This is a genomic window from Streptomyces sp. NPDC005761 (assembly GCF_040630635.1).
GTDB lineage: Bacteria > Actinomycetota > Actinomycetes > Streptomycetales > Streptomycetaceae > Streptomyces.
This window is the reverse complement of sequence record NZ_JBEXXX010000030.1, coordinates 57,672-102,834: the sequence shown is the minus strand read 5'-3', so window position 1 is coordinate 102,834 and position 45,163 is coordinate 57,672. Positions and strand designations below refer to the sequence as shown.

Here is a 45,163-nt window from a genome sequence, read left to right as displayed (position 1 = left end):
GCCGACACCCCCGCCGACAACGCACTCGACGCCATGGTCAACGACCACAACGTCCACCGCATCGAAGCCCACACCGACCTCCACTTCACCCGACGCCACCTCTTCAACCGCTCGAACATCGAACTCGACTTCGGCGGCCACCACATCCACACCACCGGCATCGAGAAGAACACCCACGACAACCCCTTCGGCGCCGTCCTCTCCTTCCGCGGAACCGTCACCGACACCACCGTCAAGCACAGCCTGAGCGCGGCGATGCCGGACCTCTCGGACCTCTTCGAGGTCGGCGACGCGTCTAAGTTCGCCGTGGGCCAGTGGTGGGCCGTGGAGATCAACGCCCTGGCGGGGACGTACGAGAAGGAGATCCAGCGCCTGGTCCAGGTCACCGAGGTCGTCGACCCGGCGCACATCCGGGTCAACTACCAGATCGGCTGGGACCTGGCGGCCGGCCGCACCCTGGCCTGGACCCGGATCGAGCCCGTCGAACGCGCCCACGTCCGCAACATGGTCTTCGAGGGCTGGGGCGAGGACGAGATGACCGGCTCGCACCCGGTCGCCTACGAGTACGCGGTGCGCTGCGACGTCTCCGGCATCGAGGCCGTCGGCACGTTCTGGCCGGTCGTGATGCGCCGCTGGTGCACGTACTACCGGACCGAGCAGTGCTCGCTCACCAATCCGAAGTCCGTCACCTACGGCGGCGCGGGTTATCTCACCCAGCAGATCTACTGCCTGTACGGGCATGTGGAGGACTGTCACACCTCCAACGCCCGCCATCTCAACGACTTCACGGCATCGGCCTACTGCTATGTGACCAACTGCCACGGTGACGGTGACGACGAGGGACCGTTCGTCACCCACGGCCAGTTCGAGCACGACCTCGTCTACACCGGCAACTCCGGCCTGATGACCTTCGCCAACTCCGGTGCGGCCTGGGGCGGCAGGGCCAAGCGCATCACCGTACGGCGGCACGCCTGCTCCTGGTTCGTCGCCCGCGTCAAGATCACCGACCTGACGCTGGAGGACGTCCTGGTCATCGGCAAGAAGTCCCTCGCCGGCTCCGGGATGCTCTGGGTCAACGCGGACGGGGTGCAGATGCGGGGCTGTACGGCCACCGGTCCGCTGATCGTGTCCCGGGCCTCGGACCTCTCCGCCCGCCCCAACGTGATCGCCGACTCCTCGTTCGCCTTCGCGCCGGGCGCGGAGATCACCCAGGCCAACGTCGCTGTCCCGCTCACCCTCCAGCGCACCACGCTGAAGGGCGTCGACGGCGCGGTGTTCAACGGCACCGGGCCGCTCGTCCTCGACCAGTGCACCCTGACCGGTTCCAAGGACACCGCCCCGGTCTCGCTCGCGCACGGCGACATCACCGTGCTCGGCGGCGAACTCCGCGACACCGGACTGAAGCTGACCTCGGCGAAGGACCAGCGCCTGCGCATCGACGGCTCGCGGCTGCGCGGCACCAACAAGGACGCTGCCTTCCTGGCCCGTACCGGTTCCGGACGCACTGTCGACTGGCAGCTCAGCGGCCTCGACTCGGCCCCCGCCGAGGGCACCGCCCATGTGCTGCTCACCGACGGCGCCAACCGCTACCGGGCCACCGGCTGCACCTTCACGGGTGGCCGGCTCGAACTGCGGCCCGCGGCCTTCGGCGGCACCGGCCATCTGCTGCACACCGGCTGCGTCGAGGACGGCACCGAGCGCACCGCCCTGCCGGACGAGAGCGACCGCGTCGCCCACACCGCGGCCACGCTCCGCTTCTGACCACCACCCCTCACCGAGCACCAGGGATTCCCCGTGTCCACGCATACCCCGATCACCGGCCGGCCCGTACGGGTCGCCCTCGTCGGCGCCGGCAACCGCGGTCTGACGTACGCCGAGTGGATCAAGGCGCACCCCGAGCGCGCCGAACTCGTCGCCGTCGCCGACCCGCGCCCCGCCGCGCGGGCCGCCGCCGGTGCACCCGTCGAGTTCGACGACTGGCGGCCGCTCGTCGAGAACCGCATCGCGGACGCCGTGATCGTCGCCACCCAGGACCGCTTCCACGTGGAGCCGGTGCTGGCCCTGGCCGGGGCCGGCTACGCGATCCTCGCCGAGAAGCCCCTCGCCCCGACCGAGGAGGAGACCCGCCGGATCGTCGAGGGTGTTGAGCGGGCCGGGGTCCTGTTCGCGGTGTGCCACGTCATGCGCTACACCCCGTACACCGACCTGGTGAAGGAGGTCGTGGACTCCGGTGTGCTCGGGCAACTGGTCTCGATCGACCATCTCGAGCCGGTCGGCTGGTGGCACTACGCCCACAGCTACGTGCGCGGTCCGTGGCGCAGCGAGAAGGACTCCTCGCCGATGCTCCTCGCCAAGTCCTGTCACGACCTGGACTGGATCACGTATGTCATGGGCGGCCGGATCGAGCAGGTCACCGGCTTCGGAGGGCTGAAGCACTTCCGGCCCGAGAACGCCCCTGCCGGGTCGGCCGACCGCTGTCTCGACTGTGCGGTCGAGCCGGACTGCCCGTACAGCGCGCCGAAGCTGTACATGCCGACGCTGCGCGAGAAGGGCGCGGTCTGGCCGGTCACCCATGTGACGGACGCGGCCGACGAGGCCGGGCTCGTGCAGGCGCTGCGCGAGGGCCCGTACGGGGTCTGCGTGTACCGCTCGGACAACGACGTGGTCGACCACCAGGTGCTCGCGATGCAGCTGACGGGCGGGGTGACCGCGACCTTCCAGATGGTGGCGTTCACCGAGCAGACCCACCGGCAGACCCGGATCTTCGGTTCGCACGGCTGGCTCATCGGCGACGGCGAGCGGGTCACGGTGCAGGACTTCCGGACCGGTGAGTCGGCCGTGCACGAACTCGGCACGTCCGGCTCGAACGCCGCGGACGGGCACGGCGGCGGGGATGCCGCGCTCGTCGAGGCGTTCGTCACCGCCGTCGCCACCGGTGACGCCGGGGCTGTCCGTTCCGGCCCCGCCACCTCGCTGGGCAGCCATCTCGCGGCCTTCGCCGCCGAACGCGCCCGGCACACCGGAACCGTCCAGACGGTCCCGGCGCAGTGACTTCTTCCCGAACCACCCTCACGTCCTCGGAGGACCCCCTCATGTCCCGTCTTCTCACCCGTCGTTCCAGAGTCCGTGCCCTGGCCGCCCCCGTCGTGGCCACCGCGCTCGCCGCCGGTGTGCTGGCCGGCTGTTCCGGCAGCGGCGGCGACGACGGCACCGTCACCATGTGGACCTACCCGGTCATCTTCGACGAGGCCAAGAACAAGGCGTACTGGGACGGTCTGGTCAAGGCCTTCGAGAAGGAGCACGCGGGCGTCACGGTGAAGGTGGAGACCTTCCCGTGGGCCAACCGCGACACCGCACTCGCCACGGCCATCGCCTCGGGCAAGGGCCCGGACGCGGTCTACCTGATCCCGGACCAGCTGCCCAAGTACGCCAAGAGCATCGTCCCGGCCGACGACTACATGCCGGCCGGCGCCAAGTCCGACTACACGGACTTCGCCCTGAAGTCCGTCACCGTCGAGGGCAAGGCGCTCGCCACCCCGATCCTCACCAGTGCCAACCCGCTGATCTGCGACAAGCGCGTGTTCGCCGCCATCGGTGAGAAGACCTACCCGACGAGCTGGGCGGACCTGGAGGCACTGGCCCCGAAGCTGAAGAAGAAGGGCTACTACGCCACCAGCTACAGCGGCGACACCCAGCAGACGCTGAACATGACGTTCTACCCGCTGCTGTGGCAGGCCGGTGGCGACGTCTTCTCCGAGGACGGCAAGAACGTCACCTTCAACGACGCGGCCGGCGTCAGGGCACTGACGTACCTGAAGAAGCTGGTCGACGGCGGCTACACCGACAAGGACCTGGTCACGACCACGCCCAAGCTGGAACAGACCCCGACCGCCAAGGGCAGGGTCGCCTGCACCTGGCAGAACACCCCGGCGGACGTCGAGCCGTTCTGGGGCAAGGAGAACATCGTCGTCCAGCCGCCGCTCAAGGAGACCGCGTCGGTCGGCTACGGCACCGTTGGCGCGCTCTCGATGCTCAAGGGCGCGGACAAGAAGAACACCGGTGACTGGCTGAACTTCGTGGCCGAGTCGAAGAACGCGGCCGGCCTGCAGAAGGCCGCGGGCTTCTTCCCGGCCCGTAGGTCCGGCGGTGACCTGTACCCCGACGACGCACTCCAGACCGCCGTCGGCGCCACGCTGCCGAGCATGGACGTGGGCCCGCTCCAGGACAAGGCGCGTGAGGTCCAGGGCATGCTCGCGCCGGAGATCCAGGCGGCGCTGCTCGGCAAGAAGAGCCCGCAGGACGCGCTGGACGCGGCGCAGAAGGCCGCGCAGGCGATGCTCGGCCGCTGACCCGATGCGGGGCCGAGTCCGGCCCCGCATCCTCCTCGGGGCACTCCCCCGACCTTCCGCAATTCCCCCGTACCGCAAGGAGATCCCCGTGGCAGTCGTCGCGGAACCCACCCGCCGGGGCCGTCGCAGCGGGCCGCAGGCGCGCCGCGAGGCCCGGATCGGCCTGCTCTTCGTCCTTCCGTGTTTCCTGCTCTTCCTCGCCTTCCGGTTCGGCCCGGGCGTCGCCGGTGTGCTGATGAGCTTCACCGACTACTCCCTCACCGGTGGCGGCAGCTTCATCGGGTTCGACAACTTCACCCGCCTGTGGGACGACCCGTTGTTCTGGCAGGCGCTGAAGGTCACCGTCCTCTACACCGTGCTCGCCGTGCCGGGCACGCTCATCGCGTCGGTGTCCCTGGCGCTGATCACCCGCCGGGCGTTCCGCGGGGCCAAGTTCTTCCGCTCGGTGTTCTTCCTGCCGGTCGTCACCTCGCTGGTGCTGGCCGCGACGGTCTTCGTGTGGATCTTCTCGACCGGCGGCCCGTGGTCCACCCTGATGGGCTGGTTCGGGATGTCCGAGGGCTCCTGGCTCTCCGACGACGTGCTGGTGCTGCCCGCGCTCGCGATCGTCGGCGTCTGGTCCCGCTTCGGGTACGGCATGCTCATCCTCCTCGCCCGGATGCAGGACATCCCGCGGGAACTGGAGGAGGCGGCCCTCACCGACGGGGCGGGGCCCTGGCAGCGGTTCCGGTACATCGTGCTGCCGCAGCTCAAGCCCGCGCTGTTCTTCCTCGCGGTCATCGAGACGACTGCCTCCTTCCAGGTCTTCGACGCCGTCTACACGATGACCGGCGGCGGACCCGCCAACGCCAGTTACACGCTCGTCTTCCAGCTCTACGACGCGGGCTTCAAGTACTTCGACCTGGGCTACGCCTCCGCCATCGGTGTCGCGCTCTTCGTGCTGACCGTGGTGGTCGCGGTGATCCAGCGGCTCGTGATCGGGAAGGACCAGTGACCATGACCGCAGCACCCACGGAGACGAAGGCCCCGCCCGCCGGCCGGACGCCCGCACCTCAGGACCGGGCCGTGCGCCGGGCCGAACGCAAGCTGCGCAAACTCTCCGAGCAGGACACCGTCCCGTACGGAATGCGCCCGACCCGAGCCGGCCGGATCGCCCGCGGCGTCTTGCTGACCGTCGCCGCGCTCGTCACGGTCTTCCCGTTCTACGCGATGGTCGTGCTCTCCCTGAAGCCGTCCGCGGCGGTCGACTTCCCCGGCAGTCTGCTGCCGTGGCCGCTGACCGGCGAGGCGTACGACACCGTCATGGGCGCCCAGGACGTGCCGCGCTGGCTGCTGAACACGCTGGTCTACTCGGTCGTCTCGGTCGTCGGTGTGCTGTTGCTCGCCTCCCTCGCCGGGTACGCCTTCGCCAAGAAGCGCTTCCCGGGCCGGGAGACGATGTTCTGGTCGTTCCTGTCGATGGTGATGGTCCCGTACCACGTCACCATGATCCCGACGTTCGCGATGATCGCGAAGCTGGGCGGCGTGGACACGTACTGGGGCCTGATCGTGCCGACGCTGGCCAACGCCCAGGCGGTGTTCCTGATGCGTCAGTTCATCCAGGGGCTGCCGGACGAGCTCTTCGAGGCGGCCCGGCTCGACGGCTGCAGCGAGTGGGCCATCTTCTACCGGATCGTGCTGCCCCTCCTGAAGCCGATCCTCGCCACGCTCGGCGTGTTCGTCTTCCTGTGGCACTGGAACGACTTCCTGTGGCCGTTGGTCATCGGCCAGTCGACGGACATGCGCACCCTGACCGTCGGCATCGCCTCGCTCCAGCAGCAGAACGTGCCGCTCAACGTGGTGCTGTCCGGCTCCGTCATCGCGTTCGTGCCCATCTTCGCCGCGTACATGGTGGGCCAGCGCTACTTCACCGAGGGCGTCACCGCGTCCGGAATCAAGGGATAGCCACACATGTTCACCGATGAGGCCGCACTCGAAGAGCGGCTCGCCACCCCCTCGCCCGCGCTCGTCGACGATCTCACCCGTCTCGAAGGCGATCTGCTGGTGCTCGGCGCGGGCGGCAAGATGGGACCCAGCCTGTGCAGGCTGGCGCGCCGGGCGCTGGACGCCGCGGATCGCACGGACGTGACGGTGTACGCGGTCTCCCGCTGGTCCGACAAGTCCGCCGCCGAGGAGCTGGAGGCGGACGGGGTCCGTACGGTCGCCTTCGACCTGATGGACCCGGCAGCCGATCTGGCCGGGCTGCCCGAGGCCGGGAACGTCGTCTTCATGGTCGGCGCCAAGTTCGGTTCCGCCGGGGCGCCTTCACACGCCTGGGCGGTGAACGCCGCGATGCCGGACCGGGTGGCCGGCCGCTGGCCGGAGGCGCGGATCGCCGCGTTCTCCACCGGCAACGTCTACCCCCTGGTGCCCGTGGCCTCCGGCGGCTGCACCGAGAGCGACCCGGTCGGACCGGTCGGCGAGTACGCGATGTCGTGCCTCGGCCGGGAGCGGATCTTCGCTCACGCGGCGCTGACCCGTGGCACCAGGGTCGCCAACATCCGGCTCAACTACGCGGTCGACCTCCGCTACGGCGTCCTCGCGGACATCGGCCACCGCGTCCGGGCGGGCGAACCCGTCGACGTGACGACCGGCCATGCCAACGTGGTGTGGCAGGGGTACGCCAACGAGGTCGCCCTGCGCTCGCTGCTGCATGCCACCGACGGCGAGGCGTTCACCCTCAACCTCACCGGCCCGGAGACCGCGTCGGTGCGCCGCATCGCGCAGTGGTTCGGCGAGGAGTTCGACAAGGAGCCGGTCCTCGCCGGCCAGGAGGCGCCCACCGCACTGCTCTCCGACGCGAGCCGCTGCCACGCCCTGTTCGGCTACCCGGACGTCGCGCTGCGCACCCTCGTCGAGTGGCAGGCCGACTGGCTGCGCCGCGGGCTGCCGCTGTCCGGCAAACCCACCAAGTTCCAGGTACGTGACGGAAGGTTCTGATCCACGCCATGTCCACTCCCTCCCACCTGTCCACGCCCGCGCTGGAGCTGCTGGCCCACGGCGCGGCGATCCCCGCCCATCCCCTCGCGCTGCACGCGGACGGCACGTTCGACGAGCGCAGGCAGCGCGCCCTGACCCGGTACTACCTCGCCTCGGGCGCGGGCGGCGTGGCCGTCGCCGTGCACACCACCCAGTTCGAGATCCGCGAGCGGGAGGTGGGCCTCTTCCGGCCCGTACTGGAGCTCGCCGCCGAGACCATCGACGCCGAGGCCGGCCGGCCGTTCGTGAAGGTGGCCGGCGCCTGCGGGTACACCGCCCAGGCCGTCGCCGAGGCCGAGACCGCCGCCGCGCTCGGCTACGACGCGGTGCTGCTCAGCCCGGCCGTGCCCGGAGCGGACGAGAAGGGGCTGCTGGAGCGGGCGCGGGCGGTCGGCGAGGTGCTGCCGGTGATCGGCTTCTACCTCCAGGAGGCCGTCGGCGGACGGTACTTGTCGCCCGGCTTCTGGTCGGCGTTCACCGACCTGCCGCACACCGTCGCCGTGAAGGTCGCCCCGTTCGACCGGTACCGCACCGCCGACGTCGTGCGGGCGGTGGCCGCCGCGGACCGCGCCGACGAGGTGGCGCTGTACACCGGCAACGACGACGACATCATCGGCGACCTGCTCACCCCGTACGAGACCTCCGCCGGCACCCCGCGCTGGTTCGCGGGCGGGCTGCTCGGGCAGTGGGCGGTGTGGACGGGTCCGGCCGTGACCCTGCTCGACGACGTCCGCCGGGCCCGCGCGGGCGACCACGCGGCGATGGTCCGCTGTCTGGCCCGCCGCTCCGAGCTCACCGATGCCAACAGCGCGGTCTTCGACGTGCGGGGGGCCTTCCGCGGCTGCATCGCAGGCGTCCACGAAGTGCTGCGCCGCCAGGGGCTGCTGGCGAACATCCGCTGCCTGGACCCGGCCGAGACGCTCTCCCCCGGACAGGCCGACGAGATCACCCGGGTGGCCGAGTCCTACCCTTGGCTGACCGATGACGCCTTCGTTGCGGAGCACCTCGATGCCTGGCTCTCCTGACCCCGCCGACCGCCCCTGCCGGGTCGTCGTCGCCGTACCGCCGGGCCTGCGTGCCCAGTTCTTCACCGCCGAGGTGTGGCAGGAGCTGGAGCGTGCGGCCGAACTCACCGTGATCGACGAGCACTCCGACCGGGAGGCGGTGGCGGCCGCCCTGCCCGGCGCCCGTGCACTGATCACCTCCTGGCGGGCGCCGAAGGTGGACGCCGGACTGCTGGCCCACGCGGACCGGCTGGAGCTGGTGGCGCACACCGGGTCGGCGGTCGCTCCCTATGTCACCGAGGACGTGTTCCGGCGCGGCATCCTGGTCACCCAGGCCGGTGACGAGATGGCCCGCCCCGTCGCCGAGGTGGCGCTCGCCTTCACGCTGTCGCTGCTCCACCGCATCCAGCGCTTCGACCATGCGCTGCGCGCCGGGGTGGAGTGGGCGGCGGCGAGCGAGGCGCCGCCGCGCCACGAGATCCACGGCAGCGACATCGGCGTGATCGGCGCCTCCCGCACCGGACGCGCGTACATCCGGCTGGTGCAGGCGATGGGGGCGAGGGTCGGCGTCACCGACCCGTTCCTGTCCGAGGACGAGGCCAGGGCCCTCGGCGTGACCCCCCTGCCGCTGGAGGCGCTGCTCTCGCGCAGCCGGATCGTGGCGGTGCACGCCCCGGTCACCGAGGAGACCCACCGGATGATCGGCGCCGCGGAGCTCGCGCTGATGCCGGACGGCGCCGGCCTGGTGAACACCGCCCGGTCGTGGCTGGTCGACGAGGAAGCGCTCCTGGCCGAGCTGGCCACGGGCCGGCTGGACGCGGCGATCGACGTCTTCGACGCCGAGCCGCTGCCCAGGGACCACCCCTTGCGCGCCCTGCCGAACGTCCTCCTCACCCCGCACCAGGCTGCCGGCAGCGTCGAGTGCCGGCAGCGGCTGGGTCTCAGCGCCGTCAACGAGGTGCTGAGGCTGCTGGCCGGACGCCCCCCGGTCCACGCGGTCACCGCCGACGCCCTCACCCGCCTGCACTGAACCCCGAAGACCCCGTACCCGTACCCGTCAGGAGATCTCACCACCATGCGACTGATGCGCATCGGCGAGCCGGGCCACGAGCGCCCGGTCGCCGTCTGCCCCGAGGGCCGCCACTACGACCTCTCCGGCATCACCGACGACATCGACGGTGCCTTCCTGGCCGCGCTGGCCGACAAGCCGCACCTGATCCCCGCCGAGCCGAAGCTCCCCGAGACCGACATCACCGGACAGCGCATCGGTGCTCCGGTGGCCCGGCCGTCCGCGCTCCTGTGCATCGGGCAGAACTACGCGGCCCACGCGGCGGAGTCCGGTTCCGAGCCGCCCGCGCAGCCGATCCTCTTCTACAAGTCGCCGAACACGGTGGTCGGTCCGTACGACGACGTCCTCATCCCGCGCGGCTCCAGGAAGACCGACTGGGAGGTGGAGCTGGCCGTCGTGATCGGCCGCCGCACCTCCTACCTGGACTCCCCCGCCGACGCCGCGGCCCACATCGCGGGCTACGCGGTCAGCAACGACGTCTCCGAGCGCGCCTTCCAGCTGGAGGAGTCGGGAGGCCAGTGGTCGAAGGGCAAGAGCTGCGCCACCTTCAACCCGCTGGGCCCGGTGCTGCTGACAGCCGACGAGGCGGGCGATCCGCAGCAGTTGCGGCTGCGCAGCTTCGTCAACGGCGAGCCCCGCCAGGACTCCTCCACCGCGGACATGATCTTCAGCGTGGCGCATCTGGTGCACCATCTGTCGCAGTACCTCGTGCTGGAGCCGGGCGACGTCATCAATACCGGTACGCCACAGGGCGTGGCCCTGTCCGGACGCTTCCCGTACCTGGGTCCGGGCGATGTGATGGAGGTCGAGATCTCGGGCCTGGGCCGGCAGCGCAGCGTCTGCCGCCCCGCGTAACGCGTCTCAGTCCTCCGGGAGTTCGACCGGGGCGATCTCGTCGAAGAGGTCGCCGGGCCCGGGGTTGGTGCCGTCGGTCGCACCACCGAACTGGGTCATCACGCCCCAGACGGCGTTGAGTGCGGTCTGCACGGCGCCCTCGGCCCACCCGGCCGTCCAGGAGATGTCGTCACCGGCCAGGAACAGTCCTCGCTTGTCGGCCGGCAGCCTGTCCTGCATGAAATGGGTGAACAGCCGCCGCTGGTAGCGGTAGTGGCCCGGCAGATTCGCCTTGAACGCGCCCATGAAGTACGGCTCGTTCTCCCAGGAGACGGTCACCGGATTGCCCGTGATGTGCCCTCGGATGTCCACGTTCGGATAGATCTCGCCGAGCGACTTCAGCATGACGTCCATGCGCTCCGTCGCGGACAGCGGAAGCCACTTCAGGCTGTCGTCGCACCAGGTGTACGAGAGGCAGATGCTGGCCGGCCGGTCCGGGCCGTCGTCGAGGAGGTACGTCCCCCGGGTCATCCGGTCGGTGAGCGTCATCGACATGGTGTCGCGCCCGGTGGTCTCGTCCTTGTCCAGCCAGAACGGGCGGTCGACGGGGACGAAGAGCTTGGACGACTCCATGTAGTGGGTGCGCTCCATCGCCGTCCAGTGGTCGATCGGGAAGAGCGCGTCGTCGCAGGCGATCTTGGAGAGCAGCAGCCAGGACTGGCCGGTGAAGACGGCGGCCCGGAAGGTGCGGATGTCGCCTGTGGCGTCGGTGACGGTGATCCGGTTGCCGGCGGTGCGGTGCAGGCGGGTCACGGCGCCGCGCGGCTCGCCCTCGTGGAGCGAGGCCAGCGAGGTGCCGAGCGGCCAGTGGACGATCTTCTGCGGTTCGCGTTCCCACAGGCGCAGCGGAAGCTGCTGGCTGCCCCCGACGATGGAGCGGTGGTGGTCGTCCGCCTCGGTGTAGACGACGCGGAGGATCTCCAGGATGGAGTTGGGGAAGTCCGTGTCCCAGCCGCCGGTGCCGAACCCGACCTGCCCGAAGATCTCGCGGTGGCGGAAGGACTTGAAGGCGTCGGAGTCGCAGAGGAAGCCGTAGAAGGTCTGGTTGTCGAGCTTCTCGACGAGCCTGGCCCAGATCTCCCGGATCCGCGGCACGTCGCGCTCGCGCATCGCCCGGTTCATGTCGGTGAAGTCGGCGCCCTCCTCCAGACAGGCGTTCCACGCGTCCATCACGTCGCGGTAGACCTGCGGCAGGTCGTCGATGGTCCGGGCGTAGTGCGACTCGCCCTTCAGGTCGACGACGGTCGAGGGGGTGACCGGGGAGAGCGGGTTCGGGAACGGCTTGGTCTCCAGTCCGACCAGGTCGATGTAGTGCTGGAGTGCCGTGGACGACGGCGGGAAGCGCATCGCGCCCATCTCGGCGGTCAGCGGTTCGCCGTCCGTGGTGCAGCCGTCGAACTCGACGGTGCGCAGCCGCCCGCCGATGCGGTCCGCCTCGTAGACGACGGGCCTGAGGCCCATCTTCATCAGCTCGTAGGCGGCGACGATGCCGGAGAGCCCGCCGCCGATGACGGCCACCTCGCTGCCGTGCTCGGTCGCGGGTATCTGCCCGATGCCGGCGGGGTGCGCGAGGAAGTCGTCGTAGGCGTAGGGGAAGTCCGGCCCGAACATGGTGATCGGCGGGGCTGCGTCGGTGTGCGGGACGGCCGGGGGCACCGTGGACGTCATGGGGTACGGACTCCTTGCGGGAAAACGGGCGGGTGAACGGGGCGGTGTGCTCAGACGAGGGAGCCGTACAGTCCGGGGCGGCGGTCGCGGAGATAGGGGTTGCCCGCCCGGGAGGCGGCCAGGAGGCCGGGGTCGACATCGCCGATGAGGAGTTCCTCGCCGCGCCCCGCGCGGGCGCGAGTCGTGCCGTCGGGGCCGGCGAGTCCGCTCAGTCCGACGAACTCGAAGGGGCCCTCGACGCCGGTCCGGTTGGCGTAGGCGACGTACAACTGGTTCTCGAAGGCCCGGACCGGGACGACGGACTCCGCGACGAACGGGAAGGGGTGCATCAGCGCGGTGGGAACCAGCAGCAGATCGGTGCCGGCCAGGGCGTGGGCCCGTACGTTCTCCGGGAACTCGACGTCGTAGCAGATCAGGAGCCCGAGGCGGACGCCGTCGAGCTCGGCCTGGACGACGGGCCGGTCACCCGGGGTGAACCACCGCTCCTCGAAGTCGCCGAAGAGGTGGGTCTTGCGGTAGTTGGCGAGCGCGGTCCCGTGGGGCCCGATCAGCTGTGCGGCGTTGTACAGGGCGTCGCCGTCACGCTCGGGGTAGCCGTAGTGGACGGCGATCCCGTGCCGACGGGCTATCTCGGCGACGGCCCGGGCGGCGGGTCCGTCCGCGGCCTCGGCAAGCCGGGGGACGTCGTCCCCGATCGCGTACCCGGTCAGGAACATCTCGGGACAGACGAGCAGCCGCGCACCGGCCGCCGCGGCGCGCGCGGCGGCGCTCTCCAGCACCTCGAGGTTCCGCGCCACCGAGCCCGGACATCCGGAACTCTGGAGCAGGGCGGTGCGCAACGGCGGCATGGCTGACCTCGGACGATGTGGCGGGGCGGGGACGTATCGACGGTACGTTCCGCCGTTCGCCCCGGACAAGGCGCGAGCGTTGCGCACCGACCGTCGATCCGTTGCGTCGGATCACCCGGTCGCGGCGATTCATTGCACCAGGTGGGCAGATCCGGCCCGGCCGGCGTGTGAGGACGCAACCGTCGCCGGAGAACCGTGCTGCCGTCGCGTCACCGGCCGGCGGTCCTGCCCCGCTGTACGGACAGCCGCGCCGCTACCCCGGGGACCCCGACGAGTACCGCCGCAGCAGCGGCGAGAGCACCAGCACGGACTTCGTCCGCTCGACGTACGGCTCGCCCGCGATCCGTTCCAGCACCTGCTCGAAGTGGCGCATGTCCGCGGCGAACACCTGGACGAGCGCGTCCGCGTCCCCCGTCACCGTGGACGCCGAGGCGACCTCGGGATACCGGGCGAGCCCCTGCTTGATGGACTCCGGTGAGGTGTTGCGGCTGCAGTAGATCTCGATGTACCCCTCGGTCTCCCAGCCGAGCGCCGCCGGGTCCACCCGCACGGTGAATCCCGTGATCGCCCCCTCGGCCCGCAGCCGGTCCACCCGGCGTTTCACCGCGGGTGCGGACAGCCCGATGATCGAGCCGATGTCGGCGTAGGAGCGGCGGGCATCTTCGGCGAGGGCGTGGACGATGCGTTCGTCGAGGTCGTTCAGTCGCACGTCGTACGGGTCACTTCTCTGCGATGGCGAGGCCTTGGCGGGGCCGGGCACGGCTGTTCCGGGAGCGGCGGTGCCGCCCCCGGAAGTAGACCATGTGCCCGCCCCCAGGGGCGCGCTCAGCGCAGGTGGCGCCGGGTCGGACGAAGGTCGGGACGGGATCAGAAGGGGAACTGCGAGCGACCGTGCTGCACCGAGATCCACTTCTGGGTGGTGAAGGCCTCCAGCATGGAGTCGCCGTTCAGCCGCCCGAGCCCGGAGTTCTTCTCGCCGCCGAAGGGGACGATGGGCTCGTCGTGGACCGTACCGTCGTTGATGTGGATCATGCCGGTACGGATGCGCTGCCCGACCCGCACGCCGCGCTCGATGTTGCCGGTGTGCACGGCGCCGCTCAGCCCGTACGGGGTGTCGTTGGCGATCCGGACCGCCTCGTCCTCGCCGTCGAACGGTATGAGAAGGGCGACCGGGCCGAAGATCTCCTGGGAGAGCACGGGGGAATCGGCCGCCAGGCCGGTGAGCACGGAAGGGCTGACGACGTTCCCGTCGGCCCGTCCGTGCAGCAGCGCCGTCGCGCCGTCCTCCACGGTCTGGTCGACGAGTGCGGAGATGGCCTCGGCCTGGGTCGAGTTGATCAGCGGGCCGATCTGGGTCGCCGGGTCGGCCGGGTCGCCGACCCGCAGCGAGGCGACCTTCGCGACGAACTTCTCGGTGAACTCCTGCTCCACCGCGCGGTCGACGAGGATCCGGTTGGCGGCCATGCAGACCTGCCCCTGGTGCACGTACCGGCTGAAGACCGCCGCGTCGACCGCGTAGTCCACGTCGGCGTCGTCGAGCACGATCAGCGCGCTGTTGCCGCCGAGTTCGAGCACGGAGCGCTTGAGATTCGCCGCGCACACCGTCGCCACGTGCCGGCCGACCTTGTCGGAGCCGGTGAAGGAGATGACCTGCGGTACGGGGTGTTCCAGCAGTGCGTCACCGATCTCCGCGATGTCGGTGACGACCACGTTCAGCAGACCGGCCGGCAGCCCGGCCTCCTCGAACACCTTGGCCACCAGCGTGCCGCCGCAGACAGGAGTGTTCTGGTGCGGCTTCAGCACCACGGCGTTGCCCAGTGCCAGGGCCGGGGCCACGGACTTGAGGGACAGCAGGAAGGGGAAGTTGAAGGGGCTGATGACCCCGACCACGCCGACCGGCACCCGGTAGACGCGGTTCTCCTTGCCCGGGGTCGGTGAGGGCAGGATCTGCCCGGTGGACCCCAGCGCGAGCCTGCTCGCCTCGCGCAGGAACTCCTTGGCCAGGTGCAGCTCGAACGCCGCCTTCAGCCGGGTGCCGCCGAGCTCGGCGACGATCGCGTCACCGATCTCCTCCTCGCGCTCCTCGACGATGCGCAGGGCCTTCTCCAGCACCGCCCGCCTGGCGTACGGATTGGTGTCCGCCCACGCCTGCTGGGCGGTCTCGGCCGCGCGATAGGCCTGGTCCACCTCGTCGGCCGTGGCGACCGTGATGGAGGCGAGCTTCTCCCCGTCGAACGGGTTGAAGTCGATGATGTCCCAGGAACCCTTGCCCGGCCTCCACTCTCCGTCGATGTACTGATGGGCCAGGTCGGTGAAGAAGGACATGAGATCCCTTACCGCAGAGTGGCGGGCAGCTGAGTGGGATTCATATTACTTATTTTTCAACAGAGTTGGTACGGATCTCGGCCCGCTCCGGGCACCCCCTCCGGCCATGCCGCGGGCCCTGGGCGCCCGGAAGACACCCGTGCCCCCGCCGGCGTGAAGAGCCGGCGGGGGCACGGTCGGTGCGCGCGGGAGGGATCAGCTCCAGCTGGCGTGCAGCGGCTTGCCTTCCGCGTATCCGGCGGCGCTCTGCACTCCCACGACGGCCTTCTCCGCGAACTCCGCGAGGGAGCCCGCACCGGCGTACGTGCAGGAGGAACGGACGCCCGCGATGATCGAGTCCACCAGGTCCTCGACGCCGGGGCGGGACGGGTCCAGGAACATCCGCGAGGTGGAGATCCCCTCCTCGAAGAGCGCCTTGCGGGCCCGGTCGTACGCCGACTCGTCGGACGTACGGTTCTTCACGGCGCGCGCGGATGCCATACCGAAGGACTCCTTGTAGAAGCGCCCGTCGGCGGACTGCTGGAGGTCGCCGGGCGACTCGTAGGTCCCGGCGAACCAGGAGCCGATCATCACGTTGGAGGCACCGGCGGCGAGCGCCATGGCCACGTCGCGCGGGTGACGGACGCCGCCGTCGGCCCAGACGTGCTTGCCGTACTTCTTCGCCTCGGCGGCGCACTCGAGGACGGCGGAGAACTGGGGCCGGCCGACACCGGTCATCATCCGGGTCGTGCACATGGCGCCGGGTCCGACACCGACCTTGATGATGTCCGCGCCCGCCTCGATGAGGTCGCGCACGCCCTCGGCGGCGACGATGTTGCCGGCGACGATCGGCACCTGCGGATCCAGCGCCCGGACGGCGCGCACCGCACTGATCATGGACTCCTGGTGGCCGTGCGCGGTGTCGACGACGAGGGTGTCGGCGCCGGCGTCGAGCAGCTGCTTGGCCTTGCCCGCCACGTCACCGTTGATCCCGACGGCGGCCGCGATCCGCAGCCGGCCCGTCGCGTCGGTGGCGGGCGTGTAGAGCGTGGCGCGCAGTGCGGCCTTACGGGTGAGGATGCCGACGAGCCGGCCGTCCGCGTCCACCGCGGGGGCGAGCTTGCGGTTTGCGCCGTCGAGCTTGTTGAAGGCGTCGCGCGGGTCGATGTCCGCGTCCAGCAGCACCAGGTCCTTCGACATGACCTCGGAGAGCTGGGTGAAGCGGTCGACACCGGTCAGGTCGTGGTCGGTGACCACGCCGACGGGGCGCCCGTCGCCGTCGACGACGACCCCGGCGCCATGGGCGCGCTTGGGCAGCAGGGACAAGGCGTCGGCGACCGTCTGGCCGGGGGCCAGCACGATGGGGGTGTCCAGCACGAGGTGACGCGTTTTCACCCAGCTGATGACCTCGGTGACGACCTCGATCGGGATGTCCTGCGGGATGACGACGAGCCCACCGCGACGGGCGATGGTTTCGGCCATCCGGCGGCCCGCGATGGCCGTCATGTTCGCGACGACGAGCGGGATGGTGGTGCCGGTGCCGTCGGGCGAGGACAGGTCGACCCCCTGGCGGGATCCGACCGCCGACCTGCCCGGAACCATGAAGACATCGTCGTACGTGAGGTCGTACGGGACGGAGGGGGACTCTGTGTATCGACCGGTGCCGGGCTCAAGAAAACGCATAACACTCATTTTTTCATACGAAATGGCGCAGGTCGTTTCCACGAAGACACAGCAAATGACTCCCGCCTTCGTATGTTCCTCCGAGGAACAAGAGCGGGAGTCCCGGGCAAGTGGAACCTGCCTTACCCACAGACCCTACCCGAGGGGAGCCGGGATCATTCGTGATCACCTTCCCTGGACCTGGTGACTTGGGGTCAGGTAGCTTCAAACGCGCAGGTCCCGCGGGGCACCCGACACCCCGGAGCATCAAGGCGGCGCTGTCACAACTCCCGCCTCAAACAAGACCGGAGAGGATGACGACCCGCCCGTGGAGAGCGAACTGCCGGACATCTACTGCCCGTTCCCCCAGCGGACGAACCCGCATGTCGGGCACGTACGGGAACATCTCGACAGCTGGACCCGCAACACCGGCCTGGTGCACCGGGATTCAGCCAGAGCCCGCTTCGAGCAGGCGGACTTCGGGGCCTTCGTCGGCATGGTCTACCCGACCGCCGACAGCGAGAATCTGGACCTCGTCGCCGACTGGTTCGTCTGGCTGTTTCTCGTCGACGACCAGCTGGACGACGGACACCTGGGCCGCAGTCCGGACCGCGTACGGGACGTCGTCGCCCTGATGCAGTCCGTGGTCGAGGGCACCGGCACGGGCCCCCTGGCGAACGAGCGGCTGCCGGCCGCGGTCGTCGCCCTCGTGGACCTGTGGGAACGCACGACACCGGCAGCGGCGGCTCACTGGCGGCGGCGTTTCGCCTGGCATCTGATCACCTACCTCACGACGGCCACCACCTGGGAGGCCGGGAACCGCGCGGACGGCGTGGTCCCGGCCGAGGCCACGTACATCGAGAAGCGTCGCCACACCGGCGCGATACACGTCTGCATGGACCTGATAGAGATCGTGGCCGGTATCGAGGCGCCGGAGTCGATCCACAACGACGCACGCTTCATCACCGCGCTGGAAGCCTCGTGCAATGTCGTGTGCTGGGCGAACGACGTGTACTCGTACGAGAAGGAGCAGGTGCTCGGAGAGATCCACAATCTCGTCCACCTCGTCCGGCACCACCGTGGCCTGGGCAAACAGCAGGCCCTGGAACTCGTCTGCGCGGAGATCGCCACGGAGACCGAGCGCTTCCTGACCGCGGAGGCGGAGCTGCTGGCCGCCTACCCGCAGCTCGCCCGGATGCTGGAGCCGTACCTGGACGGGATGCGGAGCTGGATGCGCGGGAACCTCGACTGGTCCCGGCAGACACCGCGCTACAACCCGGCCGACGTCAGTCAGTACAAGGAGCCGGAGCAGTATCTGGAGTCGACCGTCCTGGGCGTCGGGCAGGACTGAGCCGGATACGGCGGACCATCACGGGAGAGGGCGGGCGGTGCCATCACCGCCCGCCCCCTCCCGTCACGTTCCGGAACTACACCCCGTCCGGGTCTGCCCGCTCCAGCGCGGGGCGGCGCGGCGCGGCCGAGTCCGTCAGCAGGTAGTCGGCGGCCGCCGTGTCGGTCACCAGGCTGGTGACGAGACCGGACCGCAGCACCGCGCCGATCGCAGCGGCCTTGCGCTGGCCACCGGCGATCGCGACCACCTCGGGGATCCGGCGCAGCCGGTCCGCCTCGACCGTGATGCAGCGCTCGCCGAGGTCGCGGCCGACGCGCCGCCCCTCCGAGTCGAAGAGGTGGGCCGACATCTCGGCGGCCACACCCAGTGAGGCGTAGTGCTCGCGCTCCGCGTCGGAGAGCATGTCGTGGACCGTGGAGATCCCGGGCTCCCACGAGCCGATGGAGACGGCCGCGACCGTCACCTTGTCGAAGTACTCGAAGGCGCGCGCGATGCCCGTCTGGTGGCGCAGCGCGGCGGCCGTCGCCGGGTCGGGGAGCAGCATCGGCGCGTAGATCGGGTGGGCCTCGCCGCCGGAGACCTGCGCGGCCCGCCGCACGGCCTCGACCGATCCGCGCTCGGCCGTTCCCGCGTCGTACACCCCGGTGAGCTGCACGACCGTGCACGGTGGCAGCCGGTCGAGGGCCGCCGCCATGTGGATGGTGGACCGCCCCCAGGCGAGGCCGAGCACATCACCCTCGTTCACCAGTTCGCCGAGCAGGTCGGCCGCGACCTCGCCCAGGTTCTCCGGGTCGGCGGCGTCGTCCTGCTCCTCCGCCGGGGATTCGACCACGACCGCGTGGCGCAGCCCGTAGCGGGCGCGGAGCGCGTCGGAGCGCTCGGCGTCCAGCTCCGCGGGGACCCGGATCTCGATCCGTACGAGGTCACGTTCCAGCGCCGTCTCCAGGACCCGGGCCACCTTGAACCGGCTGACGCCGAATTCCTCGGCGATCTGGATCTTGGATTTGCCCTCGAGGTAGAAGCGGCGGGCCATGGCCGCCGCCTGCACCAGCTCCGCGGGCCCCATCCGCAGGGCGGACCGGCCCGCCGACATTGCAGACACCGCGCTCTCCTCACTGCTGTTCACACTCTCGATACGCCGTTCATCCTGTCAGATACGGCGATCCTTGATCGGTCCCGTCGGACCGCGTTCATCTGCCCTTGGCCCGGCCGACCTGCAATCGGGGGCCGGAGCGGGTGCCTGCGCCGTCAGCGGCGTCAGTGACCGCACGCCCACCCCGCCGAGGCGATGGCCCCGTCGGCCTTGGCACGCAGGGCCCGGACGGCATCGGCCGGGTCCTTGGCGCCGTACACGGCGGAACCGGCGACGAAGACGTCCGCCCCCGCCTCCGCGCACCGCTCGATCGTGGACTCGGAGACCCCGCCGTCGACCTGGAGCCACAGTTCGAGTCCGTGCTTGGAGATCAGTTCACGGGTGCGGCGGATCTTCGGCAGCATGATGTCGAGGAACGCCTGGCCCCCGAAGCCGGGCTCCACCGTCATGATCAGCAGCATGTCGAGCTCGGGAAGCAGGTCCTCGTACGGCTCGATGGGCGTCGCCGGCTTGAGCGCCATGGACGCGCGGGCGCCCTTGGCCCGGATCTCCCGCGCGAGCCGGACGGGGGCCGCGGCCGCCTCCGCGTGGAAGGTGACGGAGCCCGCCCCCGCCTCGACGTACTGCGGGGCCCAGCGGTCCGCGTCCTCGATCATCAGATGGCAGTCCAGCGGCGTATTGGTGGCCCTGCTGAGCGATTCCACGATCGGAACGCCGAGCGTCAGATTGGGCACGAAGTGGTTGTCCATGACATCGACATGGAGCCAGTCGGCACCTTCGACCGCCTTCGCCTCCTCGGCGAGACGTGCGAAGTCGGCGGAAAGAATGCTGGGGTTGATCTGGGCCATGGGGCCAAGCCTGCCATGCTCCGGGGCAGTTCCCCGCTTCGGTGCGCTCCAAAGCCTCACGGGATCATTACAGTTCGCGCATTCCCGGTCTTTTCGCCCGCGGCCGGGGAGAGCGGGGGCGATCAGCCGGTGCGGCGCAGCAGAGCCAGGTACATCGCGTCGGTCCCGTGCAGATGCGGCCACAGCTGGACGTCCGGTCCGTCGCCCAGGGCGGGCACACCGGGCATCAGGGGGCGGGCGTCCACCCACTCGGCCTCCACGGGTGCGCCGCCGCGGCCCTTGAGCACGTCCTCGACGACGACCCGGGTCTCCGCCAGGTGCGGCGAGCACGTCGCGTACCCGACGACGCCGCCGATCCGTACGGCCTTCAGCGCCTCGCGCAGCAGGCCCCGCTGGAGGGGCGCGAAGCTCTCCAGGTCCTCCTTGCGGCGCCGCCAGCGGGCCTCCGGGCGGCGGCGCAGCGCACCGAGGCCCGAGCACGGGACGTCCATCAGGATGCGGTCGAAGGTGTCGGGCAGCCACGGCGGACGGGTGCCGTCGGCCGTGATCACCTGGTACGGGCCGGGGTTGCCGGCCAGCGAACGCTCGACGAGCCGGGCCCGGTGGGGCTGCTTCTCGGCGGCCAGCAGGGCGGCACCGCGGCCGGCCGCGAGCGCGGCCAGCAGCGCGGCTTTGCCGCCGGGGCCGGCGCAGCCGTCGAGCCAGCGGGTGTCGCTGCCTTCCAGCGGGGCGTTGGCGAGGGCGGCGGCGACGAGCTGGCTGCCCTCGTCCTGGACACCGGCGCGGCCGTCCTGCACGGCGGTCAGGGCGCCCGGCTCGCCGCCCTCGGCCATCCGGACGGCGTAGGGGGACCAGCGGCCCGGCAGGCCGTTCTCCTCGCCGAGGGCGTCGAGGAGTTCCTCGGTGGTGGAGCGCCCGGGTCGGGCGACCAGGGTGACCTCGGGCCGCTCGTTGTCGGCTTCGAGCAGGTCCTCGATCCCGGCGCGGCCGCCGCCCAGCGCGTCCCAGAGGGCAGAGACGACCCACCTGGGATGGGAGTGCACGATGGCGAGGTGGTCCTCGGCGTCGTCCTCGTAGGAGGGGGCGACCCGCGCCACCCAGCCGTCGAGGTCGTCTGCCGACACCTTGCGCAGGACGGCGTTGACGAACTTGGCGCGCCCCTCTCCGAGCACCACCCGGGCCAGCTCCACGCTCGCGGAGACGGCGGCGTGCGTCGGGATGCGGGTGCCGAGCAGTTGGTGCACGCCCATGTTGAGGACGTCCAGGACCGGCGGGTCCACCTCGCGGAGCGGCCGGTCGATGCAGGCGGCGACGATCGCGTCGTACGTGCCCTGTCGGCGCAGCGTCCCGTAGACCAGCTCCGTGGCCAGTGCCGCGTCCCGGTTGTCGAAGTCACCCTTGGCACGGGCCTTCTTGAGCAGCGGGGGGAGGACGAGGTTGGCGTACGCGTCGCGTTCGTCGACGGCCCTGAGGGCCTCGAAGGCGAGGAACCGGACCGGGTCCTTCTGCGGGCGGCGGTGCGGCTTGGCGGGACGGCGACGCGGCTGGTCGTTCACGTGAAAGGTGCTCCGCTGATGGTGAGGGGGCGAACCGTCCCAGCCTACGTCCCCGGCCCGGCCCGCCCGTCCGCGCAGGCCCTCAGATGCCCACGAGCTCGCCGGGGACGATGCGCACCCCGCGCGCCCAGTCCGCGGCACGCATCGGCTTCTTCCCCTGCGGCTGCACCCAGAGCAGCTCGATCGCGTGCGACCCGGTGCCCACGTAGACGTTGTTCTTGGCCGCCGACAGCTCGCCGGGCGCCAGATCGGCCCGGTCCACGACGGGCACGGCCTGGATCAGCTTGAGGCGCTCCCCGCGGAAGAGGGTCCACGCGCCGGGGGCCGGGGTGCAGCCGCGGACCACCCGGTCGACGCGCAGGGCGGGGGCCGACCACTCGATCCGGGCGTCCTCGACGGTGATCTTCGGCGCGAGAGTGATCCCGTCGGCGGGCTGCGGCACGGCGTGCAGGGTGCCGTCCTCGATGCCGTCCATCGTCGCGGCGAGGAGCCCCGCACCCGCGAAGGCCAGCCGGGTCAGCAGATCACCGCTGGTGTCGGTGGGCCGCACCTCTTCGGTGAGGACGCCGTAGACCGGCCCGGAGTCGAGTCCCTCCTCGATGAGGAAGGTGGAGGCCCCCGTCACCTCGTCGCCCGCCAGGACGGCGTGCTGGACGGGCGCGGCGCCGCGCCAGGCGGGCAGCAGCGAGAAGTGCAGGTTGACCCAGCCGCGGGCCGGGATGTCCAGTGCGGTCTTGGGCAGCAGCGCCCCGTAGGCGACGACCGGACAGCAGTCCGGCGCGATCTCCCGGAGCCGCGCCAGGAAATCCTCGTCCCGCGGCCTGGCGGGCTTGAGCACCTCGATGCCGGCCTCCTCCGCCCGCTCGGCCACCGGACTGGCCACCAGCCGCCGGCCACGGCCCGCCGGCGCGTCGGGCCTGGTCACCACGGCGGCCACCTCATGGCGATCGGAGGCGATCAGGGCGTCCAGTGCGGGTACGGCTACCTCGGGGGTGCCTGCGAAGACGAGCTTCATGGGTGGCTGACTGCCTCTCAGGCCGAAACGTTACGGTGACGAGCAACGCACAAGTCTATGGGCCCCGAGGCCGGGAGAGCGCCGGGGGGCGTACGCACGGTTGCGCGCCCCTCGCAGATGCATATGCGCCCCCGGAGCGTGACCAGATCCCCCGGTGAGGCGTTGGTCAAAAGAGATTGACCGAAGCGAGCCGCCCTGGTGCGGCCCGATCCCTTTCAACGCCGGTTCGAGAGGCTTCTTCATGGCCGACCACGCAACCCACGACGCCCAAGCGCGGGCCAGCCTGCATCTACTGGTGCGGGACATCGAGCGGGTTCGGCGGCAGGTGGACGCACTGCGCACACTCACCGCCCAGCTGGGCAATGTCTACCGTCCGCGCCGCTCCGGCCCCTCCGCGGGCTTCGTCGTCTACGGCAGGGCCCCGGCCCCCACCGTCCGGCTGGCCCAGGAACTGCGGGACAGCGTCGAGACCCTGGTCACGGCCGCAGTGGACTTCGACCGTTCGCTGGGGTTCTCCTGGGACGCGGTGGGCTCCGCGCTGGGGGTCACCAAGCAGGCGGTGCACCGCCGCTACGGCGCACGGCGCGCCGCTCCCCAGCCGGTGACGGCCGAGGACGCGGCCGAGGTCGTGGCGCAGCGTCCGGTGCCTGTGGTGCCCGGGTCCCCCGCTCCGGCGCTGCCCTCCGTCCCGGCCGCGCGCTCGATGCCGCCGCAGCCGTCTTCGGACCGCCCGCCGCTGCGGGAGGACCTGCGCCCCGGCGCCTTCCCGGGCCCACGCAACGGCTGACCCGCCCGGGCCCGCCCCCTCGGGTGCGGGGTTCCTTGGTGCGGGGTTCCGTCCTCAATCGCCGGACGGGCTTTGGTGCGGGGTCCCCGCGGGGCGCTGTGTCCGGTGGGTGGGGGTGGTGCCCCTCCGGGCAGACTCCTCAAAAATGGCGTGTGCACCCGACGACGCACTCGTACCCGGGTCGTACGCCATTTTCTGCGGGGACTGCCCTGCACGTCCCCACCCGGTATCACTCGCGTCTGCACCCCGGCGATTCAACCGCCGCAGACGCAGGGCGGCCGGGGCCGGGGGCGTGCAGGGGAGTCCCCGCAGGACGACGAACACCGACCCGGGTCCCTCGCGTACCCGCGGAACGTTCGTCGTCTGAGGAGACGCCCCGGAGGGACCCCGGACCCCCACCCACCGCACACAGGCGCAGCTCGCGGGGCACCCGCACCACCAATCCCGTCCGGCGATTGAGGACAAAACCCGCACCCCGGAACCCCGCACCCCGCGACGCACCCGCACAAACAAGCCCGTCCGGCGATTGAGGACAGGCCCCCGCCCCGGAACGGAGCAACCCGAAAGGGGACCCGCACCCCGCAGGGACCCGCCCCGCACCCCGGAACCCCGCACCCCGCGACGCACCCGCACGCCGGGCAAGGGCAAGGGCAACCAACCGTCACCCGATGTCAGGCGGGTCCACCCTGATCCGCACCGCACCTCCGGCGCCGCCCCCACGGGACATCCGCGCGGCCTGTGCCCCCTTCAGCGCGGCCGCCAGCGCCGCCCCGCTGCCGGGCGGCACCCTGATGAGGGCCCGCTCCCAGGCCTCGCCCAGCGGCGGGTCGGAGGGCCGGCGGGGACGTCCGGGCTCGCTGCCCCGGACCGGCACGGGGCCGAGCACCTGGGCGTCGGGCGGCAGCTCGGCGGCGGTGAGGAACGCGGCGAGCGCCTCCGGCGCCCCCGTCACAGAGGCCATCCGGGAGACCGGCGGAAAGCCCAGCTCGGCCCGTTCCGCGAGCTCGCGCCGGGCGTGTCCGACCGGGTCCCAGCGCACCAGTGCCTGCACGGGCCGCAGCGTCGGCTCGGCGACGATCACCACCGTGCCGCCCTCCGGCTGCCCGCGCACCAGCGCGGCCGCGGCCGTCCAGCGGCGCAGCGCCTCCTCGCCGGCCCGCAGGTCGGGGCGGCCGACCATCGCCCAGCCGTCCAGCAGCAGCGCCGCCGCGTACCCGCCCTCGGCCACCGGCTCGGCGCCCGGGGTGCTGACGACCAGAGCGGGCTGGCCCGGCACCGACTCCAGGATGTGGTCGCGGCCGGAGGTCCGTACCGGCACGGCGGGAAAGGCCCGGCCGAGCTCCTCCGCCGTCCGGCGGGCGCCGACGATCTGCGCCCGCAGCCTGCGGGCTCCGCAGGCGACGCAGTGCCAGGACGTCTCGGCCCGCCCGCACCAGGAGCAGTTCAGATCCTGCTGGTCGGGCGCTTCCAGCGGCCCGGCACAGTGCCGGCACCGCGCGGGCTCCCGGCAGCGCTCGCAGGCCAGCCGGGGGGCGTAGCCCCGGCGCGGCACCTGTACCAGGACCGGTCCTGTGCGCAGTCCGTCGCGCACGGTCTGCCAGGCCAGGCTCGGCAGCCGCGCGGCCCTGGCCGCGCCGTCGCGGGCGAGTTCGCCGTCTCCCACGGTGCGGACCAGGGGCGCCGCGATCCGCAGCTGTTCCCGGTCCGCGCGCAGCGGCAGAGCCCAGCCGCTCTCGACCAGTTGCGCGGCCTCCACGGTGCAGCTCGTGCCGCCGAGGAGGAAGGCGCACCGGCCGTGCGCGGCCCTCAGCTCCAGGACCTCGCGCACGTGCGGGAAGGGGGCGTTGTCATCGCTGTGGCTGGAGTCCCCGTCGTCCCAGATCACGACCAGGCCGAGACCGGCGACGGGCGCGAACATCGCGGCCCGGGTCCCGACGACCGCCCGGACGGATCCGCGACTCACGGCGAGCCACTCCCGGTAGCGCTTCTCGGGCCCCGAGCCTGCCGTCAGCAGTGCGTGGCGTCCCTCGCCGAGCATCGCGGTCAGGGCGGCGTCGACCCGCCCCGCTGCCCGTCCGTCGGGGACGACGACGAGCGCGCCACGTCCCGAGGCGAGGGTCGCGGCAACCGCAGCGGCGATCTCCTGCGGCCAGTGCGGTCCGGGCAGCGCGGTCCACACGGCCCGGGGGGCGCCTCCGTCGGCCAGCGCGGTCAGGAAGGCGGGGCCCTGTGGGTACCTCTGCCAGGTGCCGGGCGCCGGCGGCGGGGGCGGCGGCAGTGGCTCGGGCGACGGCTTCGCCTCGGCCCGGGCGTTCCTCGGCGGTACGGCGAGCTGGAGGACGTCCGCGAGGCTGCCCGCGTACCGGTCGGCGACGGCCCGCGCGAGTGAGAGCAGCTCCGGGCCCAGGACGCGTTCGGGTGAGACGACGGACGCCAGCGCGGCCAGCGCCCCGCTGTAGTCGGACTCGGCCAGCCGCTCGACCAGGAATCCGTCGATGAGCCCGCCGCCCTCCCGGCGCCCGCCGCGCACGTTGCGCCCCCCGGCTCCGAAGCGCACCCGCACGCGCACACCGGGCTGTGCCTCGGCGTCGAGTTCCTCGGGCACCGCGTAATCGAAGTACTGGTCGAGGTGGAGCGCCCCCTTGTTGACCAGGACGCGGGCGACGGGAAGCTCCTTGGCGAGCGCGGCCCCACGCCAGGTCCGCGGTTTGGCGCGCGGCACGTCGGCCCGGCGCACGGTCTCCCGGATCAGCGCAAGCTGCTCCGGTGCCCCGGCATCGGGCTCGTCGGACCGCTCGTCGTCGCTGCTCACAGCCAAATTCCTACCAGACACCACTGACACCGCGGCAGCGCCGCGGTTCGTCGCCGACCACGCGGGCCGGCCCGCCCGGCACTCGGACGCACCGGAGCCCGGACACCGTGAAGGCATCCGGGCTCCGGCGTACGTACGACGCCCCTTCAGGGACGGCCGGCAGGCCTACAGGCCCGCGGCCTTGCGCAGCGCGTCCACGCGGTCGGTGCGCTCCCACGTGAAGTCGGGGAGCTCACGGCCGAAGTGCCCGTACGCGGCGGTCTGGGCGTAGATCGGGCGCAGCAGGTCGAGGTCGCGGATGATCGCGGCCGGGCGGAGGTCGAAGACCTCGCCGATGGCGTGCTCGATCTTCTCGGTCTCGATCACGGCGGTGCCGAAGGTCTCGACGAAGAGTCCGACCGGTTCGGCCTTGCCGATGGCGTACGCGACCTGGACCTCGCACCGGGCGGCGAGGCCCGCCGCGACGACGTTCTTGGCGACCCAGCGCATGGCGTACGCGGCGGAGCGGTCGACCTTCGACGGGTCCTTGCCCGAGAAGGCACCGCCGCCGTGGCGGGCCATGCCTCCGTAGGTGTCGATGATGATCTTGCGGCCGGTCAGGCCGGCGTCGCCCATCGGGCCGCCGATCTCGAAACGGCCGGTCGGGTTGACCAGGAGGCGGTAGCCCTCGGTGTCGAGCTTGATGCCGTCGTCGATGAGCTGGTTGAGAACGTGCTCGACGACGAACTCGCGGATGTCGGGAGCGAGCAGCGAGTCGAGGTCGATGTCGCTCGCGTGCTGCGAGGAGACGACGACCGTGTCGAGACGGACGGCCTTGTCGCCGTCGTACTCGATGGTGACCTGGGTCTTGCCGTCGGGGCGCAGGTACGGGATGGTCCCGTTCTTGCGGACCTCGGACAGCCGGCGCGAGAGCCGGTGGGCGAGGTGGATCGGCAGCGGCATCAGCTCGGGCGTCTCGTCGCAGGCGTAGCCGAACATGAGGCCCTGGTCGCCGGCGCCCTGCTTGTCGAGCTCGTCCTCGTCGCCTTCGACGCGCTTCTCGTACGCCGTGTCGACGCCCTGGGCGATGTCGGGCGACTGCGCGCCGATGGACACCGAGACACCGCAGGAGGCGCCGTCGAAGCCCTTCTTGGAGGAGTCGTAGCCGATCTCCAGGATCTTGTCGCGCACCAGCTGTGCGATCGGGGCGTAGGCCTTGGTCGTGACCTCACCCGCAACATGCACCAGACCTGTGGTGATCAAGGTCTCGACGGCAACACGCGACGTCGGGTCCTCGCGAAGGAGTGCATCGAGAATGGTGTCGCTGATCTGGTCAGCGATCTTGTCGGGGTGACCCTCGGTGACGGACTCCGAGGTGAAGAGACGGCGGGACACATCGCTCCCTGGGGTTGCAGCGGCTGCTGGCTGATCATTTGGCGGACGGCCCGGGAGCTGCGCCCGGTACGAACCTGGACCAGTTTATCGGTCGGCTCCGGCCGCCGGACAACGTGTCTCGCCCTTTGGGAGATCTGTGACATGCGGCACGGGCGCCCGGAGGCCCCGTGGACACCGCCTCCGCGCCGTCCCCGCCCGCATTGCGGGGGTCGGGCCGATCGGGGCGGCGACACGCGAAATTCACCCGAGACGCGCCGTCACGAGGTCCCAGACCGTGTCGGCGAGCGCTTCCTTGGGGCCGTAGGGCACCGGGGTCTCGCTCCCGTCGGCCGCGAGCACCACCGCCTCGTTCTCCTCCGAGCCGAAGGTCTTGCGCTCCCCCACCTCGTTGACCACCAGGAGGTCGCAGCCCTTGCGGCGGAGTTTCTCCCGGCCGTTGGCGAGGACGTTGTCGGTCTCGGCGGCGAATCCGACGACGATCTGTCCGGGCGCGGCGCGGTCGGCCGCCACCTCGGCGAGGATGTCGGGATTGCGTACGAGGACGAGGGGGGCGGGCTCCTGACCGTCCTTCTTCTTGATCTTCCCCGTCACGTACTCGGCAGGCCGGAAGTCGGCGACCGCCGCCGCCATCACCACGACGTCGGCTTCCTCGGCCGCCTTCAGCACGGCCTCGCGCAGCTGCACCGCGGTGCCGACGCGCACGATGTCGGCGCCGGACGGATCGGGCAGACCGGTGTTGGCCTCGACGAGCGTGACCCGGGCGCCACGGGCGACGGCGGTGCGGGCGAGTGCGTACCCCTGCTTGCCGGACGAACGGTTGCCGAGGTAGCGGACGGGGTCGAGCGGCTCACGGGTGCCGCCCGCGCTGATCACCACGTGCCGGCCGGTGAGGTCGGGGGTGACGGGGCCGCGGGCCAGGACGCGGCGGCAGACCTCGAAGATCTCCGCAGGGTCGGGCAGCCTGCCCTTGCCGGTGTCGACTCCGGTGAGCCGTCCGACGGCGGGCTCGATGACGACGGCGCCCCGGCGCCGCAGGGTGGCGACGTTCTCCTGAGTGGCCGGGTGCTCCCACATCTCGGTGTGCATGGCGGGCGCGAAGACGACCGGACAGCGGGCGGTGAGGAGGGTGTTGGTGAGCAGGTCGTCGGCCAGGCCGTGGGCCGCCTTGGCGAGCATGTCGGCGGTGGCGGGGGCGACGACGACGAGGTCGGCGTGCTGTCCGATCCGCACGTGCGGGACCTCGTGGACGTCGTTCCAGACCTCGGTGGAGACCGGGTGGCCGGAGAGCGCCGACCAGGTGGCGGCGCCGACGAAGTGGAGCGACGACGCGGTCGGGACCACCCGTACGTCATGTCCGGACTCGGTCAGCCGGCGCAGCAGCTCGCACGCCTTGTACGCGGCGATGCCGCCGCTGACCCCCAGGACGACCTTCGGCTTGTCCACTGCGTCTCCCCGCACTCGGATACGTACGCGCTCCGTACGCCCCCCATGCTGCCTCACCGCCGCTCGCGCCGGTCCGTCACCCCGGGACACACCACAGGCCCGGCGGTCACGACCGCCGGGCCTGTGGTGAAGGTGCGTTTTCCTGCTTACTGCGCGGGGCCCTCGATGGCCTCGGAGGTGAGCAGGCCCGCGTTGATCTCGCGGAGCGCGATCGAGAGCGGCTTCTCGTGGACGTGGGTGTCGACGAGCGGACCGACGTACTCGAGGAGTCCCTCACCGAGCTGCGAGTAGTACGCGTTGATCTGGCGCGCGCGCTTGGCGGCGTAGATCACGAGGCTGTACTTCGAGTCGGTTGCTTCGAGGAGCTCATCAATCGGCGGGTTGATGATGCCCTCGGGCGTGGTGATGGAAGAGGACACTCTCTGCCTTCCGAAGGGGGTGAAGATCAAAGAAATCTTTGACAGTCAGGGGCTTTGTGGCCGGTGCCCCCGTGTCGATGCGGTCATTGCGCTCATGCACCGTCGGCACGGTGGCCGGAAGCCTCCAGCATCAAGGCTAGCAGCTCACGCGCCACGTCCTCGACGGAGGTGTTGACGAGCGTCGTATCGAACTCGGATTCGGCAGCCAGTTCGACCTTCGCCGCGCCGAGACGACGCTCGATCACCTCGGGTGCCTCGGTGCCCCGGCCGGTGAGCCGGCGCACCAGCTCGTCCCAGCTGGGCGGCGCGAGAAAGACCAGCTGGGCGTCCGCCATGGACTGCCGGACCAGCCGGGCACCCTGGAGGTCGATCTCCAGCAGCACCGGCTCACCGGCCTCCAGCCGCTCCTGCACGGCGCGGCGCGGCGTGCCGTAGCGGTTACCGGCGAACTCGGCCCACTCCAGCAGCTCGCCGTTGGCGATGAGCTTGTCGAACTCCTCGTTGTCCACGAAGAAGTAGTGGACACCGTTGCGTTCGCCGGGACGGGGCTTGCGGGTCGTCGCCGACACCGAGAGCCACACCTCGGGGTGGACCTTGCGCATATGCGCGACGACCGTGCTCTTGCCGACCCCCGAGGGGCCGGAGAGCACGGTCAGCCGCGGACGTACGTCCGGGGGTACGGGGGACGTCCCCCGGGATGTTGCAACCATGGAGCGATTATCCCGGTTCTCAGGAGTGCCTGAGACCGTCAGGCGGCGCTGCCGCCGAACTCACGCTCCAGGGATGCGATCTGGTTGGAGCCGAGACCCCGGACCCGGCGGCTCTCGGAGATGCCGAGCCGCTCCATGATCTGCTTGGCGCGGACCTTGCCCACGCCGGGCAGGGACTCCAGCAGGGCGGAGACCTTCATCTTGCCGATGACGTCGTTCTCCTGTCCCGACTTGATGACCTCGTGGAGGGAGGCGCCGGAGTGCTTGAGTCGATTCTTGACCTCGGCCCGCTCCCGGCGAGCCGCGGCGGCCTTTTCGAGCGCGGCTGCGCGCTGTTCAGGGGTAAGGGGCGGAAGAGCCACGCCTACGTCACCTCGGATGTCGATCTGTCGGATACGGACCGGTGAGGCGACTGGATCGCCCCTCACCTGGTGAGCCGCGAACAACCTGTGCTCGTTGACTCTCGACGGAGACTAGCGGCCAGGGCCGCCGGAGTCAGCGAGAACAGACGAAAAGTCCTGGTCAGCCTTAGCCGACCAGGACATTCCTGGCATAACACCTGAGATTTTTGGTCAGGATTCCGTCAACAGGCTGTTACGTGACAGTGTCAGCCGTCCGAGACGGCCGCGCGGACCTCGTCCGCGAACCGTTCGGCGGCTTCGCGCAGCCCTGACGCGTCCGGACCGTGGCGCAGCACGCCCCGGCTCACGCTGGGCACCACGTTGCCGACCGCGGCGCCGAAGACGCCCCGGAGATCCGCCGGCGTGGCGCCCTGGGCGCCGATGCCGGGGGCGAGCAGCGGACCGTTGATCGCGAGGTCCGCGCCCACGTCGCCGAGCGTCGCGCCGACCACCGCACCGACCGAACCGAGCGGGGTGACGCCCTCGTTCTCGGCGGCCATGTGGTCGAGCATCACCTGGGCCAGCGAACGGCCGTCGGCCGCGGTCGCCCGCTGCACCTCGGCGCCCTCCGGGTTGGAGGTGAGGGCCAGTACGAAGACGCCGGAGCCGGAGACCGCCGCCGCGTCGAGGGCCGGCCGCAGCGCACCGAAGCCGAGGTACGGCGAGACGGTCACCGCGTCGGAGTACAGCGGCGAGTCCTTGTCCAGGTAGGTCGCGGCGTAGGCGGCCATGGTCGAGCCGATGTCGCCGCGCTTGGCGTCCATCAGGACCAGCGCTCCGGCAGCCCTGGCCTCCTCGACGGCCTTCTCCAGTACGGCGACGCCGCGCGAGCCGAACCTCTCGAAGAACGCGGACTGCGGCTTGAGGACGGCGACGCGGTCGGCCAGTGCCTCGACGACCGTACGGGTGAAGCGCTCCAGGCCCGCGACGTCGTCGCCGAGCCCCCAGGAGCTCAGCAGCGAGGCGTGCGGGTCGATGCCGACGCAGAGCGGTCCACGGGTGTCCATGGCGTGGCGCAGGCGTGCGCCGAAGGGCTCCTGGGTCATTTCGCGGCCTTCCTGGTCTCCGCGCCGACCGCGTCGGCGAGGGTGGCGTACGGGGAGGCGGCCAGGCGCGCGGCCAGGCCCTTGTGGATCGCGCGGGCGTAGAACGGGCCCTCGTAGATGAAGGCGCTGTAGCCCTGGACGAGCGTGGCGCCGGCGAGGATGCGCTGCCAGGCGTCCTCGGCGTTCTCGATGCCGCCGACGCCGACCAGGGTGATCCGGGTCCCCACGCGCGCGTACAGGCGTCCCAGGACCTCCAGGGAGCGTTCCTTGAGGGGGGCGCCGGACAGTCCCCCGGTCTCCTTGACCAGGGACGCCGGGGACTTCAGCCCGAGGCCCTCGCGGGCGATGGTGGTGTTGGTGGCGATGATGCCGTCCAGGCCCAGTTCGACGGCCAGGTCGGCGACGGCGTCGACGTCCTCGTCGGCGAGGTCGGGGGCGATCTTGACGAGCAGCGGGACCCGGCGCGTGGTGACGGTCCGGTCGGCCGCCTCGCGCACGGCGCTCAGCAGCGGGCGCAGCGACTCGGTGGCCTGGAGGTTGCGCAGTCCGGGGGTGTTGGGCGAGGAGACGTTCACGACGAGGTAGTCGGCGTGAGCGGCAAGGCGCTCGGTGGACTTCACGTAGTCGGCGGCCGCGTCGGCTTCGGGAACGACCTTGGTCTTGCCGATGTTGACGCCGACCGTGGTCCGGAAGACCGGCTCACGGGTCGCCAGGCGCTCGGCGACGGCGGCGGATCCCTCGTTGTTGAATCCCATGCGGTTGATCAGCGCGCGGTCCGCGACGAGGCGGAAGAGCCGCTTCTTGGGGTTGCCCGGCTGGGGTTCCCCGGTCACCGTCCCGATCTCGACGTGGTCGAAGCCGAGCATCGCCATGCCGTCGATGGCGATCGCGTTCTTGTCGAAGCCGGCGGCGAGACCGAAGGGGCCGTGCATCCGCAGGCCGAAGGCCTCGGTGCGCAGCTCCTGGTGGCGGGGGGCGAGGGCGGCGGCGACGAAGGTGCGCAGCACGGGGATGCGGGCGGCCAGGCGGATCCAGCGGAAGGCGGCGTAGTGGGCGCGCTCCGGATCCATGCGCTTGAAGACCAGCTGGAAGAAGAGTTTGTACATCACGGTGTCCTCATGAAGAGGGGGACACCGTTTCCGGTGTCCCCCTGCTGGGCTTCTAGTCGCGCGCTGCGGTCAGATGCTCCGCGTGTTCCTGGAGGGAACGTACGCCGACGTCTCCGTGGTTGAGGGCGTCGATGCCCTGGACGGCCGCGGCGAGCGCCTGGACCGTGGTCAGGCACGGCACGGACCGGGCGACGGCCGCGGTGCGGATCTCGTAGCCGTCGAGCCGGCCGCCGGTTCCGTACGGCGTGTTGACGATGAGGTCGACCTCGCCGTCGTGGATGAGCTGGACGATCGTCTTCTCGCCGTTCGGGCCCTCGCCCTCGGACAGCTTGCGCACGACGGTCGCGTTGATGCCGTTGCGCTTGAGTACCTCGGCGGTGCCGGAGGTGGCCATCAGCTCGAAGCCGTGGGCGACCAGCTCGCGGGCGGGGAAGATCATCGTGCGCTTGTCGCGGTTGGCGACCGAGATGAAGGCACGGCCCTTGGTGGGCAGCGGGCCGTAGGCGCCTGCCTGCGACTTGGCGTACGCCGTGCCGAAGACGGAGTCGATGCCCATGACCTCACCGGTGGAGCGCATCTCCGGGCCGAGGACCGTGTCGACGCCGCGGCCCTGGATGTCGCGGAAGCGCGACCACGGCATGACGGCCTCCTTGACGGAGATCGGCGCGTCCAGCGGGAGGGTGCCGCCGTCGCCGTGCTTCGGCAGCAGGCCCTCCTCGCGCAGCTCCGCGACGGTCGCGCCCAGCGAGATGCGGGCGGCGGCCTTCGCGAGCGGGACCGCGGTCGCCTTCGAGGTGAAGGGGACGGTGCGGGAGGCACGCGGGTTGGCCTCGAGGACGTAGAGGATGTCGCCGGAGAGCGCGAACTGGATGTTGATCAGTCCGCGGACTCCGACGCCCTTGGCGATGGACTCGGTGGAGGCGCGCAGCCGCTTGATGTCGTAGCCGCCGAGGGTGATCGGGGGCAGCGCACAGGCGGAGTCGCCGGAGTGGATGCCGGCCTCCTCGATGTGCTCCATGACGCCGCCGAGGTACAGCTCGGTGCCGTCGTAGAGGGCGTCGACGTCGATCTCGATGGCGTCGTCGAGGAAGCGGTCGACCAGGACCGGCCGGGTGGGGCTGATCTCGGTGGACTCGGCGATGTACGAGGAGAGCCGCGTCTCGTCGTACACGATCTCCATGCCGCGTCCGCCCAGCACGTAGGACGGGCGGACGAGGACGGGGTAGCCGATCTCGTCCGCGATGGCCTTGGCCTCGGTGAACGTGGTGGCGGTGCCGTGCTTCGGTGCGGGCAGGCCGGCCTCTGCGAGCACGCGGCCGAAGGCGCCGCGGTCCTCGGCGGCGTGGATCGCCTCCGGGGAGGTGCCGACGACGGGCACGCCGTTGTCCTTGAGCGCCTGCGCGAGGCCCAGCGGGGTCTGGCCGCCGAGCTGGACGATGACACCGGCGATCGGGCCCGCGAGGGACTCGGCGTGCACGATCTCCAGCACGTCCTCGAGCGTCAGCGGCTCGAAGTACAGGCGGTCGGAGGTGTCGTAGTCGGTGGAGACCGTCTCCGGGTTGCAGTTGACCATCACGGTCTCGTAGCCCGCGTCGCTCAGGGCGAAGGAGGCGTGGACGCAGGAGTAGTCGAACTCGATGCCCTGGCCGATGCGGTTGGGGCCCGAGCCGAGGATGATCACCGCGGGCTTGGTGCGGGGCGCGACCTCGCTCTCCTCGTCGTAGGAGGAGTAGAAGTACGGCGTCTTCGCGGCGAACTCGGCGGCGCAGGTGTCGACCGTCTTGTAGACCGGGCGGATGCCGAGCGCGTGCCGCACCTCGCGGACGACGTCCTCGCGCAGGCCGCGGATCTCGGCGATCTGGACGTCCGAGAAGCCGTGCCGCTTGGCGTCGGCCAGCAGTTCGGGGACGAGCTTGTCGGCGGCGGCCAGCTCGTCGGCGATCTCCTTGATCAGGAAGAGCTGGTCGACGAACCAGGGGTCGATCTTCGTGGCGTCGAAGACCTCTTCCTGGGTGGCACCGGCCCGGATCGCCTGCATGACGGTGTTGATCCGGCCGTCGGTCGGGCGGACCGCCTCGGCCAGCAGCTCGGCCTTGTCGCCGGGCTCGCCGGTGAAGGCGAACTGCGAGCCCTTCTTCTCCAGCGAGCGCAGCGCCTTCTGCAGCGCCTCCGTGAAGTTCCGGCCGATCGCCATGGCCTCGCCCACCGACTTCATGGTGGTGGTGAGGGTGGAGTCGGCGGAGGGGAACTTCTCGAAGGCGAAGCGCGGGGCCTTGACCACGACGTAGTCGAGGGTCGGCTCGAAGGAGGCCGGGGTCTTCTCGGTGATGTCGTTGGGGATCTCGTCGAGCGTGTAGCCGACGGCCAGCTTGGCGGCGATCTTGGCGATCGGGAAGCCGGTGGCCTTGGAGGCGAGCGCCGAGGAGCGGGAGACGCGGGGGTTCATCTCGATCACGATGACCCGGCCGTCGGCCGGGTCGATGGCGAACTGGATGTTGCAGCCGCCGGTGTCGACGCCGACCTCGCGGATGATCGCGATGCCGATGTCGCGCAGTCGCTGGTACTCGCGGTCGGTGAGCGTCATCGCCGGGGCGACGGTGATCGAGTCACCCGTGTGGACGCCCATCGGGTCGAAGTTCTCGATGGAGCAGACGACCACGACGTTGTCGTTCTTGTCGCGCATCAGCTCCAGCTCGTACTCCTTCCAGCCGAGGATGGACTCCTCCAGGAGCACCTCGGTGGTCGGGGAGAGCGTGAGGCCCTGTCCGGCGATGCGGCGCAGCTCCTCCTCGTCGTGGGCGAAGCCGGAGCCGGCGCCGCCCATCGTGAAGGAGGGGCGGACGACGACGGGGTAGCCGCCGAGGGTGTCGACGCCCTTCATGATGTCGTCCATGGAGTGGCAGATGACGGACCGGGCCGACTCGCCGTAGCCGATCTTCGCCTTGACGGCCTCGACGACGCCCTTGAAGAGCTCGCGGTCCTCGCCCTTGTTGATGGCCTCGACGTTGGCGCCGATGAGCTCGACGCCGTACTTCTCCAGGACACCGTTCTCGTGCATGGAGATCGCGGTGTTGAGAGCGGTCTGGCCGCCCAGGGTCGGGAGCAGCGCGTCGGGGCGCTCCTTGGCGATGATCTTCTCGACGAACTCGGGGGTGATCGGCTCGACGTACGTGGCGTCGGCGATCTCCGGGTCGGTCATGATCGTCGCCGGGTTGGAGTTCACCAGGATGACGCGCAGGCCCTCGGCCTTGAGGACGCGGCATGCCTGGGTGCCGGAGTAGTCGAACTCGGCGGCCTGGCCGATGACGATCGGACCGGAGCCGATGACCAGGACGGACTGGATATCGGAGCGCTTAGGCACGCTGGCCCTCCATCAGGGAAACGAAGCGGTCGAAGAGGTACGCGGCGTCGTGCGGGCCGGCGGCTGCTTCGGGGTGGTACTGGACGCTGAAGGCCGGCCGGTCGAGGAGCTGGAGGCCCTCGACGACCTGGTCGTTCAGGCAGACGTGGGAGACCTCGGCGCGCCCGTAGGCGGTGTCGGAGACCTTGTCGAGCGGGGCGTCCACGGCGAAGCCGTGGTTGTGCGCGGTGACCTCGACCTTGCCGGTCGAGCGGTCCTGCACGGGCTGGTTGATGCCGCGGTGGCCGTACTTCAGCTTGTACGTGCCGAAGCCGAGCGCGCGGCCCAGGATCTGGTTGCCGAAGCAGATTCCGAAGAGCGGGGTCTGCCGCTCCAGGACGCCCTGCATGAGGGAGACGGGGTGGTCGGCGGTGGACGGGTCGCCCGGGCCGTTGGAGAAGAAGACCCCGTCGGGCCGGACCGCGTACACCTCCTCCAGGGTGGCGGTGGCGGGCAGGACGTGGACCTCGATGCCTCGCTCGGCCATCCGGTGCGGGGTCATGCCCTTGATGCCGAGGTCGACCGCCGCGACGGTGAACTTCTTCGTACCGACGGCGGGGACGACGTACGTCTCCTTGGTGGCGACCTCGGCGGAGAGGTCGGCGCCCTTCATCTCGGGGGCCTGGCGCACCCGGGCGAGCAGCGTGCCCTCGTCGGCGATCGCGTCGCCGGAGAAGATGCCGACGCGCATGGCGCCGCGCTCGCGCAGGTGGCGGGTGAGGGCGCGGGTGTCGATGCCGCTGATGCCGACGACGCCCTGGCTCGCGAGCTCCTCGTCGAGCGAGCGCCGTGAGCGCCAGTTCGAGGGCACCCGGGCGGGGTCGCGGACGACGTAGCCGGCGACCCAGATCTGCTTGGACTCCGGATCTTCGTCGTTCACACCGGTGTTCCCGACGTGCGGGGCGGTCATCACGACGACCTGACGGTGGTACGAGGGGTCGGTCAGCGTTTCCTGGTAGCCGGTCATGCCGGTGGAGAAGACCGCTTCGCCGAAGGTCTCCCCCACAGCCCCGTAGGCGCGGCCGCGGAAGGCGCGGCCGTCCTCCAGGACGAGTACGGCGGGAGCTTTGGCTGCTCCCCGGGTGGAGATCGTCATCGTGCGGTGCCTTCCGTAGTGCTGGTGAGATGAGTGCTGGTGAGACCGTTGACGGCGTCGACCCAGGCGGCGTGTTCGGCCGCGTGGTCCGAGCGGAATCCGGAGTCGATCAGCTGGTCGCCGAGCGCCCAGGTGATGACCAGCAGGCCGCCCTCGGGCAGGACCTTGCCCGCGAGGGCCTTGTCGGTCCGGGCTTCGCGCAGGTCGGCGGCGGGGACGAAGAAGTTTGCCGCGCCGGGCCGTACGACGTCGAGTCCCTGCTCGGTGAGGGTGAGCTCGACGCGGCTGCGGGTGCCGAGGCCGTGGGCGACGATCCGGTCGAGCCACTGCCCGGCCGTCGTCGAGGCGTGGTAGCGGCCGGTCAGTGTGAGCAGCTTCTCGCCGTCCGAGAAGCCGTCCGGGGTGGTCGCGAGGTCGGAGAGACCCGACTGGAGGCTGCCGCGCCACTTCCATCCCTGGCGCATCAGCCAGTAGACGAAGGCGATGAGGACGATCAGTCCGATCACCCAGCTGATGCGGGCGGACCAGTCGGTGACCTCCGCCGACTTCTGCTCGGCGGCCAGGTGGTAGAGCTGGTGGGTGGGGCTGAGTGTTGTCACGCGAGCTTCCCGTCGACGACCGTGGCACGGCCCCGCAGGAAGGTGTGGGTCACTCGGCCCGGCAGCTCGCGTCCCTCGTAGGGGGTGTTGCGGCTGCGGGAGGCGAAGCCCGCGGGGTCCACGACTCCACGGTATGCCGGATCGACCAGGGTGAGGTTGGCGGGCTCGCCCTCCGAGACGGGGCGGCCGTGTCCGTCGAGGCGGCCGATGGCCGCGGGGCGCGAGGACATGCGGTCGGCGACGCCGGCCCAGTCGAGCAGTCCGGTCTCCACCATCGTCTGCTGGACGACGGAGAGCGCGGTCTCCAGGCCCACCATGCCCATGGCCGCCGCGGCCCACTCGCAGTCCTTGTCCTCGTGCGGGTGCGGGGCGTGGTCGGTGGCGACGCAGTCGATGGTGCCGTCGGCGAGGGCCTCGCGCAGGGCCATGACGTCGGCCTCGGTGCGCAGGGGCGGGTTCACCTTGTAGACCGGGTTGTAGGACCGTACGAGCTCGTCGGTGAGGAGCAGGTGGTGCGGGGTGACCTCGGCGGTGACGTTCCAGCCCTTGGACTTGGCCCAGCGGACGATCTCGACGGAGCCGGCGGTCGACAGGTGGCAGATGTGCACCCGGGAGCCGACGTGCGCGGCGAGCAGCACGTCGCGGGCGATGATCGACTCCTCGGCCACGGCGGGCCAGCCGCCGAGACCCAGCTCGGCCGAGACGATGCCCTCGTTCATCTGGGCACCCTCGGTGAGGCGGGGCTCCTGGGCGTGCTGGGCGACGACCCCGTCGAACGCCTTCACGTACTCCAGGGCGCGCCGCATGATCACCGCGTCGTCGACGCACTTGCCGTCGTCGGAGAAGACCTTCACTCCGGCGGCCGAATCGTGCATCGCGCCGAGCTCGGCGAGCTGCTTGCCCTCCAGGCCGACGGTGACGGCGCCGATGGGCTGCACGTCGCAGTAGCCGGATTCCTTGCCGAGCCGCCAGACCTGCTCGACGACACCTGCGGTGTCGGCGACCGGGAAGGTGTTGGCCATGGCGTGCACGGCGGTGAAGCCGCCGACCGCGGCGGCCTTGGTGCCGGTCAGGACGGTCTCGGAGTCCTCCCGGCCGGGCTCGCGCAGGTGGGTGTGGAGGTCGACCAGGCCGGGCAGCAGGATCTGGCCCGCAGCCTCGATCACGGTGGCGTCGCCGGCGTCGAGCCCGGTGCCGACCGCCGCGATGGTCTCGCCGTCGATGAGGACGTCCTGGGGCTCGCCGCCGAGGACCTTCGCGCCGCGGATAAGGGTCTTGCTCATGGTTACTTGTTCTCCTCGGTACGGGCGGTGGCGGCGGGCTCGGAGCCGCCGAGCAGCAGGTAGAGCACGGCCATGCGGATCGAGACGCCGTTGGCGACCTGCTCGACGACCGTGCAACGGTCGGAGTCGGCCACCTCTGCGGTGATCTCCATGCCGCGCACCATGGGGCCGGGGTGCATGACGATGGCGTGCTCGGGCATCTTGGCCATCCGCTCGCCGTCCAGACCGTAGCGGCGCGAGTACTCGCGCTCGGTCGGGAAGTACGCGGCGTTCATCCGCTCACGCTGCACACGGAGCATCATCACAGCGTCCGACTTCGGCAGCACCTCGTCGAGGCTGTAGCTGATGTCGCAGGGCCACTGCTCGACGCCGACGGGGACCAGGGTCGGCGGGGCCACCAGGGTGACGTGGGCGCCGAGGGTGGTCAGCAGGTGGACGTTGGAGCGGGCGACGCGGCTGTGCAGGATGTCGCCGACGATCGTGATCCGGCGGCCGTCGAGGTCCTTGCCGAGCCCGGTGTCGGCCCCGACCAGCCTGCGGCGCATGGTGAAGGCGTCCAGGAGGGCCTGGGTGGGGTGTTCGTGCGTGCCGTCGCCGGCGTTGACGACCGCGCCGTCGATCCAGCCGGAGGTGGCCAGACGGTACGGGGCGCCGGAGGCGCCGTGCCGGATGACGACGGCGTCCGCGCCCATCGCCTCCAGGGTCAGGGCGGTGTCCTTGAGGGACTCGCCCTTGGAGACCGAGGAGCCCTTGGCGGAGAAGTTGATGACGTCGGCGGACAGCCGCTTGGCGGCAGCCTCGAAGGAGATGCGGGTACGCGTCGAGTCCTCGAAGAAGAGGTTGACGACGGTACGGCCGCGCAGGGTCGGGAGCTTCTTGATCGGCCGGTCCGCGACCCTGGCCATTTCCTCGGCTGTGTCGAGGATCAGGACGGCGTCGTCGCGGGTGAGGTCGGCGGCCGAGATGAGGTGGCGCTTCATCTGGGTGTTCTCCGGGTGGCTGGAGGGTTCAGGCGTGCGGGCGTGCGGAAGCCGCCGTACGGCAGGTGAGCCGTACGGAAGGGAGCAGCTAACGCTCGACCGCCGGGGCGGCCTGCTCGACCCCGAGCAGCACGGCGTCGCGGCCGTCCTCCTCGGCGAGCTGGACCTTGACCGTCTCCCGCAGCGACGTGGGGAGGTTCTTGCCGACGTAGTCGGCGCGGATCGGGAGTTCGCGGTGCCCGCGGTCGACGAGGACGGCGAGCTGCACCGCGCGGGGCCGGCCGATGTCGCCGAGCGCGTCGAGTGCGGCGCGGATCGTGCGGCCGGAGAAGAGCACGTCGTCGACGAGGACGACCAGGCGGCCCTCGATGCCCTCGCCGGGGATCTCGGTGCGGGCCAGGGCGCGCGCGGGGCGCATCCGCAGGTCGTCGCGGTACATGGTGATGTCGAGCGAGCCGACCGGCATCTTCCGGCCGGTGATCTCTTCGAGCTTGTCGGCGAGCCGGCGGGCGAGGAAGACGCCCCGGGTCGGGATGCCGAGAAGCACCACGTCGTCCGCGCCCTTGGCGCGTTCGACGATCTCGTGGGCGATGCGGGTCAGTACCCGGGCGATGTCGGGAGCCTCGAGAACGGGGCGTGCCGCATTGCCGGTGGCGTCGTGCTGTGCGTCCATAAGAAACGGACCTCCTTCTCCGCCTCACTGGACGGATCTTAAAGGACGTCGAAATTGCGTCATCCACGTTACCAGGGCCTGAGCAGGCCCCTTGCCCCGCCCCAGGGAGGTGCCGGTCGGGACCGTTCAGCTTGACGCACCCAAGTAACGCTGCGTAACCTCACAGTGAGTTACCAGCCACGCGGCGGAGCCGCACAATGTTCCAGCGTCCGGGGAGCCTTATGTCCAGCGAATACGCAAAACAGCTCGGGGCCAAGCTCCGCGCCATCCGCACCCAGCAGGGCCTCTCCCTCCACGGCGTGGAGGAGAAGTCCCAGGGCCGCTGGAAGGCCGTCGTGGTCGGCTCGTACGAGCGCGGCGACCGTGCCGTGACCGTGCAGCGCCTGGCCGAGCTGGCGGACTTCTACGGGGTTCCGGTGCAGGAGCTCCTGCCCGGGACGACGCCTGGCGGGGCTGCCGAGCCGCCGCCGAAGCTCGTACTCCAGCTCGAGCGCCTCGCCCACGTCCCGCCGGAGAAGGCCGGACCCCTGCAGCGCTACGCGGCGACGATCCAGAGCCAGCGCGGCGACTACAACGGCAAGGTGCTCTCGATCCGCCAGGACGACCTGCGGACGCTGGCCGTGATCTACGACCAGTCGCCGTCCGTGCTCACGGAGCAGCTGATCAGCTGGGGCGTCCTGGACGCCGACGCGCGCCGCGCGGTCGCTCACGACGAGGGCTGACCACCCCAGCAGAAACGTACCGCCGGGTCGGCGGGGCCCTTACCGGGCGCCCCGCCGGACCCGGCGTTTCCGTTTTCCGGGCACGTCCCACCGGGCGGCCCCTGACATGCCGAAGGGCCCACGGTCGCGAGACCGTGGGCCCTTCGGCGGCAGAACGCCACCGGGGGCTACTGCTCCCGGCGGAGGTTCGGCTTGAGGTCCTTGAAGCGGGCCAGCAGGCCGTTCACGAAGGACGGGGAGTCATCGGTGGAGAACTCCTTGGCGATCTGCACCGCCTCGTCGATCACCACCGCGTCGGGCGTCGCGTCCACCCAGATCAGCTCGTACGCACCGAGCCGCAGGATGTTCCGGTCGACGACCGGCATGCGGTCGATCTCCCAGTCCACGGCGTAGGTGACGATGAGGTCGTCGATCCGGTCCGCATACTGCGCGTACCCCTCGACGAGCTCCATCGTGTACTCGGTGACCGGCGGCTGACGGGTGTCCGACCGCGAGTGCCGTACCCAGTCCGCGAGGACCGTCTGCACGGACTCACCGCGCTGGTCGGCCTCGAAGAGGATCTGGAAGGCGCGCTTGCGGGCCGTGTTCCGGGCAGCCACGGTTAGCTGTTCACCCGGCCGAGGTAATCGCCCGAGCGGGTGTCGACCTTGATCTTCTCACCGGTGGTGATGAAGAGCGGGACCCCGATCTCGTAGCCGGTCTCCAGCGTGGCGGGCTTGGTGCCACCGGTGGACCGGTCGCCCTGGACGCCCGGGTCCGTGTGCTGGATGGTCAGCTCGACGGCGGCCGGCAGCTCGACGTAGAGCACCTCGCCCTCGTGCTGGGCGACGGAGGCGGTGAAGCCCTCGATCAGGAAGTTGGCGGCGTCGCCGACGGACTTGCGGTCGACCATCAGCTGGTCGTACGTGTCCATGTCCATGAAGACGAAGTACTCGCCGTCCATGTACGAGAACTGCATGTCGCGCCGGTCAATGGTGGCCGTCTCGACCTTCACGCCGGCGTTGAACGTCTTGTCGACGACCTTGCCTGACAGCACGTTCTTGAGCTTGGTGCGCACGAAGGCCGGGCCCTTGCCGGGCTTGACGTGCTGGAACTCGACGACGGACCAGAGCTGGCCTCCGTCGAGCTTGAGCACCAGGCCGTTCTTGAGGTCGTTCGTGGAAGCCACGGTTGCGGAATCTCCTGGACTGAAGCTGGTGGAACGGCCAAGGATGCGCGCCGGAGTCTCCGCGAGGAGTTCCTAGAGCGCGAGCAGCTCCTTGGTCGTAATGGTGAGTAGCTCGGGTCCGCCGTCCGCCTCGGGGCGCACGACGAGCGTGTCATCGATCCGGACTCCGCCCCGGCCCGGGAGGTGGACCCCCGGTTCGACGGTGACCGGCACACAAGCGTCCAGTTTACCCATGGCAGCGGGTGCCAGCTGCGGGTCCTCGTCGATTTCGAGCCCCACACCGTGCCCGGTCCAGGGTGCGAGGCCCTCACCATGGCCCGCGGAGTCCAGGACATGGCGTGCCGCGCGGTCCACGTCACGGTAGGCGGCACCGGGCACGAGCGCCTCCCGTCCGGCCCGCTGAGCGGCGAAAACCAGGTCGTAGAGCTCGATCTGCCAGTCGGCCGGCGCCGTTCCGATGACGAAGGTGCGGCCGATCTCGCACCGGTACCCGCGGTAGTTCGCGCCGAGGCAGACGGAGAGAAAATCTCCTTCCTCGACCCGTCGGTCCGAGGGGCGATGGCGGCCACGGCCGGAGTTGGGCCCGGTGGCGACGGACGTCGCGAAGGCAGGTCCGTCGGCTCCGTGGTCCACCAGACGGCGTTCCAGTTCGAGCGCGAGATGCCGCTCCGTGCGGCCGACGAGGATCGATTCGAGCAGTTCGCCCAGCGCCTGGTCGGTGATCTCGGCGGCGATCCGCAGACAGCCGATCTCCTCCTCGTCCTTGACGATGCGCAGCTGCTCGACGTTGGCGCCGAGATCGGCGAGCCGCAGCTTCGGAGCGACCGAGGCCATGGCCCGGTGCCGGGCGACGGTCAGGTCGTGTTCCTCGACGGCCAGGGACTCCGCGCCGCCCGCGGTGGCCAGATCCGCGGCGGCCACGACCGGATCACCACCGGTCACCGGCAGGAGGTCCACACGCAGCTGCTCGTCGGTGCGTCCGTCGGCCGGATCACCGGTCGGGGGGCGCGGGCAGAGCAGAACGTCCTCGTCGGGGCCGAGCAGCAGCACGGCGCCCGGGGGCGCTCCGCCCGCCAGGTAGCGGACATTGGCGGGGCGGGAGACCAGGGCGGCCGCGGATCCGACTGCGGCGCACCGGTCGCGGAGCAGCCCGCGGCGGACGGCGTACACCTCTGACATGCATCGAGCGTACGAGCGCGGGCGCGGGCCCGCCCGGTCAGCGCACCCGACCGGGGTGCGCCTCAGCGGACGGACGGCACCGCCGGGCGCCGTCTCACCAGGCCGGTGGGCTGGCGATGGAGCGGGCGAGTATGTCGTCCAGGACGCGGGCGGTGGTCTCCACGTCGTACGTGGAGTTGTCGATGATCGGCAGTCCGGACCCGTACCAGCCGGCCATCCGCCCGTGGATCCGGGCGACCTCCTCGTCGGAGAGCCGGCGGTTGCCGCTGCGGGCGGCGTTGCGCTCCAGGACGATCTCCAGGCCCGGCAGCAGGACGACGGGAAGCAGGCCGGGGCCGACGTGTCGCTTCCAGCCGCCGAGGCCGACCACGGGGCGGTCCGGGAAGACCGCGTCGTCCAGGATGCAGGAGATGCCGTTGGCGAGGAAGTTGCGGGCTGCGAAGCCGCAGGTGCGGCGGGCCAGGCGGTACTGGGCCTCGGACTGGTCGTTCCACCCCGCCTGCGGGTCGGCGAAGCCTGAGCAGACCCATTCGCGGACGTCGTCGAGGCTGACGTGGGCGGTCGGAACGCGGCGGCGCGCGGCCCAGAGCTTGGCCACCGTGGTCTTACCGGCGCCTGCCGGGCCGATGAGGAGCACGGCGAGGGTCGCGGTGCCCGTGCCGGGCTCCGCGGGCGGTGCGGGCAGCGGAACGGGCCCGCCGGGCGGCAGCTGGATGTGCCCGGTGGTCTCCCTGGAGACCGGGGCGGGAGCCTGGTGCGGTGCCGGACCGGCCCAGCCCTGGCCCTGCGGGGCGGGAGGCGCCGGGGGCGGTGGCCCCGGGTGACCGGCCGGGGGGTGAACGGGTGGACCGGCCGGGGGCTGGACCGGCGGGCCGGCCGGGCCCGGGACCGACGGGCCCGGGTGGCCGGGGTGCTGGGCCTGGTGCGACCAGCCGACGGGTCCGTTTCCGGGTCCCTGGGGCGGCGGCAGCGGAGCCCCCACTGCGTGCTGCATCCGGTGGCACTCCGTCTCGTACAGGCAACTGGCGCTGGTGGAACGGCAACCGTACCTTCCCCGGCCGCCACGGAGGGAACGGCCGGGGAGGGTCCACAGTGCCCCGTCGGCCAGTCGGCCTTCCGGTGCGGCAGTACGTCAGTCCGTCAGCTCGTCCGCGAGCGCGCGCAGGGCGAGCCGGTAGGAACCGATGCCGAATCCGGCCACGGTCCCGGTGGCGACCGGTGCGACCACGGAGTTGTGGCGGAATTCCTCTCGTGCGTACGGATTCGAGATGTGCACCTCGATC

Annotated in this window: 40 protein-coding genes (1 of these 40 running past the window's edge); 12 read left to right on the top strand and 28 right to left on the bottom strand. The window is 71.0% G+C overall.

Features of this window, described 5'->3' with window-relative positions; genetic code table 11:
* The 9 genes from ABZ434_RS25110 to ABZ434_RS25070 all read left to right on the top strand — a co-directional run.
* On the top strand, positions 1–1,761 hold a 1,761-nt coding region (locus ABZ434_RS25110), incomplete at its 5' end, for a peptidase C14 (RefSeq protein WP_359141016.1).
* Between the two features lie 33 nt (positions 1,762–1,794).
* Complete coding sequence (locus tag ABZ434_RS25105; protein ID WP_359141013.1) at positions 1,795–3,051, top strand: Gfo/Idh/MocA family oxidoreductase; 1,257 nt, start codon at positions 1,795–1,797, stop codon at positions 3,049–3,051.
* Positions 3,052–3,092: 41 nt separating this feature from the next.
* Complete coding sequence (locus ABZ434_RS25100) at positions 3,093–4,349, top strand: extracellular solute-binding protein (protein WP_359141010.1); 1,257 nt, start codon at positions 3,093–3,095, stop codon at positions 4,347–4,349.
* Between the two features lie 88 nt (positions 4,350–4,437).
* Positions 4,438–5,343, top strand: a complete 906-nt coding sequence (locus tag ABZ434_RS25095) for a sugar ABC transporter permease (protein ID WP_359141008.1) — start codon at positions 4,438–4,440, stop codon at positions 5,341–5,343.
* 131 nt (positions 5,344–5,474) lie between these two features.
* Entirely contained in the window at positions 5,475–6,293 is an 819-nt protein-coding gene (locus tag ABZ434_RS25090; protein ID WP_359141027.1) for a carbohydrate ABC transporter permease, read from the top strand.
* Positions 6,294–6,299: 6 nt separating this feature from the next.
* A complete protein-coding gene (locus ABZ434_RS25085) occupies positions 6,300–7,328 on the top strand; it encodes an NAD-dependent epimerase/dehydratase family protein (protein WP_359141005.1) in 1,029 nt (342 codons plus the stop codon).
* 8 nt (positions 7,329–7,336) lie between these two features.
* Entirely contained in the window at positions 7,337–8,392 is a 1,056-nt protein-coding gene (locus tag ABZ434_RS25080; RefSeq protein WP_359141003.1) for a dihydrodipicolinate synthase family protein, read from the top strand.
* Positions 8,376–9,401, top strand: coding sequence for a hydroxyacid dehydrogenase (locus tag ABZ434_RS25075; RefSeq protein ID WP_359141000.1), 1,026 nt, complete (start codon positions 8,376–8,378; stop codon positions 9,399–9,401). The genes ABZ434_RS25080 and ABZ434_RS25075 overlap by 17 nt, the downstream gene beginning before the upstream one ends.
* Positions 9,402–9,446: 45 nt before the next feature.
* Positions 9,447–10,295 (top strand): fumarylacetoacetate hydrolase family protein, encoded by an 849-nt coding sequence (locus ABZ434_RS25070; RefSeq protein WP_359140997.1) that lies wholly within the window; start codon positions 9,447–9,449, stop codon positions 10,293–10,295.
* A gap of 6 nt (positions 10,296–10,301) precedes the next feature.
* Here the strand turns inward: ABZ434_RS25070 and ABZ434_RS25065 are convergent, their stop codons facing one another.
* The 5 genes from ABZ434_RS25065 to ABZ434_RS25045 form a co-directional block, all read right to left on the bottom strand.
* Positions 10,302–12,002, bottom strand: a complete 1,701-nt coding sequence (locus ABZ434_RS25065) for an NAD(P)/FAD-dependent oxidoreductase (RefSeq protein ID WP_359140994.1) — start codon at positions 12,000–12,002, stop codon at positions 10,302–10,304.
* Between the two features lie 50 nt (positions 12,003–12,052).
* Positions 12,053–12,850, bottom strand: a complete 798-nt coding sequence (locus ABZ434_RS25060) for a carbon-nitrogen hydrolase family protein (RefSeq protein WP_359140991.1) — start codon at positions 12,848–12,850, stop codon at positions 12,053–12,055.
* Between the two features lie 253 nt (positions 12,851–13,103).
* On the bottom strand, positions 13,104–13,559 hold the full coding sequence (locus ABZ434_RS25055) for an Lrp/AsnC family transcriptional regulator (RefSeq protein WP_018103925.1): 456 nt from the start codon (positions 13,557–13,559) through the stop codon (positions 13,104–13,106).
* 158 nt (positions 13,560–13,717) lie between these two features.
* On the bottom strand, positions 13,718–15,175 hold the full coding sequence (locus ABZ434_RS25050) for an aldehyde dehydrogenase family protein (RefSeq protein WP_359140988.1): 1,458 nt from the start codon (positions 15,173–15,175) through the stop codon (positions 13,718–13,720).
* Between the two features lie 195 nt (positions 15,176–15,370).
* On the bottom strand, positions 15,371–16,837 hold the full coding sequence (locus ABZ434_RS25045) for a GuaB1 family IMP dehydrogenase-related protein (protein ID WP_359140985.1): 1,467 nt from the start codon (positions 16,835–16,837) through the stop codon (positions 15,371–15,373).
* Positions 16,838–17,144: 307 nt separating this feature from the next.
* Between ABZ434_RS25045 and ABZ434_RS25040 the strand changes: the two genes are divergently transcribed.
* Positions 17,145–18,167, top strand: coding sequence for a terpene cyclase (locus ABZ434_RS25040; protein WP_359140982.1), 1,023 nt, complete (start codon positions 17,145–17,147; stop codon positions 18,165–18,167).
* Between the two features lie 76 nt (positions 18,168–18,243).
* Here the strand turns inward: ABZ434_RS25040 and ABZ434_RS25035 are convergent, their stop codons facing one another.
* The 4 genes from ABZ434_RS25035 to fmt form a co-directional block, all read right to left on the bottom strand.
* Positions 18,244–19,260 (bottom strand): sugar-binding domain-containing protein, encoded by a 1,017-nt coding sequence (locus ABZ434_RS25035; protein ID WP_359141025.1) that lies wholly within the window; start codon positions 19,258–19,260, stop codon positions 18,244–18,246.
* A 164-nt stretch (positions 19,261–19,424) separates the two neighbouring features.
* Positions 19,425–20,108, bottom strand: coding sequence for a ribulose-phosphate 3-epimerase (gene rpe, locus ABZ434_RS25030; protein ID WP_359140979.1), 684 nt, complete (start codon positions 20,106–20,108; stop codon positions 19,425–19,427).
* 122 nt (positions 20,109–20,230) lie between these two features.
* Positions 20,231–21,664, bottom strand: a complete 1,434-nt coding sequence (locus ABZ434_RS25025; RefSeq protein ID WP_359140976.1) for a transcription antitermination factor NusB — start codon at positions 21,662–21,664, stop codon at positions 20,231–20,233.
* Positions 21,665–21,746: 82 nt separating this feature from the next.
* Positions 21,747–22,679, bottom strand: a complete 933-nt coding sequence (fmt, locus tag ABZ434_RS25020; RefSeq protein ID WP_359140973.1) for a methionyl-tRNA formyltransferase — start codon at positions 22,677–22,679, stop codon at positions 21,747–21,749.
* A 241-nt stretch (positions 22,680–22,920) separates the two neighbouring features.
* Here fmt and ABZ434_RS25015 point away from each other — a divergent pair, with 241 nt between their 5' ends.
* Positions 22,921–23,466: a hypothetical protein gene (locus ABZ434_RS25015; protein ID WP_359140970.1), complete on the top strand. Its 546-nt coding sequence runs from the start codon at positions 22,921–22,923 to the stop codon at positions 23,464–23,466.
* A gap of 661 nt (positions 23,467–24,127) precedes the next feature.
* Here the strand turns inward: ABZ434_RS25015 and ABZ434_RS25010 are convergent.
* From ABZ434_RS25010 to pyrR, 14 genes are all read right to left on the bottom strand, one after another.
* Positions 24,128–26,278, bottom strand: a complete 2,151-nt coding sequence (locus ABZ434_RS25010; protein WP_359140968.1) for a primosomal protein N' — start codon at positions 26,276–26,278, stop codon at positions 24,128–24,130.
* A 165-nt stretch (positions 26,279–26,443) separates the two neighbouring features.
* On the bottom strand, positions 26,444–27,652 hold the full coding sequence (gene metK / locus ABZ434_RS25005) for a methionine adenosyltransferase (protein WP_359140965.1): 1,209 nt from the start codon (positions 27,650–27,652) through the stop codon (positions 26,444–26,446).
* 240 nt (positions 27,653–27,892) lie between these two features.
* On the bottom strand, positions 27,893–29,095 hold the full coding sequence (coaBC, locus tag ABZ434_RS25000; protein ID WP_359140962.1) for a bifunctional phosphopantothenoylcysteine decarboxylase/phosphopantothenate--cysteine ligase CoaBC: 1,203 nt from the start codon (positions 29,093–29,095) through the stop codon (positions 27,893–27,895).
* A 146-nt stretch (positions 29,096–29,241) separates the two neighbouring features.
* Positions 29,242–29,514 (bottom strand): DNA-directed RNA polymerase subunit omega, encoded by a 273-nt coding sequence (gene rpoZ / locus ABZ434_RS24995; RefSeq protein ID WP_003970369.1) that lies wholly within the window; start codon positions 29,512–29,514, stop codon positions 29,242–29,244.
* 92 nt (positions 29,515–29,606) lie between these two features.
* On the bottom strand, positions 29,607–30,224 hold the full coding sequence (gene gmk, locus ABZ434_RS24990) for a guanylate kinase (RefSeq protein ID WP_359140959.1): 618 nt from the start codon (positions 30,222–30,224) through the stop codon (positions 29,607–29,609).
* 38 nt (positions 30,225–30,262) lie between these two features.
* Complete coding sequence (locus ABZ434_RS24985; RefSeq protein ID WP_018524251.1) at positions 30,263–30,586, bottom strand: integration host factor; 324 nt, start codon at positions 30,584–30,586, stop codon at positions 30,263–30,265.
* 245 nt (positions 30,587–30,831) lie between these two features.
* Positions 30,832–31,671: an orotidine-5'-phosphate decarboxylase gene (gene pyrF, locus ABZ434_RS24980; protein ID WP_359140956.1), complete on the bottom strand. Its 840-nt coding sequence runs from the start codon at positions 31,669–31,671 to the stop codon at positions 30,832–30,834.
* The gene (locus tag ABZ434_RS24975; protein WP_359140953.1) at positions 31,668–32,777 is read right to left on the bottom strand and encodes a quinone-dependent dihydroorotate dehydrogenase; all 1,110 of its coding nucleotides are present in this window, start codon (positions 32,775–32,777) and stop codon (positions 31,668–31,670) included. The genes pyrF and ABZ434_RS24975 overlap by 4 nt, the downstream gene beginning before the upstream one ends.
* 55 nt (positions 32,778–32,832) lie before the next feature.
* A complete protein-coding gene (carB, locus tag ABZ434_RS24970) occupies positions 32,833–36,141 on the bottom strand; it encodes a carbamoyl-phosphate synthase large subunit (protein WP_359140950.1) in 3,309 nt (1,102 codons plus the stop codon).
* A complete protein-coding gene (gene carA, locus ABZ434_RS24965) occupies positions 36,134–37,276 on the bottom strand; it encodes a glutamine-hydrolyzing carbamoyl-phosphate synthase small subunit (RefSeq protein ID WP_359140946.1) in 1,143 nt (380 codons plus the stop codon). The genes carB and carA overlap by 8 nt, the downstream gene beginning before the upstream one ends.
* The gene (locus tag ABZ434_RS24960) at positions 37,273–37,875 is read right to left on the bottom strand and encodes a hypothetical protein (RefSeq protein WP_359140943.1); all 603 of its coding nucleotides are present in this window, start codon (positions 37,873–37,875) and stop codon (positions 37,273–37,275) included. Before ABZ434_RS24960 ends, carA begins: the two co-directional genes overlap by 4 nt.
* Positions 37,872–39,158 (bottom strand): dihydroorotase, encoded by a 1,287-nt coding sequence (locus ABZ434_RS24955; protein ID WP_359140940.1) that lies wholly within the window; start codon positions 39,156–39,158, stop codon positions 37,872–37,874. The genes ABZ434_RS24960 and ABZ434_RS24955 overlap by 4 nt, the downstream gene beginning before the upstream one ends.
* A 2-nt stretch (positions 39,159–39,160) precedes the next feature.
* Complete coding sequence (locus ABZ434_RS24950; RefSeq protein ID WP_359140937.1) at positions 39,161–40,138, bottom strand: aspartate carbamoyltransferase catalytic subunit; 978 nt, start codon at positions 40,136–40,138, stop codon at positions 39,161–39,163.
* 88 nt (positions 40,139–40,226) lie between these two features.
* Complete coding sequence (gene pyrR / locus ABZ434_RS24945) at positions 40,227–40,811, bottom strand: bifunctional pyr operon transcriptional regulator/uracil phosphoribosyltransferase PyrR (protein WP_148016313.1); 585 nt, start codon at positions 40,809–40,811, stop codon at positions 40,227–40,229.
* A 221-nt stretch (positions 40,812–41,032) separates the two neighbouring features.
* Here pyrR and bldD point away from each other — a divergent pair, with 221 nt between their 5' ends.
* Entirely contained in the window at positions 41,033–41,533 is a 501-nt protein-coding gene (bldD, locus tag ABZ434_RS24940; protein WP_018103903.1) for a transcriptional regulator BldD, read from the top strand.
* A gap of 167 nt (positions 41,534–41,700) precedes the next feature.
* Here the strand turns inward: bldD and nusB are convergent, their stop codons facing one another.
* The 5 genes from nusB to aroQ form a co-directional block, all read right to left on the bottom strand.
* Positions 41,701–42,132, bottom strand: coding sequence for a transcription antitermination factor NusB (gene nusB, locus ABZ434_RS24935; RefSeq protein WP_024490948.1), 432 nt, complete (start codon positions 42,130–42,132; stop codon positions 41,701–41,703).
* 2 nt (positions 42,133–42,134) lie between these two features.
* Complete coding sequence (gene efp, locus ABZ434_RS24930; protein WP_014157376.1) at positions 42,135–42,701, bottom strand: elongation factor P; 567 nt, start codon at positions 42,699–42,701, stop codon at positions 42,135–42,137.
* Between the two features lie 72 nt (positions 42,702–42,773).
* On the bottom strand, positions 42,774–43,880 hold the full coding sequence (locus tag ABZ434_RS24925) for an aminopeptidase P family protein (protein ID WP_359140933.1): 1,107 nt from the start codon (positions 43,878–43,880) through the stop codon (positions 42,774–42,776).
* Between the two features lie 94 nt (positions 43,881–43,974).
* Positions 43,975–44,874: a Pro-rich N-terminal domain-containing protein gene (locus tag ABZ434_RS24920; RefSeq protein ID WP_359140931.1), complete on the bottom strand. Its 900-nt coding sequence runs from the start codon at positions 44,872–44,874 to the stop codon at positions 43,975–43,977.
* Between the two features lie 138 nt (positions 44,875–45,012).
* On the bottom strand, positions 45,013–45,163 hold the 3' end of the coding sequence (gene aroQ / locus ABZ434_RS24915; protein ID WP_359140928.1) for a type II 3-dehydroquinate dehydratase. The gene runs 290 nt beyond the window's last position; 151 of the gene's 441 nt are visible here — the last part of the coding sequence; its start codon lies off the right edge, out of view — the gene reads right to left on this strand; the stop codon is at positions 45,013–45,015.

Excerpts from the sequence above, each read along its gene's own strand:
- ABZ434_RS24950 (WP_359140937.1), bottom strand. The coding sequence starts at position 40,138 with ATGAAGCGCCACCTCATCTCGGCCGCCGACCTCACCCGCGACGACGCC.
- ABZ434_RS24925 (WP_359140933.1), bottom strand. The coding sequence starts at position 43,880 with ATGTCAGAGGTGTACGCCGTCCGCCGCGGGCTGCTCCGCGACCGGTGC.
- carA (WP_359140946.1), bottom strand. The coding sequence starts at position 37,276 with ATGACGATCTCCACCCGGGGAGCAGCCAAAGCTCCCGCCGTACTCGTC.
- ABZ434_RS25090 (WP_359141027.1), top strand. The coding sequence starts at position 5,475 with ATGCGCCCGACCCGAGCCGGCCGGATCGCCCGCGGCGTCTTGCTGACC.
- ABZ434_RS25065 (WP_359140994.1), bottom strand. The coding sequence starts at position 12,002 with ATGACGTCCACGGTGCCCCCGGCCGTCCCGCACACCGACGCAGCCCCG.
- pyrF (WP_359140956.1), bottom strand. The coding sequence starts at position 31,671 with ATGACCCAGGAGCCCTTCGGCGCACGCCTGCGCCACGCCATGGACACC.
- ABZ434_RS25100 (WP_359141010.1), top strand. The coding sequence starts at position 3,093 with ATGTCCCGTCTTCTCACCCGTCGTTCCAGAGTCCGTGCCCTGGCCGCC.
- ABZ434_RS24920 (WP_359140931.1), bottom strand. The coding sequence starts at position 44,874 with ATGCAGCACGCAGTGGGGGCTCCGCTGCCGCCGCCCCAGGGACCCGGA.
- ABZ434_RS24955 (WP_359140940.1), bottom strand. The coding sequence starts at position 39,158 with ATGAGCAAGACCCTTATCCGCGGCGCGAAGGTCCTCGGCGGCGAGCCC.
- fmt (WP_359140973.1), bottom strand. The coding sequence starts at position 22,679 with ATGAAGCTCGTCTTCGCAGGCACCCCCGAGGTAGCCGTACCCGCACTG.
- ABZ434_RS25050 (WP_359140988.1), bottom strand. The coding sequence starts at position 15,175 with ATGTCCTTCTTCACCGACCTGGCCCATCAGTACATCGACGGAGAGTGG.
- ABZ434_RS25015 (WP_359140970.1), top strand. The coding sequence starts at position 22,921 with ATGGCCGACCACGCAACCCACGACGCCCAAGCGCGGGCCAGCCTGCAT.
- ABZ434_RS25035 (WP_359141025.1), bottom strand. The coding sequence starts at position 19,260 with ATGTCGGCGGGCCGGTCCGCCCTGCGGATGGGGCCCGCGGAGCTGGTG.
- pyrR (WP_148016313.1), bottom strand. The coding sequence starts at position 40,811 with ATGGACGCACAGCACGACGCCACCGGCAATGCGGCACGCCCCGTTCTC.
- ABZ434_RS25080 (WP_359141003.1), top strand. The coding sequence starts at position 7,337 with ATGTCCACTCCCTCCCACCTGTCCACGCCCGCGCTGGAGCTGCTGGCC.
- ABZ434_RS24975 (WP_359140953.1), bottom strand. The coding sequence starts at position 32,777 with ATGTACAAACTCTTCTTCCAGCTGGTCTTCAAGCGCATGGATCCGGAG.
- ABZ434_RS25070 (WP_359140997.1), top strand. The coding sequence starts at position 9,447 with ATGCGACTGATGCGCATCGGCGAGCCGGGCCACGAGCGCCCGGTCGCC.
- bldD (WP_018103903.1), top strand. The coding sequence starts at position 41,033 with ATGTCCAGCGAATACGCAAAACAGCTCGGGGCCAAGCTCCGCGCCATC.
- ABZ434_RS25075 (WP_359141000.1), top strand. The coding sequence starts at position 8,376 with ATGCCTGGCTCTCCTGACCCCGCCGACCGCCCCTGCCGGGTCGTCGTC.
- ABZ434_RS25045 (WP_359140985.1), bottom strand. The coding sequence starts at position 16,837 with ATGCGTTTTCTTGAGCCCGGCACCGGTCGATACACAGAGTCCCCCTCC.
- gmk (WP_359140959.1), bottom strand. The coding sequence starts at position 30,224 with ATGGTTGCAACATCCCGGGGGACGTCCCCCGTACCCCCGGACGTACGT.
- rpe (WP_359140979.1), bottom strand. The coding sequence starts at position 20,108 with ATGGCCCAGATCAACCCCAGCATTCTTTCCGCCGACTTCGCACGTCTC.
- ABZ434_RS25060 (WP_359140991.1), bottom strand. The coding sequence starts at position 12,850 with ATGCCGCCGTTGCGCACCGCCCTGCTCCAGAGTTCCGGATGTCCGGGC.
- ABZ434_RS25085 (WP_359141005.1), top strand. The coding sequence starts at position 6,300 with ATGTTCACCGATGAGGCCGCACTCGAAGAGCGGCTCGCCACCCCCTCG.